At 36.8% G+C, this 57,671-nt stretch carries 48 protein-coding genes; 43 read left to right on the top strand and 5 right to left on the bottom strand.

The genetic code is table 11. The features are described from left to right. Nucleotides 1-26: 26 nt before the first annotated feature. The 3 genes from B5440_RS06665 to B5440_RS06650 all read left to right on the top strand — a co-directional run bounded on the left by B5440_RS06665 (nt 27) and on the right by B5440_RS06650 (nt 2,324). Nucleotides 27-317: a helix-turn-helix transcriptional regulator gene (locus tag B5440_RS06665; RefSeq protein ID WP_070055441.1), complete on the top strand. Its 291-nt coding sequence runs from the start codon at nt 27-29 to the stop codon at nt 315-317. A 33-nt stretch (nt 318-350) separates the two neighbouring features. Beyond that, nucleotides 351-1,571, top strand: a complete 1,221-nt coding sequence (locus B5440_RS06660) for a DUF5906 domain-containing protein (protein WP_317039389.1) — start codon at nt 351-353, stop codon at nt 1,569-1,571. A gap of 252 nt (nt 1,572-1,823) precedes the next feature. Continuing rightward, complete coding sequence (locus tag B5440_RS06650) at nt 1,824-2,324, top strand: CHC2 zinc finger domain-containing protein (RefSeq protein WP_070055438.1); 501 nt, start codon at nt 1,824-1,826, stop codon at nt 2,322-2,324. Nucleotides 2,325-2,329: 5 nt separating this feature from the next. On the opposite strand, the gene B5440_RS06645 is transcribed toward B5440_RS06650, so the two are convergent. Then, nucleotides 2,330-3,499, bottom strand: coding sequence for a glycoside hydrolase family 5 protein (locus B5440_RS06645; protein WP_079711092.1), 1,170 nt, complete (start codon nt 3,497-3,499; stop codon nt 2,330-2,332). A gap of 214 nt (nt 3,500-3,713) precedes the next feature. Here B5440_RS06645 and B5440_RS06640 point away from each other — a divergent pair, with 214 nt between their 5' ends. Genes B5440_RS06640 through B5440_RS06605 form a run of 8 tightly spaced genes read left to right on the top strand, consistent with a single transcriptional unit; the run spans nt 3,714 to nt 15,472 of the window. After that, nucleotides 3,714-4,712 carry a sensor histidine kinase gene (locus B5440_RS06640; RefSeq protein WP_157823634.1) on the top strand — a complete coding sequence of 333 codons (999 nt, stop codon included), beginning with the start codon at nt 3,714-3,716 and terminating at the stop codon, nt 4,710-4,712. Between the two features lie 37 nt (nt 4,713-4,749). Then, nucleotides 4,750-6,792: a cellulose biosynthesis cyclic di-GMP-binding regulatory protein BcsB gene (locus B5440_RS06635; RefSeq protein ID WP_157823633.1), complete on the top strand. Its 2,043-nt coding sequence runs from the start codon at nt 4,750-4,752 to the stop codon at nt 6,790-6,792. Beyond that, nucleotides 6,779-7,672 carry a hypothetical protein gene (locus tag B5440_RS06630; protein ID WP_070055434.1) on the top strand — a complete coding sequence of 298 codons (894 nt, stop codon included), beginning with the start codon at nt 6,779-6,781 and terminating at the stop codon, nt 7,670-7,672. The genes B5440_RS06635 and B5440_RS06630 overlap by 14 nt, the downstream gene beginning before the upstream one ends. A 1-nt stretch (nt 7,673) precedes the next feature. Next, entirely contained in the window at nt 7,674-9,569 is a 1,896-nt protein-coding gene (locus tag B5440_RS06625; RefSeq protein WP_070055433.1) for a glycosyltransferase family 2 protein, read from the top strand. Next, complete coding sequence (locus tag B5440_RS06620) at nt 9,566-11,086, top strand: hypothetical protein (RefSeq protein WP_070055432.1); 1,521 nt, start codon at nt 9,566-9,568, stop codon at nt 11,084-11,086. The genes B5440_RS06625 and B5440_RS06620 overlap by 4 nt, the downstream gene beginning before the upstream one ends. A gap of 59 nt (nt 11,087-11,145) precedes the next feature. Beyond that, complete coding sequence (locus B5440_RS06615) at nt 11,146-11,544, top strand: response regulator (protein ID WP_070055431.1); 399 nt, start codon at nt 11,146-11,148, stop codon at nt 11,542-11,544. 42 nt (nt 11,545-11,586) lie between these two features. Beyond that, a complete protein-coding gene (locus tag B5440_RS06610; RefSeq protein ID WP_070055430.1) occupies nt 11,587-15,093 on the top strand; it encodes a PAS domain S-box protein in 3,507 nt (1,168 codons plus the stop codon). Beyond that, nucleotides 15,080-15,472 carry a response regulator gene (locus B5440_RS06605; RefSeq protein ID WP_070055429.1) on the top strand — a complete coding sequence of 131 codons (393 nt, stop codon included), beginning with the start codon at nt 15,080-15,082 and terminating at the stop codon, nt 15,470-15,472. The genes B5440_RS06610 and B5440_RS06605 overlap by 14 nt, the downstream gene beginning before the upstream one ends. A 177-nt stretch (nt 15,473-15,649) precedes the next feature. On the opposite strand, the gene B5440_RS06600 is transcribed toward B5440_RS06605, so the two are convergent. Beyond that, entirely contained in the window at nt 15,650-15,922 is a 273-nt protein-coding gene (locus B5440_RS06600) for a YitT family protein (RefSeq protein WP_079711090.1), read from the bottom strand. Between the two features lie 425 nt (nt 15,923-16,347). Here B5440_RS06600 and B5440_RS06595 point away from each other — a divergent pair, with 425 nt between their 5' ends. From B5440_RS06595 to B5440_RS15435, 9 genes are all read left to right on the top strand, one after another. Then, complete coding sequence (locus tag B5440_RS06595) at nt 16,348-19,116, top strand: helix-turn-helix and ligand-binding sensor domain-containing protein (RefSeq protein WP_070055427.1); 2,769 nt, start codon at nt 16,348-16,350, stop codon at nt 19,114-19,116. Nucleotides 19,117-19,354: 238 nt separating this feature from the next. Next, nucleotides 19,355-22,381 (top strand): SusC/RagA family TonB-linked outer membrane protein, encoded by a 3,027-nt coding sequence (locus B5440_RS06590; RefSeq protein ID WP_070055426.1) that lies wholly within the window; start codon nt 19,355-19,357, stop codon nt 22,379-22,381. An 11-nt stretch (nt 22,382-22,392) separates the two neighbouring features. Beyond that, the gene (locus tag B5440_RS06585; protein WP_070055425.1) at nt 22,393-23,856 is read left to right on the top strand and encodes a RagB/SusD family nutrient uptake outer membrane protein; all 1,464 of its coding nucleotides are present in this window, start codon (nt 22,393-22,395) and stop codon (nt 23,854-23,856) included. 12 nt (nt 23,857-23,868) lie between these two features. Then, complete coding sequence (locus B5440_RS06580) at nt 23,869-25,923, top strand: hypothetical protein (protein ID WP_070055424.1); 2,055 nt, start codon at nt 23,869-23,871, stop codon at nt 25,921-25,923. Nucleotides 25,924-25,934: 11 nt separating this feature from the next. Further along, nucleotides 25,935-27,584, top strand: a complete 1,650-nt coding sequence (locus B5440_RS06575) for a family 16 glycosylhydrolase (protein ID WP_070055423.1) — start codon at nt 25,935-25,937, stop codon at nt 27,582-27,584. A 122-nt stretch (nt 27,585-27,706) separates the two neighbouring features. Further along, nucleotides 27,707-29,983, top strand: coding sequence for a beta-glucosidase BglX (gene bglX / locus B5440_RS06570; RefSeq protein ID WP_070055422.1), 2,277 nt, complete (start codon nt 27,707-27,709; stop codon nt 29,981-29,983). Between the two features lies 1 nt (nt 29,984). Continuing rightward, nucleotides 29,985-30,743: a glycoside hydrolase family 16 protein gene (locus tag B5440_RS06565; protein ID WP_070055421.1), complete on the top strand. Its 759-nt coding sequence runs from the start codon at nt 29,985-29,987 to the stop codon at nt 30,741-30,743. Nucleotides 30,744-30,925: 182 nt separating this feature from the next. Then, the gene (locus tag B5440_RS06560) at nt 30,926-33,016 is read left to right on the top strand and encodes a response regulator (RefSeq protein WP_159447422.1); all 2,091 of its coding nucleotides are present in this window, start codon (nt 30,926-30,928) and stop codon (nt 33,014-33,016) included. Nucleotides 33,017-33,182: 166 nt separating this feature from the next. Further along, nucleotides 33,183-33,425, top strand: coding sequence for a hypothetical protein (locus tag B5440_RS15435; protein WP_141728153.1), 243 nt, complete (start codon nt 33,183-33,185; stop codon nt 33,423-33,425). On the opposite strand, the gene B5440_RS06555 is transcribed toward B5440_RS15435, so the two are convergent. Further along, nucleotides 33,426-34,013, bottom strand: a complete 588-nt coding sequence (locus tag B5440_RS06555) for a riboflavin synthase (protein WP_070055419.1) — start codon at nt 34,011-34,013, stop codon at nt 33,426-33,428. Between the two features lie 145 nt (nt 34,014-34,158). Here B5440_RS06555 and pdxA point away from each other — a divergent pair, with 145 nt between their 5' ends. The 9 genes from pdxA to B5440_RS06510 all read left to right on the top strand — a co-directional run bounded on the left by pdxA (nt 34,159) and on the right by B5440_RS06510 (nt 41,773). After that, nucleotides 34,159-35,205 (top strand): 4-hydroxythreonine-4-phosphate dehydrogenase PdxA, encoded by a 1,047-nt coding sequence (gene pdxA / locus B5440_RS06550; RefSeq protein ID WP_070055418.1) that lies wholly within the window; start codon nt 34,159-34,161, stop codon nt 35,203-35,205. Between the two features lie 96 nt (nt 35,206-35,301). Next, nucleotides 35,302-35,841 (top strand): YceD family protein, encoded by a 540-nt coding sequence (locus tag B5440_RS06545; RefSeq protein ID WP_070055449.1) that lies wholly within the window; start codon nt 35,302-35,304, stop codon nt 35,839-35,841. A gap of 9 nt (nt 35,842-35,850) precedes the next feature. Further along, nucleotides 35,851-36,048, top strand: a complete 198-nt coding sequence (rpmF, locus tag B5440_RS06540) for a 50S ribosomal protein L32 (RefSeq protein ID WP_037318365.1) — start codon at nt 35,851-35,853, stop codon at nt 36,046-36,048. A 176-nt stretch (nt 36,049-36,224) separates the two neighbouring features. After that, complete coding sequence (locus B5440_RS06535; RefSeq protein ID WP_070055417.1) at nt 36,225-37,220, top strand: beta-ketoacyl-ACP synthase III; 996 nt, start codon at nt 36,225-36,227, stop codon at nt 37,218-37,220. A gap of 20 nt (nt 37,221-37,240) precedes the next feature. Continuing rightward, complete coding sequence (gene accB / locus B5440_RS06530) at nt 37,241-37,753, top strand: acetyl-CoA carboxylase biotin carboxyl carrier protein (protein WP_070055416.1); 513 nt, start codon at nt 37,241-37,243, stop codon at nt 37,751-37,753. Between the two features lie 54 nt (nt 37,754-37,807). After that, complete coding sequence (gene accC / locus B5440_RS06525) at nt 37,808-39,160, top strand: acetyl-CoA carboxylase biotin carboxylase subunit (protein WP_070055415.1); 1,353 nt, start codon at nt 37,808-37,810, stop codon at nt 39,158-39,160. A gap of 253 nt (nt 39,161-39,413) precedes the next feature. Beyond that, nucleotides 39,414-40,529 (top strand): NAD(P)/FAD-dependent oxidoreductase, encoded by a 1,116-nt coding sequence (locus B5440_RS06520; protein ID WP_070055414.1) that lies wholly within the window; start codon nt 39,414-39,416, stop codon nt 40,527-40,529. After that, complete coding sequence (mtgA, locus tag B5440_RS06515) at nt 40,526-41,197, top strand: monofunctional biosynthetic peptidoglycan transglycosylase (RefSeq protein ID WP_070055413.1); 672 nt, start codon at nt 40,526-40,528, stop codon at nt 41,195-41,197. Before B5440_RS06520 ends, mtgA begins: the two co-directional genes overlap by 4 nt. Nucleotides 41,198-41,320: 123 nt before the next feature. After that, entirely contained in the window at nt 41,321-41,773 is a 453-nt protein-coding gene (locus B5440_RS06510; RefSeq protein WP_070055412.1) for a transcription elongation factor, read from the top strand. A 400-nt stretch (nt 41,774-42,173) separates the two neighbouring features. Here B5440_RS06510 and B5440_RS06505 read toward each other — a convergent pair whose 3' ends face one another. Beyond that, a complete protein-coding gene (locus B5440_RS06505; protein WP_070055411.1) occupies nt 42,174-43,142 on the bottom strand; it encodes an ABC transporter ATP-binding protein in 969 nt (322 codons plus the stop codon). A gap of 54 nt (nt 43,143-43,196) precedes the next feature. Further along, a complete protein-coding gene (locus tag B5440_RS06500) occupies nt 43,197-44,243 on the bottom strand; it encodes a ferredoxin--NADP reductase (protein WP_070055410.1) in 1,047 nt (348 codons plus the stop codon). A 191-nt stretch (nt 44,244-44,434) separates the two neighbouring features. Between B5440_RS06500 and B5440_RS06495 the strand changes: the two genes are divergently transcribed. From B5440_RS06495 to dut, 14 genes are all read left to right on the top strand, one after another. Further along, nucleotides 44,435-45,916 carry a DUF5687 family protein gene (locus B5440_RS06495; protein WP_070055409.1) on the top strand — a complete coding sequence of 494 codons (1,482 nt, stop codon included), beginning with the start codon at nt 44,435-44,437 and terminating at the stop codon, nt 45,914-45,916. Between the two features lie 12 nt (nt 45,917-45,928). Further along, nucleotides 45,929-46,654: an ABC transporter ATP-binding protein gene (locus B5440_RS06490; RefSeq protein WP_070055408.1), complete on the top strand. Its 726-nt coding sequence runs from the start codon at nt 45,929-45,931 to the stop codon at nt 46,652-46,654. Nucleotides 46,655-46,744: 90 nt separating this feature from the next. Further along, complete coding sequence (gene porW, locus B5440_RS06485) at nt 46,745-49,255, top strand: type IX secretion system periplasmic lipoprotein PorW/SprE (RefSeq protein WP_070055448.1); 2,511 nt, start codon at nt 46,745-46,747, stop codon at nt 49,253-49,255. Nucleotides 49,256-49,274: 19 nt separating this feature from the next. Further along, entirely contained in the window at nt 49,275-49,505 is a 231-nt protein-coding gene (locus tag B5440_RS06480) for an AtpZ/AtpI family protein (protein WP_057482400.1), read from the top strand. Beyond that, on the top strand, nt 49,495-49,878 hold the full coding sequence (locus B5440_RS06475) for a hypothetical protein (RefSeq protein WP_070055407.1): 384 nt from the start codon (nt 49,495-49,497) through the stop codon (nt 49,876-49,878). The genes B5440_RS06480 and B5440_RS06475 overlap by 11 nt, the downstream gene beginning before the upstream one ends. A 134-nt stretch (nt 49,879-50,012) precedes the next feature. Continuing rightward, nucleotides 50,013-51,104: a F0F1 ATP synthase subunit A gene (gene atpB, locus B5440_RS06470; RefSeq protein WP_070055406.1), complete on the top strand. Its 1,092-nt coding sequence runs from the start codon at nt 50,013-50,015 to the stop codon at nt 51,102-51,104. 23 nt (nt 51,105-51,127) lie between these two features. Further along, nucleotides 51,128-51,352 carry an ATP synthase F0 subunit C gene (atpE, locus tag B5440_RS06465; protein ID WP_070055405.1) on the top strand — a complete coding sequence of 75 codons (225 nt, stop codon included), beginning with the start codon at nt 51,128-51,130 and terminating at the stop codon, nt 51,350-51,352. A gap of 88 nt (nt 51,353-51,440) precedes the next feature. Beyond that, nucleotides 51,441-51,935: a F0F1 ATP synthase subunit B gene (locus B5440_RS06460; protein ID WP_070055404.1), complete on the top strand. Its 495-nt coding sequence runs from the start codon at nt 51,441-51,443 to the stop codon at nt 51,933-51,935. A 6-nt stretch (nt 51,936-51,941) separates the two neighbouring features. Then, nucleotides 51,942-52,496 carry an ATP synthase F1 subunit delta gene (atpH, locus tag B5440_RS06455; RefSeq protein WP_070055403.1) on the top strand — a complete coding sequence of 185 codons (555 nt, stop codon included), beginning with the start codon at nt 51,942-51,944 and terminating at the stop codon, nt 52,494-52,496. 74 nt (nt 52,497-52,570) lie between these two features. Further along, nucleotides 52,571-54,151, top strand: a complete 1,581-nt coding sequence (atpA, locus tag B5440_RS06450; protein WP_070055402.1) for a F0F1 ATP synthase subunit alpha — start codon at nt 52,571-52,573, stop codon at nt 54,149-54,151. Between the two features lie 122 nt (nt 54,152-54,273). Further along, complete coding sequence (gene atpG / locus B5440_RS06445; RefSeq protein ID WP_070055401.1) at nt 54,274-55,134, top strand: ATP synthase F1 subunit gamma; 861 nt, start codon at nt 54,274-54,276, stop codon at nt 55,132-55,134. 115 nt (nt 55,135-55,249) lie between these two features. Next, the gene (locus tag B5440_RS06440; protein WP_070055447.1) at nt 55,250-55,693 is read left to right on the top strand and encodes a hypothetical protein; all 444 of its coding nucleotides are present in this window, start codon (nt 55,250-55,252) and stop codon (nt 55,691-55,693) included. 25 nt (nt 55,694-55,718) lie between these two features. After that, a complete protein-coding gene (locus B5440_RS06435; RefSeq protein ID WP_070055400.1) occupies nt 55,719-57,170 on the top strand; it encodes an oligosaccharide flippase family protein in 1,452 nt (483 codons plus the stop codon). Between the two features lie 2 nt (nt 57,171-57,172). Further along, entirely contained in the window at nt 57,173-57,607 is a 435-nt protein-coding gene (dut, locus tag B5440_RS06430) for a dUTP diphosphatase (protein WP_070055399.1), read from the top strand. Nucleotides 57,608-57,671: the final 64 nt, after the last annotated feature.

The following is a 57,671-nucleotide window of genomic DNA, read 5'->3' as shown; positions in this document are numbered from 1 at the left end:
GTTTTCTAAATCAATATTTATTCAAAATGGAAGAAAACAAAAGAATTGAGGATCTTTTAATTGATATTAAAGGCCTCCTTGGAACCACTAAAAAAGTGATGAACGTGGAAGATCTGGCACAGTATACCGGGCTTTCCAAAAGTAAGATCTATAAGCTTACACATCTGCGGCTTATCCCAATGGGAAACAATCCTAATATTCGTCAAAAATTTTTCGACAAGGAAAAGATCGATGCCTGGCTCCTGGGAGAGCCGGACCTGTCAGATGTTTTCCTTGAGGATCAGTTCAATAAGGGCCTGATAAAAAACCGGAAATAGGCGCTTGTCTTTTATTCATCCTTTAAAAATGTTATGATGAAACAGTTATCCTATATCCGGGTGGGAACCAGTTACTATAAGATAGTAGCGATGCCCACAATTGCCGGGAACTTCAATGAAGTTTTGATCCCCTGGAATATCGAGACCTTACGACAGGACCATGGTAAAGGTTTTGTTGGAAGTATTAAAAAATATGAAGGCTTCACCTGTATCCCGAGCCATCTGGATTTTAAACAGGTACATCACGGATTTTATAATACTTACGCTCCTTTATCCTATTTACCCCAAATAGGTAAAGTAGATTGTTCCCTGCAATTCATTAAACACATCTTCGGCAACCAATTCGAATTAGGCCTTGATTATCTGCAACTTTTATATGCAAAGCCAATCCAGATGTTACCTATCCTATGTCTGGTTTCTAAAGAAAGGGTTACCGGGAAAACTACTTTTTTAAAATGGTTAAAAGCCATTTTTGAAAACAACCTGACCTATCTGACCAATGATAATTTCAGCAGCCAGTTTAATGCAGATTGGGCCAACAAACTCCTTATCTGTATTGATGAAGTATTATTTAACAAGGAAGAGCTTACCGAGCGAATTAAATACCTAAGCACAACTGATTTTAATAAACTGGAGGCTAAGGGAAAAGACAAGCGGGAGGTGGAATTCTTTGGGAAATTTATCCTGTGTAGCAACAACGAAGATAACTTTATAAAGATCGATAGTGAAGAAACCCGTTTCTGGGTATTGAAGGTTCCAACCCTACAAAAAGAAGAAACTCATTTTTTAGAGCACCTGAAGATGGAAATCCCTGCCTTTTTAAATTACCTGAAACAACGAGAATTAGCTACAGCTCACAAAACCCGAATGTGGTTTACTCCGGAGCAGATAAGAACCAATGCACTTGAGAACCTGATGCAAAATAATCGGAACCGGGTGGAAAAAGAATTAGCAAGTATGATCCTTGACGCAATGGAAACTTTTGATTTGGAGGAAGTTGATGTTTGTCCTTTGGATGCATTGCAGGTTTTAAATCGAACCCGGGTTAGAACCGATCTTACCCAGTTAAGACAAATTCTTAAAAATGACTGGAAATTAAAAAACCAGGATAATTCCCGCACCTATCAAAAAATGGTGATGTGGCAGAATGGCCTGGCACCAATTCCGGGAAAAGGTCGCTACTATACAATAGAGAAATCATTCTTGCTCGAAAATTTTGAAGATTTGGAAAACGATGAAACGATGCAAAAGTGATGCGGGGTGTAAGCTCAATGTTATCAAGGCTTTCGGGAAGATCTGCATCAAAGCAACAAATTCTGAAGACCACAAGGGAGAAAAGCCTCCGGTAATTTCTTCTTTTTTTGATGAATTGATGCGAGATATAAATAAGACCAGTAATACTGGGGATTTCCAGCCGCATCGTTTCCGCATCACTTTGTCATCAAAAATAAAACGATGCTAAAATTTGAACTCAATTGATTGGATTTGTAGCTAACACAGTAAAAAATGGAAAAGACAGCAACAACAAAAAGCTGGGAAAAAGCCCGTAATATTTGCATCCTAAAAACGCTTGCAAAATTAGGGCACTTTCCCAGCAGAACAACGGAAAAAGAAGCTTGGTTTCTAAGTCCCCTGCGGTCAGAAACGCAAGCCTCTTTCAACGTATCCCTGCATAAGAACCTATGGTATGACTTCGGAATTGGAAAAGGCGGTTCTATCATAGATCTTATTATGGCAATGAAATCCTGCACAGTAAAGGAGGCGCTGGAATATTTAAAGAACGATACAAAGACTTTTTCTTTTAGTCCACTAAAAACTGAAGGTCGTTTGAAACGAGCAAAAATTCGAATCCTGGATATTGAATTTATTTACCTGCAGGGATTAATTGATTACTTGAAATCCCGGAATATACCTTTTGAGATTGGTAGAAAATACTGCAGACAGGTATGGTATGGCTTTAAAGCAAAACGATTTTTTGCACTTGGCCTTGAAAATTATAAAGTATAATAAATTTATTTATAAACTCCAAAATTACCTTCATATTCCCATATAAACCCAGGGATATTATATGCCTTTAAGGTTTTTGAGACCTTTTGGAGGTATTTTCGCCTGGATTCTGAATCAGCATTTTGGGTTACGCCGTATTCTGTGCACCAGGTTTCTACACCATAAGTATCCCTCCAGTTAGCGACAGAAGATATTTTATGATTAATAGCTTCTAACGTGCCGGTATGTTGATAGTCTCTGTAATTTATTTCTCCCGGAGTACCTTTTGCCTGTGGTGCTAAATCCGGCATATTTCTTTTAGTGCTATCCGGGAAGGGGAATGGAATACCTGTAGTACTATTTTGTGGACCGGTCCATTCTGTGCCCTGATGTGTGAAAATAAATGGTTCATAAAAATGAAAGGTGTAAATAATGTTTTCGTAGGGCAAAGGTTCTAGTCTTGATAACTCATAAATACTGTTGTAATTAGAAGATCCGACTATTAAATGGAGATTTGGATAACAACTTCTAATTTGTTCTATGATGATTTTTGCGGATTCTCTCCATTGATGAGGGTAGATAGTAGGTTCATTGGCAATTTCTAGAAATAGATTTTTGCTCAAAGCTTGCTCCTTTTCTAAGATTTGCAATAAGATGATCCAATTTTTTGCTATTAAATTAGCTTCAGCTTTATAATTTTCGTGGGTAAGATTATGATTAAAATAAGCGAGAACCAAAGGAGTGTTTTGTTTTTGATAAGAAACTATATTCTTTATCAATTTTTTAAATTTTCTTTTTTCTTGATTATTAGCTTGGTTTAAAAAATAGTTAAGGTCTATAGGAAGCCGAATGCCTTCAACGTTATCACGGTTTAGGTTTTTAAATACTCTTTGATAGTAATTTCGATTTATTTCGGTTTTACTTAAATCCCAGGTTTTTTCTAGTCCAGTTACATTCATTCCCTGAGCATGAATATTTGAGGTAGAAAAAAGGGTGAGGAGTAATATTATAAAAAACAATAAGTAATTATTTTTTAACCTTTTTTTTATTAGATTGCTTTTGCTTAGATTGCAATAAAGTATGACTAAACGTAGCGTCCCCAAAACCTGGTTTTTTAGAGAATTACATGTAAGAATGTGGAAAGCAAGCAATAAGCTAATCTGGGGAGCAATTATATTTTTAATTTTAATATCCATTATAGATTTCCTTCTTTTCCAAGAACAATATTTGGAATTTATTATTTTAAATCTAGTATGTGTAGGCCTTGTAATAATTAGTCAGCGATTGTTAGCTAAGGTACTAATTAAGCCAACAATACTTCTACACCTCGTACTTCTTATACTAAATTTTTTACTCCTATATAGTATTGGAGTTAGTAATGAAACTGGTCAAATTTTATATTTGGTGTTTTTGGCAATCACCTTTGTCAGCTTTAATACTATTGCCATTTGGAAACCATATGATGCCTTTTTTCAGTTTGGAGTGTTAGGTGTGATGGTATTTTTTCTAAACTACATAGATTTTATTGATCTCAAAAATCTTCTACTATTAGGGGGGTATACTACTTTTTCTCTTTGCCTGGTGAGTATTGCTTTTCCATCTATAAAGACTCTCTCTTTAAAGGATGAAATAGAGGAGGAATATAAGCAAACTCAAAAAGTTTCTGATTTTGGACTTGAAAATCAAGTTTTAAGACGAGAGATTGAGAATAATGAATCTAAACTGGCCTTTCTGGAAAATAAGGCGAAAATCTTTCAACACGACTTAAAAAATCACCTTGGCAGTATTGAATCTATGATAGAATTAATAGAATTGGAAGATAGATATTTAAAAAAATCTGAAGGTCCAGACTATCTGCCTATAATTAAAAATGCTTTGGATGAAGCAGATGAAAAAAACAAGGACTTTTTTAGGAATTTTAGTGAAGAGGCCGCAGTGGAGGAAAGAATTAAAAAAGTTCCTCTAGAGCTTCACGATATTATACATAAGAATATTTATAAATTCATAGAACATACTTCTTCCCGAAATATTAATTTTGATTTAGCTTTAAAAGCGAATGCTTCAGTTATTTTGGGGGATAGCAAAATATTAAATACGGCTATGTATAATATCCTCAAATACGCGCTAGACTTTTCAAAAAATAACGATTGGATTAAGATTCTAACCAGGAATGAAAGTGACAGTATAATTATGGAAGTAGTCAACGCAAACTCCGGTATGTCTATGACCACTATGGAATCTTATTTTAAGAATATAAACATCTATAATCTGGAAAATATTCAAAATAACCAGGGGCTTGGTTTAAGTATAGCCAAGAGAAATATAGAACAACTGGACGGGCACTTAAGTTATAGCGCTTCCAACAGCCTTGGATTTGAGTTTTTGGTAGAATTTAAAATAGAAAATTAATAGCCCTATTTCCTTATTTGACCCTTACTCTATGAAAATGAAAATAATAAAAAACTTTAGCTTATTCTTATTTATTTTATGTTTTCAAAGCTTGATCGCACAAAGCGAGTATAGTTTTGAAGATTTTGATTATCCTGAAGAAACGGTCACCTGGGGCTCTAAAAGTAAATCTACTTACTTTATACCAATGGGAGAGAACCAACGACTTCTCACAGGGAGTAAACTATTCCTAAACTTTAAAACCTCTGAAGTTCTAAATTTTAATAAAAGTTTTGTAACGGTAGCGGTAAACAATATTCCTTTTTCAACCAAGAGACCATCGCAAGACGGAAACAGTATTGACTTCCAGATCCCTCTTAGTCAGAGACAGGTTAATTCCGGTTTTATTAGAATAGATGTAATTAGTGATTTAAAGATTCTTGATGAGTATTGTGAAGTGTATAATGAAGGTGCATTTTGGCTCAGGAGACTAGGAACTTCTCAAATTGTTTTGAATATAAAAGAAAATAAGGAAATTCAATCTAATACTATCAGTAGTTATATAAAGCAAGTAAAGGCTATTTACCTACCGGAAAATCCTACTTTAACAAATGTAAAATATGCCGCCTATATTCAATTTTATTTTAAAAATGAATTAGGAAGAAAATTAGAGGTTAAAACCTTACCTAAAAGTTTAGATTCCATTAAGTCTAAAAGTGTCCTTTTGGGGGAATTAAGGAATTTCGATGACTTACCAGGTAAGCAATCAATTACCCAAGGCTTAAATTCGGAGAAAGGCCTTGTAAAATTACATCATCTTAAGAAAGAGGATACAATAACAGGGGATGCTGGCACCGAGCCTGTGGTGGTTTTAGTAACTGGAAATGATCTAACCGGTTTTGAGAAAGCTGCACAAAGTTTTTTAGATAAGGATATACTTCAAAGTGCTTTTACCAGCTCATACCAGGTAGATCAGGGTAAAGATCTTAAAAGTTATATAAAAGATGATTATCAGGAGATTAGTTTTAGAAATTTAGGAGTAAGCGAAGAAATTACCGAGGGAGTAGGAAAGATGAAAAAGGAAATTACGTTTCCAAAAGCTTTATTTCCTCCCGGCCTTTCTAAATTAAGCCTAAATTTGAAGTTTGCATATCGCCCTCTTAAAGATAATGAGGCTGCTTATGTAAATATTTATATGAACGATGTACTGAAATACAGTAACTCACTTAATAATTTCGGAAGTTTTGATGATGTTTTGCATTTTGACAGTGTGGAGTTTAGACAACAGAACAACTTAAAGGTTGAGTATTATTATATTCCTGAAGGTGGGCAATGCGTTGTTAACCCGTCCTCCTTTTATGCCCAAATAGATTTAAATAATTCTCGTTTTGTTGCTGAAGCATTTAATAAAAGGGAGCAATTAAGTTTTGGGACTTTTCAGCAGCATTTTTCCAAAAATAAAACGAATATATATTGGGATAGCCCTAATAATCCACAGGATATTAGTGTCATAGGTGAATTACTGGAGGTTTTTAATAGTGATATACTCACTAAAGAAGGGTATATATACCCTAATATTCTTCCGCTAGATAGTTTACAGTCTAATATTAATAGCCATAATGGGATTATTATAACTTCAAATAGCACTTCTTTACAGGAGTTTGAAAGCAGTAATGCTTACGTAGCTATAGATAAAGATAAATATTACTTCGAGAAGGAAGATTTCAATAGGTACTTTAATATTCAATATGCAGAGAATATTGCATTAAACCAATTGTTTGAGAGTGGGGATAAGGAGTTTATGTTTATTTATAATCCCAAAGAAAGACCTGAAACTCTAGCTCGTTTAGTTCAAGATATCGAGGAATCAAATTTTAGTTCTTCAGATATTATTTTAGCTAATGAAAATAATTCCTATAGTTTTAGCCTTAGGAATATTAACAAACCAGATAAAGAAGAAATAGAAGGTGATTTTGATGCTTTCTGGAAAAACTATGGCATTATTATCATTTTTGGATTCCTAATTTTAATGATAGTTCTTCTCATTTATATCTTTCAAAAATCTCAAGAATCAAAGAATAGCATCATTGAAAACAAATAATTTTATACTACCCCTATTTATTCTATGCTTTATCCATTTAAATGCCCAGGATAAGAATGCTGCGACTAACAAGGTTAAATCAGATAGCATAGAAAATGTAAAAGAACGCATTAATCCCTGGCAGCAAACCAGCGGAGAAATTTTACTTTCTCCTTATGTAAGTAGGTATATTGCTACCTCCTATAGAAATTCGGTAGGTGATAAGATAAGATTTAATAAGGATGGTAAGTTCAGCAATTATAATCCAAGGCTTTTTATAGCAGCACCACTTTTTGGAGAAAAAGTGAATATAATTGGTTCTATACCATTCTTCACCAATACCTATGAAGATAATAATGTATCTAATACCAATAGCGATCTGGGGGATATTGAACTGGGTTTAAAATTTCATCTTGCAAAATTCAAGGACAATTATTTAATGGCAAGTTTAATTAGCTATATACCACTCTATTCAAATAATGCAACTCCGTTTGTTGGGTATGATCTATTTGCTTTAGAAACCCGAGTAATCTTCGCGGGAACGCTAAAACTGCTTGGAGAGTACAATAATTTCCATAAAATTGAAGTTGGGTTACGGTATTTCTTTCCTGAAGATCCTGTCCAGTTCAGGTTTTTGATTTCAGAAGGTTATAATCTCTCAAAAAAAACTATCCTTCTTGGAGAAATAGAGGGCATGTTTTCTGGTAGCGATAGGGATGAGTTTTTTAGAAATAACCTACAAGCCGTTGCAGATTTTAAAATGATTAAAGCATCCCTAAATTTGGGATATGAGTTTTCTAACAACTTTACTTTGTATGGAGGTTTGTTTAGCGATGTATATAACAGCAATTCAGCAATAGGTCGCGGTTTTCAAACCTTTGCCGTGATTAGACTAGATTGATATGCGTAAATTTTATAGGAATGATTTATTTTTAAAATCTGGCGTACTCCAGGAAGAAGCCTACGATAAGGTGGAGGTTTGGAGTAGGGAGATGAATAAATCTTTTCTAAAAGTTGCGCTCAATTATGCTTTTTTATCCCGTCTTGAATACAAGCAACTATTATTGAAGGAAGAGATAAAATTTTATGAATTTGACTATACAGGTTTAATCAAGTTTAAAGAAAATTTAAACAAAGCAGATCTTGATTTTCTATTAGACCATAACTTATATCCAATTACTAGAGAAAATGGTTTAGTAGATTTAGTATTAGCAGACCCATCTGATAATATTAGTATTTCTAAATTTTCAGAATATTTTTCCTTAGAGGTTAAGGAAATTCATATTGCTGAAGATATGGATATTGTAAAAGCACTCCACCTCACTTATGGAGAAGAACTTTTAGAAAAGGCAGTTTTTGACTTGTTCAATAAAGATCCAAAAAGCTCTGCTCTGGAAACTTTCACCGCTAAGCAAGTACTTGTGCTTGGGGGAATTGGCATTGTATTTTTAATTTGCTTATTTCTATTTCCGATTATCACTATAATTAGTGTTAACTTACTTATTAACCTGTTTTTTCTTATTTCCATAGGTTTTAAGTTTCTATTGACCGTTGTTGGAGCAAAGTCGGAAGCACTGCAAAAAATATCATCCGCAGAGTTGGGAAATTTTCCAGATAAAGATCTCCCGTTTTATACGCTACAATTGCCGGTTTTTAAAGAATCTGAGGTTATATATAAACTAGCTTCAAACCTTCAAAATTTAGATTATCCCAAGGAAAAGTTAGATGTTAAATTGCTGATAGAATCAGACGATCCTGTAACGTTTGATGCGGTTAAAAATCTAAAGTTTCCCTGTATTTTTGATCCGGTTATAATTCCCTATGCGCAGCCTAAAACTAAACCAAAAGCCTGCAATTATGGATTGCACTTCAGTAAAGGTAAATATCTTACTATTTATGATGCCGAGGATATTCCAGATAGTGATCAATTAAAATTAGTACATGCACTCTTTAATAAACTTCCCGAAGAATATATTGTAGTACAATGTGCGCTTAATTATTTCAATAAAACAGAGAACTTTTTAACCAGGATGTTTACCCTGGAGTACTCATATTGGTTTGATTATATGCTACCCGGTTTAGATGGCCTGGGAGTGCCCATCCCGCTTGGAGGAACCAGCAATCATTTTAAGTTTGATAAATTAATGGAGTTAGGCGGTTGGGATGGATTTAATGTTACAGAAGATGCAGATTTGGGAATTCGTGCATATGCTAAGGGCTATAAAGTGACCGTACTTAATTCCACCACTTACGAAGAAGCTAACAACGAGTTTTATAACTGGATACGACAACGCTCCAGGTGGATTAAAGGCTATATGCAAACATATTTAGTGCATATGCGAAAACCGGCTAAATTGTTTAAGGAAGTTGGCCTGAATGGCTTTTTTGGCTTTCAGTTTTTTATAGGCGGAACAATTTTTACTTTTTTAACCTATCCTATATTACTTTTTATTTTTCTATTCTATATTTTTTTAACTTTCGATTTCAGTGAAAATCTTTTAAGCGGAGTTAATACCGATATAATTAACTTTTTCACCCTAATTTTCCCAGAATGGGTTATTATCATTTCTATTTTTAATTTTTTAGCCGGGAATTTGTTAATGATCTACATTAATATGGTAGCGGTATTTAGGAGGAAATCTTATAACCTAATACATTTTGCTATAGCTAATCCTGTCTATTGGCTTATGCATTCCATTTCAGCATATAAAGGTTTATTTCAATTAATATCCAAGCCGTTCTATTGGGAAAAAACAAATCACGGATTGACAAAAGCTCATAAACCTAATAAAAAATGAGAAAGCTGTTTTCCATATTTGTTGTTGGGTTTTTATACGCTATTTATTACCTACTATTGGGTGTTTATAATGCAAAGCTGGGGTCAAGACATTACGAATCTTTATTTATAAGTGATAAACTTCAATTGCTTTTTAAGAATGAAGATAAAACTTTGGAGCTTTTTTATTTTATATACCCCAATTTGGCGCAATTATTTGCCATTCCTGCTGCTTTAATAAACATAGAAAGAGCTCCCGTTATTACTTCGGCACTGTTTATGGCATTTTTTGCTGCTTACTTGGTAGTAAAATTATTTCAGTTAGAATTAAAATATGCTTCTGTCCTTGTAAGTCTTTACTTTCTTTGTAGCCCGATGATGCTTTCGGCGGCGACATCTGGTTCTTCTTTATACCTTTATCTCATTTTCTATTTTCTATTTTTTCATCTTATATTTCGATATATAAGGTACTTTACTACTTATAACTTTGTATTATTAAGCCTCTGTCTTACATTATTTGTGTTTTTAAATTATAAATTTTTGTGGATTCTGGTATTTATGATTCCATTAGTGTTTTTACTATCCTTATTTAAATCCTCGGGTATAGATAAATCTTACTTAGGTATATTTTCTCAAATCACCCAAAACCTTACGGCTACCAAAGAGTTGTTGCAACGTTCCCTTTCAACTTTTTTGATTATTCTCTTTACACCGGTAATGAGTTTGTTATGCTATTTCCTAATAAACTTTTGGTTTACCGGTGATTCTTTTTTCTTTGAGCGTTCAGAAATCACCCAATGGGATCAAAGTCAGTTTTTCACATTGGGAACAGTAGATACATCTATTACGTACTTATTGAAATTGTGTCTTTACCTTTCACCCCTGTTTATAGCGGCTTCAATTATTGGGAGAAAAAAACTCTTATTCCAGCTTACTTTGCTATTGGTCCCGCTTTGGGTAATGTACTCAAAAAACACAGCTTCGGGAACACAGTTGTTTCTACCTGTGCTACTAATAATAACAGCTTCGGGCATAGCGGCATTTATTCACTTATTTCAAACACCCCTTTTGCCTCGATTTAAGCGAAGTAGAATTCTTTACAGTCTAACCACAATCGTTTTTATTCTAACGGTTTTAGGGGAAGGTTTATATTTTAAGAACACACATCATTCCCAGGAAACTCAAATGCTGACTTTTCTAGATTTTGAACAGCCTTTATATGATACTCCTGCCAAAAATATGGCTGATTTTGTAAATAATAATTTAGGTGATAAACCAGTAATTCTTAGTGATAATAAGCTAGTTTATCCTGTTATGAGCTTATCCAGAAAGAATACAATTTACTTAGATCAGTTTAAAGCCGATTATTATAAAGCCTTACAAGCCCCTGGTAGGTACGCAGATTATTTATTGGTAAGTAAAGCTCAGCAAAGCTTTTTCGTGGAAGATCAATTAACCCGAATAATAGAAGATAAAATGGCGTCTTACTATCTGGTATACTCTAACTCCAACTATCAATTGTTCAAAATATCCAGGTAATTCCTATTTTTTAAAATTAAATTAATAAATTGTTCAACCAAGTTCCTAAACCTTATTAAATGCCCCCTACGCAAAACCTTTGTATTTTAGTTATTGATGATACTCCTGTTAATCTTTTTTTAATCGAACAACTTATAAAAAAAATATGTCCAGAGACTAAAGTTCTTAAATCAGAAAACGGAGAAGATGGTATTCTTAAGTTTAAAGAAAACAAGGTAGATCTTATTTTTTTGGATATTCAGTTGCCCACTATAGATGGTTTTGAAACTGCCCAGGAGATAAGACAGTGTGAAGTAGATGGCAGTCGTACGCCAATTGTAGCGCTAAGTGGCTACGAAAAAGAACACCTTATTACTAATGATGATAGTAAAAACATGGATGATTTTCTTAGAAAACCTATAAAAATGCAATCTATGGAAGAGATTGTAAATAAATTCCTAGCTGAAGAAGTAAAATAATCTTGTTAATCATAATTTGTAATTGCTACTATTATTTATGAAATGAAAAAACCTGAAGTAACAAAGAATGAGAACGATAGACTAAGAGAACTGGAAGCCTATGATATTTTTGGTGCAGAACGGGAGGATGATTTCGATTTTCTTACCAAAATGGCTGCTCAGATTTGTAATACCGAAATTTCGTTAATAAGCCTGGTTACAGAAGATAAACAATTATTTTTGTCTCATCACGGTTTAAAGAATAGCGAAACCTGTAAAGATTATTCTTTTTGCGCTCACGCCCTTCACCAGCCTGATAAATTATTTATAATAGAAAATGCTCAGGAAGATCAGCGTTTTCACGATAATCCCCTAGTAACACAAGAACCTTTTATACATTTTTATGCAGGTGTGCCGCTGGTCAATGAAAATGGATATGCATTAGGCACTTTATGTGTTATAGATTCTCAGTCTAAAAAATTGGACTCAGAGCAAAAGAAATTACTGAATAGCCTGGCCAGTCAGACAATGAAGCTTTTGGAATTAAGAAAAAAGCAAATTCAGGCCAATAATATAAATCAAGAGCTTAGGAGAAATTTAGATTTACTGGAAGAAACTCAGCAAGCTAATAAAATTGGGGGGTGGGAGCTAGATATAGCAACGGGAAAAACAATTTGGACAGAATTTGTTTATCATATTCACGAGGTGCCCTTAGATTTTAAATTCGATAAACAAAAAGCAATTGAATTTTATCACCCAAGCGATAGGGAGAAAATTAGTAAAGCATTAGAGAATACCATAGCAACTGGCAAACGCTTTGATGTAACCTGCAGGTTAATTACAGCTAAAAATAATGAAATTTGGGTAAGAAGTACCGGCCGAAGAGTAGGTGATAAAGTAATAGGGAGTTTTCAGGATATAACAGAGGTTAAGAAAAACGAATTGAAATATAGAGAGATCTTCAATTCTACTTTTACCTTTATTGGTTTTTTAGATTTAGACGGGACTCTTCTGGAAGCCAACGAAACTGCCTTAAACGTTGCAGACCTTCAACTGGAAGATGTAAGAGGTAAACCTTTCTGGGATTGTTATTGGTGGCAAATATCCAAAGAGACACAGGAAGAGTTAAAAAGAAACTTTTTTAAAGCTGTGCAGGGTGAAACGGTATCCTATGAAGTAAAAGTATGGACCGCAAACCAACAGCCCACGACTATATTCTTTAGTCTTAAACCCATATTCGATGAGCATAAGAATGTTGTTTACGTATTGCCGGAAGGAAGTCCTGTACAAGATGTTGTAGATGTTAGACAAAGATTTAAATCTGTTATTGAAGGTACCAATGTAGGAACCTGGGAGTGGAACGTTCAAACCGGAGAAACAGTTTTTAACGAAAGATGGGCAGAGATTTTGGGCTATACTTTAGAGGAACTGGAACCGGTAAGTATAGAAACCTGGATGAGCCTGGCACATCCAGAAGATCTTAAAGAATCTAATCGTTTGTTAAAAGAATGCTTTCAAAAGAAAACCGAGTTTTATGAGTTTGAAAGCAGGATGAAGCATAAAAACGGTAATTGGGTTTGGATCATGGACCGAGGAAAGGTATTTGAATGGACCCAAGATGGTAAGCCATTAAAAATGTACGGCACTCATCAGGATATAAATCAGCGTAAGAAATATGAAGAAGAATTAAGGGTAAGTGAAGAAGCTTTTAGAGGAAATTTCGAAAATGCAGCCGTAGGTATGGCGCTGCTGGATGAAAATGGAAAGTGGCTAAAAGTTAATAAAAAGGTATGCGAAATTGTGGGCTATAATGAAGAGGAACTAAAACAACTTTCTTTTCAGGATATCACCCATCCCGAAGACTTAGATAAAGATTTAAATTTACTCACCGAGGTAATTGAAGGTAAAAGATCTAATTATAATATGGAAAAGAGATATTTTCATAAAAATGGAAATATTATTCATATAATTTTAGCTGTTTCAGTGGTTAGAGACCAAAGTGGAACTATTCTTTATTTTATTTCTCAAATAATTGACAATACTGCAGCAAAGAAATATACCGAAAAATTAAAATATCAGCAGAACTTACTAAATGCTTTATACGAATTATCACCTATCGGTATTGCTCTTAATGATTATGAAACCGGCCAGTTTAAGGATGTAAATGATAAGTTGGTTGAGCCTTCCGGCTATTCTAGAGAAGAATTTATGAATTTAAGCTATTGGGATTTAACTCCAATAGAATACGAGGCCGAAGAGAAAAAAGTTCTCAAACAATTGGATGAAACAGGGGTTTATGGCCCATTTGAAAAAGTATATAAACGAAAAGATGGATCCAAGTATCCGGTTCTTCTACGAGGAGTATTGGTAGAAGATCTCAATAATAATAAATTAATTTGGTCTTTTATTCAAGATATAAGCAAAGAAAAGCAAGCAGAATATGAATTGCAGAAGGCTCTCTCCAACCTGCAGGCTATTTTAGATGCAAGTACGCAGGTAGGTATAATTGCAACTAATAAACAGGGTTTGATCACCCATTTTAATTCAGGGGCAGAAACTGCATTAGGATATAATCAGGAGGAAGTACTCGGGAGACTAACACCTCTTGCTATTCATGAAAAGCAAGAGATTAGGAATGAAGCAAAAAAAATTGCTGAGAAAAATCGAAAATTTTCAGATTTTGAAGTGCTTACCTATGACGCTCAAAAAGACAAATCCGAGGCAAAAGAATGGACGTATATAAGAAAAGATGGTAGTAAGTTCACGGTATTGCTATCTATAACTTCTATTAAAAAAGACGATGAGATTACAGGTTACCTTGGAGTTGCTGTAGATATTTCAGAATTAAAAAGAGTTGAAAACGAAATTAAATCTTTACTGGATATCACCCAGGATCAAAATAACCGACTCAAGAATTTCGCACATATCGTTTCTCATAATTTAAGATCTCATAGTTCTGGAATTATTGGGCTTTTAGATGTTTTAGAAAATGATCATCCAGAATTGGAGAGCAACGAACTTTTTAAAATGGTTAGCCGTGGTGCCGAAAATTTACAGCAAACCGTAGAAGATCTAAGTGATGTAATATCGGTTAGCTTTAATAAAGCAAATCTACATGCTGTTAATTTGTACGAGGTGATAGAAAAAAATATAGATAGCTTATCTAACCAGATAAGGAACGTAAATATCAGGATCGAAAACCTGGTTGATAAGAATACCAAAATTCAGGGTGTTCCTGCCTATATAGAAAGTATAGTTTTAAATTTTATCACTAATGCTATTAAATATAAGTCACCTGAAAGAGATAGTTACTTAAAGATTTATAGCAAAGTAAAGAAAGATAAAACTATTTTATTTTTTGAAGATAATGGTCTGGGAATGGACTTAAAAAGGCATGGAGACCGCTTGTTCCAAATGTATAAAACTTTTCATACCCATAAAGACTCCAGGGGCTTAGGCTTATTTATTACCAAAAATCAAATTGAAAGTATGAACGGGAAGATCCTTGTGGAGAGCAAGGAGGATGTTGGAACGACCTTTAAAATTATTTTACCTAATGAAGAAAATTAATCTTGCGTGCATCATAGAGGATGATCCCGTGCATCAAATGCTTACTCAAAAATACGTAAAGCTAACCGGCTTGGTAGACAATCTAATTGTTTGTAAAAACGGCAAAGAGGCCTATAATTCGCTTAATGCTCTTATAACCGCCGGAGAGCCTGTACCTGAGTTGATTTTATTAGATTTAAATATGCCTGTTTGGGACGGATGGCAATTTCTGGAAGAATTTCTTAAAATTCCTATTGAACAAAAGATCACAATTTTTATTTTAACCAGCTCTATAAATGAAGATGATTTTATAAAAGCTGAAATGTATAACTTAAGTAGCAATTACCTTATTAAGCCTATAAAATTACAAGAATTAAACACTGTGCTAAGTGAAATATAGTGATTAAACCTTTTAGTAAGAATAACAAGAGAATTGTATTAAAGCTAATTACACAGATGATTTTAGAGATATTCTAATCTAAATTCATTCTTATTTTTTTATTACCTAAGAATAGTCCGCCCAAAATAGAGATAAGTAGCTTACCATCGGTTAGAGACTGAAAATTTTAAAAATGAATTACGGAGATAATATTAAGACAGATATTAGCAACCTTATCACTATTCTTTTAGAAATCGTGAACCAGCCAATCGCAAAAAATGGAATACTAATAACCGGAAGAATTATAGAGATTTCGAACCCGGTAATTTTATTCAATAAGATCGAGATCCCGGTTACCCCGCCATCTAGAAAACCATTTGGAAGGAGAAAGGCTTTAAGGCCTATACTTGCCAGCACTATAGCAATGGCGAGTTGAAAAAATCCCCAGAAAATTATTGGTTTTATTTTCATAGAAGTAATCAGACCTAAATAGCCATTTCTGGCTTTTCGATTGCCGCTATTGTTTTAAATAATTCATTTAAAGATATGATAAATACATTTTTACAGGATCGATAGGTGTTATATTTTTCATTTAAGCTTTTATTTATCGTATAGAATATAACTTTTCAACAGAGCAAGGGTTAAAAAGTATTTTTTTAAAGCAATTCATTTCCGAAGGAATTAAATCCGTATTTTCAAATATAGATTCGCATGGTTTATTAACCACTCTCAAAGGCGCAAGATCAAAAGATATTGAAATGAAAAGGATAAAATCATTTATAAAATACAAAACTTAACCGGCATACTTTAATCGAAAATTGCAACAATGATTTTCTAAAAATATTCTTCTTAGTAAAAGCCCATATTATTTAGTAATTTCCGTTTTTTGCTAAACTATGCGTTTACTAGCCTTCTTTTTATTTTTTAGTTTCAGCCTGTTTGCGCAGGAATTACCGCCAATAACCAATTTTGATCCCGGTATTTATAACGCCGGCAATCAAAACTGGATGATTTCCCAGGCGCCTAATAATCATATTTATGTAGCCAATAACCTGGGGTTGCTCAGTTTTAACGGGGAGCAGTGGAATCTTCATAAAGTTCCTAATGCAAGTGCAGTTCGCTCGGTTTTGGCCCAGGACGATAGGATCTACACCGGTTCTTATATGGATTTTGGCTTTTGGGAACACAGTAAAAAAGGGGAGCTAACCTACACCAGTCTTACTGATCTTTCTAAAGAGAAGATTCTGGATGGCGAACAATTTTGGCATATTGCTGCCTTAGAAGAATACATAGTTTTTCAAAGTTTACGCAGACTGTATAGCTACAATAAAAAAACCGGGCAGTTAAGTACAATTACCGCCGGCGATATTATTTCGAATTTATTTAGGGTAGACAATAAATTATACTACCAGGTAGCCGAAGATGGTTTATACGCTATAGATAATGGTGTAATAGAACGCGTGATTACCAACGCCGAAATTGAAGATAAACCCATTGTTGGACTTTTCCCTTTCCAGAAAAATAAAATGCTTGCTGTTACCCGCGATGACGGACTTTTTACCATAGAAGGGAATACCTGGCGGCCTTACCAATTTGAAAATTATCCAATAGAGGAAAGTATTTTTACCGCGCAACTGCTTAAGGATAAAACATTGGTGCTGGGCAGCATTGGTAATGGTTTACATGTTTATAACCTCGAAACTTCCTTGAATTACCAGCTGTTGCAACCCGTGATTAATAACAACACGGTTTTATCAATAATGGAAGATAAAGCAGGTAATATTTGGGGTGGCCTGGACAATGGGCTAGTGCTTATTAATCGCAAAAGTCCGTTTAGATTATTTACAGATATCTACGGAAAAGTAGGCACGGTGTATTCCAGCTACCAGTTTCAGGATCATTTATATTTGGGGACTAACCAGGGCTTGTATGTGAGCAATGATACTTCTAAAGATTATGAACTTATTCCCGGCACCAGCGGGCAGGTTTGGAGTATTAATGAAATAAACGGAAAATTATTCGCCGGTCACGATCGTGGGGTTTTTGCGATAAAGGGTAATACTGCTAATCATATTTTTGATGGGCAGGGTGTTTGGGAAATCAAGGAATTTAAGAACGGTTTGCTCCAGGGACATTACGATGGAATTAGTTTTTGGGAAGATGGCAAATTTGAAAACGATCCGGAGTATTTAGCTAATTTCGATCTTTCTTCACGTAACCTTGTAGTTGAAAATGATTCGGTAATCTGGGTGGGTCACGATCACAAAGGGATTTTTAAGCTGAAGGTAGATAGCGAGGTTAGGGAAGTAAAAAGTAAAGAAAATTATAACGTGTCCTATCAGGGCGGGATGGGCTTAAAAGTATTTCAGTTTAATGATTCCATATATTATTCTACTGAAGATGAAATTTATAAATATGATCCTTCCAAAAATAAATTCCTTCAGGAAAATAATTTAAACAAGCTTATAGAGGAATCTCGAATTACGGGAATTTCTGAAGTTTTACCAGATAATACCTGGTGGAGCTTTGGTAGTGAGAATCTTGTCTATGTAACCCGGGACGCATTTCAGGATAGGTTAAGTGCAAAGTCGGTAGCAATTCCAATAGAATATAGAAGTATAGCTAAAGGATTTGAAAATATTTCTCTAATTGGTGAGCGCGAGTATTTGGTAGGTTCCAATTTAGGATATACTATTTTTTCTACGCCTTTAGATCTTCCGGAGATGGAAAAACTCAGCATTAGTAAGGTTTCTACGGCTAGTTTAGAGAATAATTTCAGCAGTCATGGATTACAACTTGAGGATCTAAAATTACCCAATGCTGAAAATAATATCAATTTTGAATTCAGTATCCCTGTTTATTCCAAACTTACCAAACCGGTGTACAGCTATAGAATTAAAGGTTTTAGTAAGGGTTGGAGTGATTGGCAAACTAATGGGAGTGCTACTTTTGAAAATATGCCATCGGGCGATTATGTTTTTGAAGTAAGAGGTAAATACAATAATAAAATTAGTGAGATCGCTTCCTATACTTTTAGTATTGCCTTACCCTGGTATGCCACTACCACCGCAATAATTATGTATGTTCTGTTTTTTTTACTGCTCATTTTTATCCTGCATAAAATTTATACTGGATACTTCCGAAAACAACGAAACAGGTTGATGGAGCGTAACCGCAAGAAAATTGAAATTAAACAGTTAGAATCCCAACAGGAGATAATCACGCTTCAAAATCAAAAGCTAGAATCAGATATGGAATCTAAGAATCGCGAACTCGCCGCTTCTACGATGAACCTGATTAAAAAGAATGAGTTTTTAAATGAGCTGAAGAAAAAATTGACTTCGGCAAAAAATGAAGACGATATTCAAAAAGTTATTTCAGTAATTAATAAAAATATTGCCGAAAAAGATAATTGGAAATTATTCAAAGAAGCATTTGATAATGCCGATAAAGATTTCCTGCAATCGGTAAAGGAGGCACATCCAAATCTTACTTCTAACGATCTCAAACTTTGTGCTTATTTAAGACTTAATTTATCTTCAAAAGAGATTGCTCCATTGCTAAATATTTCGGTGCGAAGTGTCGAAATAAAACGATATCGTTTGCGTAAAAAGATGGATCTAGACCATGATCAGGGTTTAGTAGAGTACATCCTCAAGTTTTGAGTACTTAACATTTAACCATTTTACCACAACATCGCCTCAACATTCTTGTTAATAGCCCCAAAATCAATACTTCAGGTAATTTTTTTTGAAACTGCGTAATCTTCGGTTTCAGAGCGCTATAATAACAAATTCACAAAATTCTGTCCTTAAAATTTTCATGTTGAAGTATTGTAAAGGCGCTTTTTCCATGGCCTTAACAATTAATTAATAAATTGATTTCGAATTAAAATCTCAACAAATGAATCGAATACTTGTACTAATTTTGTTTTGTATTGGAACCTTTTCCTTGCAAGCACAAAACTTTTCGGTTTCGGGAACCGTAGATGAAGCAGACACCGGTCTTCCGCTCCCCGGAGTGAACATTATTTTAAAGAATACTACTAATGGTGTGGTAACCGATTTTGACGGTAATTATACCATTAATAATATTACCGCTGGAGATGTTCTGGTCTTTTCTTATGTAGGTTTTTTACCGCAGGAAATTACCGTAGGGGAAAATCAAACAGAAATTAATGTTATTTTAAAAACAGATTCTGCTGCTTTAGATGAAGTGGTGGTAATTGGTTATGGAACGCAGCAAAAGAAGGATATTACAGGAGCTGTTTCGGTAGTATCAAATAAAACCATTGAGCAGCTAAATCCTATTAAGGTAGAACAAGCCTTACAGGGTACTGCGGCTGGGGTTAATGTAACACCATCCTCTGGTGCACCCGGTGCAGGTATTAATATTAATATTCGTGGTATTGCATCCAACAGTGAAAATGGACCGCTTGTACTTATAGACGGTTACCAGGGTGATCTAAATACTATTAACCCTAACGATATAGAATCTATTTCTATTCTAAAAGATGCTCAGGCGGCTATATATGGTATTGCCGGTGCTAACGGGGTTGTGTTGGTATCGACTAAATCTGGTAAAAAGAATACCGCTCCTACTATTCAATATGATGCTTACGTAGGGGTTCAGGAAACTTCAAGAGAACTTCCTTTGCTTAATGCTACGGAATATGGCTTACTTTTGAATGAAAGCTACGCCAACAACGGGCAGGCTTTGCCATTTCCAAATGTTAGCGAATTAGGTAGAGGTACCGATTTTCAAGAAGAAGTTTTTGATACTTCTCCAATTATGAGTCATAACCTAACCTTGAATGGAGGTTCAGAAAAAGTGACTTACTCTTTTGGGGTTTCACACCTTGATCAGGAAGGTGTTATTGGCGCTAAAAAATCTGATTTCCAAAGAAGCACCGCCAGGTTTAATATTGGGGTAGATATTTCAGATGCATTCACTTTTACCGGGAATACTATTTATACAAGTATAGACAGGAGATCAATAAACGAGAACGGTTTAGGATCAGTTCTTTTTAACGCCCTAAACATTCCACCAACTTTTGGTGTAGATCAGGAAGATGTAGATGGAACCCTGGGTAACGAGATCATCAACCCGCTTTCGCAAATTGAAAACACGTTTAATGACTATAATCTGAATAAATTCAATGGTTCATTTAGTCTTGACTATATGCCGATAGATGAATTGACATTTACCTCAAGAATAGGGTATAGTCTTTCTACTTCAAAAGGAAAAGATTTCGCGCCAATTATAGATTATGGTCCGGGTAAGGTTTTCAACAATGTGCGTAGTACAGTAAATCAAAATAGAATTAACGATAATTCTTATACGTATGACCTTTTTGGAACTTACGAAAACACTTTTGATGAGACACATCACCTAACAGGAACTGCCGGTATGACGGTAATTAGAAACTGGGGAGATGGTTTATATGCTACCGGTTATGATGTGCCTAACAATTCCTGGGATTTTGCAGATATAAGCTTAACCACAGGAACAAACGATGGTTTAAACAACAGTGCTTATAAATATGATATTAGAAAATTATCTTTCTTCGGAAGACTACAATACGATTATAAAGGAAAATACCTTTTTTCAGGTATGCTTCGTAGAGATGCTTCTACCAGGTTTGGACCAGAAAATCGTGTAGGTTATTTCCCTTCTGCAACTGCAGGTTGGATTCTTTCAGAAGAATATTTCTTAAGTGATTCTAACGTGATTTCTTTCTTAAAATTAAGAGGTAGTTTTGGTATTCTTGGTAATGATGAAGCCGGTGGCGCCGAGTTCTACCGTTCTTTATTAAATGGTGAAGCTACTTATGTTTTAGACGGAAACTTAGTGAACGGTACCGCTTTAGGTAGAATTGCCAATCCTGCTTCAGGATGGGAAGAAGCCGAAAAAACTAACATTGGTATAGATCTAAGGCTTTTAAATAATAGAATCGATATCTCTGCCGATGTGTTTAGAGAAGATCGTAAAGATCTATTGGTTGCCGGTATTCCAGTTTCAGGAATCTTTGGTGGCGGTGCACCGGGCTCTGGAGCGCCAACCATTAACGCGGGAACTACCCGGAATGAAGGTTTAGAATTTGCTATAAATTATAAAGAGAATTTTGGGGACGATATTCGAGTTGGAGTTGGTTATAATGCCACTTTCCTAAGAAACGAAGTAACCGAAGTGAATGGAACCGAGTTCCTTCCAGGCGGGCAATTTGGTGTGGGACAACCACAACCAGCACGTTTCCAGGAAGGTTTCCCAATTGGTTATTTCTACGGATATGAAACTGACGGGATCTTCCAAAATCAGGCAGAAGTAGATGCGCATCCTTCTCAGGAAACTTTAGGTGCAGCAGCTTCTCCCGGAGATATTCGTTATGTAGACACCAATGGTGACGGAGTTATAAATGTAGATGACCGTACTAATATTGGTGATCCTATTCCTACCGCTACCATGGGTCTAAATCTTAATTTTAGTTATAAGAATTTTGATTTTACCGCTTATACCTACGCTTCTTTAGGAAACGATATGGTAAGAAATTACGAGCGTAACCAACCAAATGTAAACCGTCACGCTTATTATTTAGAAAGATGGACCGGGCCGGGAACCAGTAATGAAGTACCACGTGTAACAACGGGTGCAACTTCTAATGTTGCTTTTTCAGATTTTTATGTGGAAGATGCTTCTTATGCCAGGATCCAGAATGTTCAAATAGGTTATAGCCTACCTGAAACATTCCTTGAAAAAACAGGAATTAACCGTTTAAGGATTTACACTTCGGTACAAAACCTTTACACATTTACCAATTACAAAGGTTTTGATCCTTCGGCCTCAACCGGGGAAGCCATTGGTGGTGGAATTGACTACGGTTTTTATCCAGTCCCAAGAATTTTCCTTGCCGGATTAAACCTTAACTTTTAAAAAATCGCACAATGAAGAGATACAATAACATATTCAATAAGATGCTTCTGTTGCTCCTGTTGGCTTTTAGCTTTGGATGTACCGAAGATTATTTGGATGAAACTGAAGAATACACAATAGATTCAGAAAACTATTTTAATTCTGAAGAAGATTATTATAACGCGATGATTGGCGTTTATGATATTTTACAATCTACTTACGTAAATGTATTGCTGGGCGAAATTGCTTCAGATAATACATTAAGTGGAGGTGAAAGCGCCAATGATGTTATAGGCTTTCAACAAGTAGACGAGATGACGCACACTCCTGTAAACGATAACCTGGACGATGTTTGGGATTGGAATTTTGCCGGGGTACAACGCGCAAACTATGTTTTGGAATTTCAGGACAAAACAGATTTTGAAGGTCGCGAAATGATTATTGCTGAGGTTCGCTTTTTACGAGCTTATTTTACTTTTGAATTGGTAAAATGGTTTGGGCCAATTCCAATAAAAGGAGATGAGCGTTTTGTGTTGGGAGACGAGAATTCTGTACCAAGAGCTTCTACTGAAGAAGTTTACGCACAAATTGAAAGCGATTTACAATTTGCTATAGAAAACCTTAATTATACCGCACCCGAAACTGGTCGCGCAACCAAAGGAGCTGCAATGGCTTTGCTTGGTAAAGCGCATTTGTATCAGGAAGAATTTGACGAAGCTGCAAATGTTTTAACAGATTTGATCGAAAATGGTCCTTACGCTTTAGCAGATTTTGATACACTTTTCTTACAGGAAGGTGAGAATAATGAAGAATCGGTTTTTGAAGTACAATATACCGGGGAAGAGGGAGCAGGATTTGACTGTTTGCCGTGTAGTGAAGGTAATGTAGCCGTAGGTTTCCAGGGAATAAGAAATTATTCGGGACCTGTTTTTGAACCTGGTTTTAGTTTTAATGTTCCTACTCAGGAAGCTTACGATATGTTTACTGAAGATGATATTAGAAGAGAGCCTTCTATCTTAGATATAGAAGCCTGGGCAGCCGAAACTGGCGCAACTTATGCTGAAGGTTATAAGCATACCGGTTATTTTAACCGAAAATATCTTCCAAGAGAAAATGATAACGTAGGTGATGCTAACCTTACCCAGCCTAATAATTATCGCTCTATTCGTTACGCCGATGTTTTGTTGATGGCTGCTGAAGCTTTGAACCGTGGTGGAATAGACGATAGTGAGGCTAGAACTTATCTTAATGAAGTTCGTGAGAGAGCAGGATTAGATGGAGTAGATGCTGCAGGAAATGCACTTACCGAAATTATCTACGAAGAAAGAAGAAAAGAATTAGTAGGCGAAGGTCACCGTTTCTTTGATTTGGTAAGAACCGGCAGAGCCGCAGATAACATTGAAGGATTTACTGCAGGGAAAAACGAACTTTTCCCTATTCCGTTAGAAGAAATAGAATTTTCTCAGGGCAACTGGGAGCAAAATCCGGGATACTAAAACATTAGAATTATGAAAAGACATTATAAATTAATTTTTGCATTCCTTCTTGCTTTGCCATTTTTTGGCTGCGAGAGTGATGACGATGCCCTTGTAGATCTTGAGCAGGTACAGGCACCGGCAAATTTGGGTGCAACATTTCAAATAACTCAAGATAATTCCGGTTTGGTAGAGATTACACCAACCGGTGAAGGAGCAGCGGTGTATACCGTAGATTTCGGTGATGGTTCTACTCCTGCAGAAGGGATTAAAGTAGGTGATGCTGTAGAACACGTTTATGCAGAAGGTGAATATGAAGTAGAGGTTACCGGGACTAATATAAACGGTAAAATGGCTTCGGGAATTCAGCCTTTAACCGTTTCTTTCCTTGCACCAGAGAATTTGGAAACTGAAATTGTAAAAGATGCCAATAATAATTATTTGGTAACTGTTTCAGCCAGCGCCACAAACGCTGCAATGTTCGAAGTTTATTTTGGTGAAAACGAAGATGAAGAGGCAACTCTTCTTATGCCGGGAGAAACTGTTTCTTATACTTACAGTAGTATAGGTACTTACAATGTTCGCGTAATTGCCCTTAGTGGTGGTGCGGCAACTACTGAAGTTGAGCAGGAAATTACTATTACAGATCCGCTTTTCCTTCCTATAGATTTTGAATCAGAAACGCTTAATTATACTTTTAATAATTTTGGTGGAGGCGAAGGAGCAGGAGCACCCGTAATTGATAACCCAGATCCTTCTGGTGTAAATACCAGTGCGAGAGTAGCTTCTTATACTAAACCTGCAGGTTCTGAAATATGGGCAGGAACAACTATTGGTCTTGATGAACCTATAGATTTTTCTTCAGATAAGTACATTAGTGTAGATGTATGGTCTCCAGCTGCCGGAACTCCGGTGATATTTAAGATAGAAAATCTTGATAATGCCGATCTTTTTGTTGAAAGTACAGTAGAAACTACAGTTAGTAATGCCTGGGAAACCCTGACTTTTGATATGTCGGCGGTAGATTCAACCATTGATTACGGTAGACTGGTATTATTCTTTAACTATGGAACTCCAGGAAATGATGAGACGTATTATTTCGATAATATTCAAACAACCACTTTAGAGCCATTAAAACTTCCTATAGATTTTGAATCTGAGAACCTTACCTATGCTTGGGGCGGATTTGGCGGCGCAGGCGCAGGTGTGATAGATAACCCAGATATGTCTGGCATAAACACCAGTGCTAAAGTTACCGAACTTTCTAAAGGAGATGGATCTGAAGTATGGGCAGGGGTTTCTTTAAACCTTGACGAAGCTTTAAGTTTTGAGAACGGAACTACCGTTAAAATGAAAACCTGGTCTCCAGAAGCGGGAGTACCAATTCTGTTGAAATTTGAAGACTCAGATTCAGCACCGGACAATAACGGAAACCCTTCAGTATTTGTTGAAGTAACTCAAAATACTACGGTTGCTAACGAATGGGAAGAACTTTCTTTTGATCTAAGTGCTTTTGACGCTTTTGACGAAAGTGTAGATTACGACCGATTGATCGTATTCTATGACTTCAACAGCCCTGGTGAAGGTACTAGCTTTTACTTTGATGATGTTACAATTGGCGAGGTGCAAACCGAATATATTTCACTCTTTAGTGATATGGCCGATGATGTGGCAGTTGATACCTGGAGAACTAGCTGGTCTGTTTCAGACTATGAAGAAGTAGAGTTTGACGGAAAATTGTCTAAACATTATTTCAATCTAGATTACGTTGGAATTGAAACAATCGCCAGCCCTGTAGATGCTTCAAATATGACGCATTTCCATACCGAATTCTATACCGATAATGCTACTGTTTTTAGAGTGAAGTTGGTGGATCTTGGTCCTGATGGTGTTTTTGGAGGAGGAGACGATTCTGAATCAGAAATTGTTATAGAGAATCCTGCTCAGAACGAATGGGTAAGTTTGGATATTCCATTATCAGAATTTGAGAACCTTGATGGAATGACCAATATAGGGCAGCTTATTTACTCTGGTTTACCTGCCGGAGGAGTTAATGTTTATGTGAACAACATTTATTTTCGTAATTAAAAAGCATAAAAATGAAAAATATATTTAAAACAAGTCTTGCGGTACTTTCGCTGGTTTTTTTCAGCGCCTGTTCCAACGACGATTATGATATAGGTGATATTACCACACCTTCTAACCTTAGTGTTACCGCTGAAGTGGTAGGGCAAACTGAAGAAATGCCTAATGGCGACGGTAGTGGCGCGGTAAGCTTTACCGCCAGCGCCGATAACGCCATGACCTACAAGTTCATTTATGGCGATGGTTTTGAAGAAGTTTCTGCTTCTGGAGAAACCACCCATAGTTTTAACGAGAACGGTGTAAACGATTATACGGTAACAGTTGTGGCATCTGGTACAGGGGGAGCTTCCTCGAATATGACCACCACCGTAACTGTTTTTAGTAACTTTAGCGATCCTGAAACTAAAGAATTACTTACCGGCGGAAGTTCGAAAACCTGGTATGTAGCAGCTTCACAGCCAGCTCACCTTGGTGTAGGGCCAAGCGCTGGAGAAGGATTTACGGCTCCTATATATTATGCAGCTGCTCCTTTTGAAAAGGCCGGCGCAGATGTTAGTTCTTGTTTCTATACCGATGAAATGACGTTTAGCCTGAACGAAAATGATAATATAATTTATAATTACAATAACAATGGGCAAACCTTTGTAAATGTAGCTTACACGGGTGATTTTGGTGGAGATGGTTCTGAAGACCAATGTCTTGATTTTAGTAATACTGGAGACTTTAGTGCTTCTCTTTCTCCTTCAACTTCTGGGTTGCCGGAAGATGCTACTACCGGTACGGTAATTAATATCGCTGGTGGTGGAACGATGAGCTATTATGTAGGTTCAAGTTCTTACGAAGTTCTTAATATTACACCAACAACAATGGATGTTAGGGTAATACCGGGTAACGATCCTGCTTTGGCGTGGTATTTAAAATTCACTACTTCCCAGGATGAAGAAGAAGAGGAAGAGTTTGAGAGCCAGTTTAATACCGAGATCTGGTCAGATGAGTTTGAGGGTGATGCCCTTGACACCGATAACTGGAACTATGAAACTGGTAACGGTAGCAATGGCTGGGGTAATAATGAAGCTCAGTTTTATACCGATGAGCAGGATAACGTAAGAGTTGAAAATGGAAACCTTGTCATAACAGCAAAGAGAGAAGCTGAGAGTGGTTTTGATTTTACTTCTGCTAGAATAACCACTAAAGATAAATTCGAATTTACCTTTGGTCGTGTAGAAGTTCGTGCAAAATTACCTGCAGGAGGAGGAACCTGGCCTGCAATCTGGATGCTTGGCGCTGCATTTCCTGAAGAATCCTGGCCCGGAGTTGGCGAAATAGATATTATGGAATTTGTAGGAAACGATCCTGATAGAATTTCATCTGCCTTACATTTCCCCGGAAATTCAGGAGGAAATGCTATTGTAGGTGACACAGAAGTTTCTGACGTAACCTCAGAATTCCACATATATGAAGTTGAATGGACCGCGGAAAAAATTACTTTCCTAATGGATGGTGAGCCGCATCTTGAGTTTGATAATAATGATTCAACTCCCTTCCAGAGCGACTTTTATTTACTGCTAAATATTGCCATGGGAGGAACCCTTGGAGGAGATATTGCTGATGATTTTCAAGAGTCTACTATGGAAGTGGATTACGTGAAAGTTTACCAGGAATAATATTATTTTAAAAATCAGACTGCCTGATTACTATGTAATTTTTACGGTTGAAGATAATTTGTTTGTAGGCCACAAACTTAATTACCCCACATAGTCCAGGCAGTTTTTTTATGCTCCAAAAAATGAAAAAGCGTTATCTGTTAGGTGTTTTCCTGTTGAGCTGTTTTATAGCAAAAGGGCAGGATTCAACCATAAAAAGTTCGGTTAAAAATGTAGAAGCTAAAGTAGATTCGGTTTTAGCATTAATGACCCTGGAAGAGAAAGTTGGACAGCTTGTTCAATACAACGGTAGCTGGGATCTTACGGGCCCGGCTTCTGAAATGAATAACAAACAAAAGGAAGAAAATCTTAAAGCCGGTAAAGTAGGCGCTATGCTAAATGTGCTTTCGGTAGAAGCTACCAGGGAGGCACAGAAGTTGGTGATGGAAAATTCTCGGCTAAAGATTCCTTTAATGTTTGGTTATGATGTAATACACGGGTATACTACTATTTTCCCTGTGCCGCTGGCAGAAACAGCTAGTTGGGACCTGGAAGCTATGGAGAGAACAGCAGAAATTGCTGCAGTAGAATCTGCGGCTAATGGGGTTAACTGGACCTTCTCGCCTATGATAGATGTCTCTCGAGATGCGCGTTGGGGAAGAATTATGGAAGGATCTGGTGAAGATCCTTATCTAACCTCTAAAGTAGCGGTTGCCAAAGTAAAAGGTTATCAAAGTAATGATCTTGCCAATCCGCGTAGTATAGCTGCTACGGCAAAGCATTTTGCAGGTTACGGTTTTGGAGAAGCAGGAAGGGATTATAATACCGTACATATTGGAGAGAACGAACTTCATAACACCATTCTTCCGCCTTTTAAAGAAGCTGCCAAAGCGGGCGTTGCTACCTTTATGAATGCTTTTAATGATATAGATGGTACTCCAGCCACCGCACATAAAACCCTTCAGCGAGATATCTTAAAAAAAGAATGGGATTGGGATGGTTTTGTAGTTTCAGACTGGGGTTCTATTCCAGAAATGATCGCCCATGGATTAGCGCGTGATAAAAAGCACGCAGCCCAAATTGCTTTAAATGCAGGTAGCGACATGGATATGGAAGGTGGTGCTTACGAGTCTAGCCTGGTAAGCCTTGTAGAAGAAGGAAAAGTAAGTCAGGAATATATAGACGATGCGGTAAAACGTGTTCTTCGTGTAAAATTTAAACTAGGACTATTTGATGATCCTTATTTATATTCTAATCCAGAGCTTTTAGAGAATATTTCTTTTGAAGAGCATAAAAATGTAGCTCGAGATGTAGCTAAAAAATCTATTGTTCTGCTAAAGAACGAAAATGATTTGCTTCCAATTCAGGATTCGATCAAAAAGATCGCTGTTATTGGTCCATTAGCTGATGATAAGGATACGCCTATTGGAAACTGGAGAGCGCAGGGAGAGGCTAACTCGGCTGTTTCTTTACTGGAAGGTTTAAAAAACAATATGAATGAAGATGTAGAAATTAGCTATGCTAAAGGTGCAAATCTTGGTATGGGGGAAAGAAGTTTTTTAATGCCCTTAAAGATTAACGAAACCGATACATCTGGATTTCAGGAAGCTATTAATAAAGCTTCTGAAGCAGATTTGGTAATTATGGCACTTGGTGAAGATGCATTTCAAACCGGTGAAGGAAGAAGCCAGGTAGATGTTGGTTTAGCTGGCGTTCAGCAAGACTTACTTGAAGAAATTCGCAAAGTGAACAAGAATATTGTTTTGGTGCTTATTAACGGTAGACCAATGGAGATCACGTATGCTTCAGAAAATATTCCGGCTATAGTGGAAGCCTGGCAATTAGGTTCAGAAAGCGGAAATGCTATTGCCGATGTTTTACTGGGAGATTACAATCCTTCAGGAAAACTTCCGGTTTCATTCCCCAGAGCTGTAGGTCAGGAGCCTCTTTACTATAATCAAAAAAGTACGGGACGACCTTCTAACCCTACCCACGTGACTTATTCCGGATATACCGATGAGAAGAAAGACGCACTTTACCCTTTTGGATTTGGCCTTAGTTATACCTCTTTTGAATACGGCGATTTGACAATTTCTGAAGAAGAATTTACTCCTGGCAGCCCTATTGAAGTTAGCTTTAGTCTTAGCAATACTGGTGAAAAGGAAGGTAAAGAGATCGTTCAGTTATATATAAAAGACATAGTAGCGAGTACTACGCGCCCAATTAAAGAACTTAAAGGTTTTGAAGCGGTAAGCCTAGCTCCTGGAGAAACAAAGACCGTAACTTTTGAAATTAATGAAGAAATGCTCCAGTTTTATACTGCCAATGAAAAATGGGAGTCTGAGGCCGGTGAATTTGAAGTTATGGTTGGCGGAAATTCTAGAGACCTTCAAACAGTTAAGTTCAGTTTAAAGAAATAATATGAAGAAGAGAAGTATAATATCAGGCCTTTTCCTATTTGTAGGTCTACAGCTTGCTGCACAGGAATTGATTTGGGAAGAAAATTTTGAAGGTGATTCCCTAAATATGGAGAACTGGAGCTACGAAACCGGTGACGGCTGTCCCGATCTTTGCGGCTGGGGAAACAATGAGCGCCAAATTTACAGCGAAGATTATGTAGCTGTAAAAGATGGGAATTTAGTAATTACCGCCGATAAGGTTGGAGATGCTTATTACAGCGGAAAAGTAAACAGTAAGGATAAGTTCGAGTTTCAATATGGAACTGTTGAGGTTAGAGCTAAGTTGCCCGATGGGCACGGACTTTGGCCTGCAATCTGGATGCTAGGTAATAATATAAATGAAGTGGGTTGGCCTGCTTCAGGTGAAATTGATATTATGGAATTTGTAGGCAGGAAACCTGATACTATTCATAATGCGTTGCACACACCGGCAAGCCACGGCGATACTGAAAATATTGAGACTACTCGAATAGAAAATGTAACTTCAGATTTCCATGTTTTTAAAATGAATTGGACTGAAGATGCAATAACCTTCTATATAGATGGTGAGAAAACCTATACGTTTTCACCATCAGAAAAAAATGAAGAAACTTATCCTTACAGGCATCCGTTTTATTTTTTACTGAATCTTGCAGTAGGTGGTAATTTTGGTGGACCGGAAGTGGACGATTCCATTTTTCCAAAGCAATTTTTAATAGATTATGTAAAGGTTTATAAATAAAAAAGGTCAATTACTGAATTTTTTGACTTGGCCCTGTAGATTTAGGTTTGCAGGGTTTTTTATTTTCATTTTTAGCTATTTTTAGAGATAGGAAATATAGTTCTTGATTTTCAGTAAATTCACGGTTAATACCATTCTAAGGCTTCCTTTTTTAATATATTTGCCATTCATAAATGCCCCTTATGAATATTACTAGTACTGAAGATATTAAGGAAATAAAAAGGCTTCAAACCTTGCTATCCTACAATATTTTAGACACTCCCTACGAAGAGGATTTTGATGAATTAGCGCAGCTCATTGCGCTTATTTGCGATGTGCCAATTGCTGTTATCTCTATGATAGATGATAAAAGACAATGGTATAAAGCAAAGGTGGGTATAGATGGGAACGAAACCCCTAAAGAAGAGACCTTCTGCCAATATACCGTATTGCAAGATGAACTTCTTGAAATATCTGATGCTTTGTTAGATGAACGCGTTAAGAATAATCCTTATGTAACTTCAGAAAATGGAATTCGGTTCTATGCCGGAATGCCATTAAAGGCCGAAAACGGTTCCAATATTGGGACGGTATGTGTGGTTGATGGTAAGCCGAAAGAACTAAACGACCGGCAAAAAAAAGCATTGAAATTGCTTACAAGGCAAGCTATGCACCTTATAGAAGTTCGCCAGAAAAATAAAAGCCTGGGGGCCGAATTGAATAGTATTCTTGAGAAAAAAATAGAGCAGACCCAAAGGAAACTTGAGCTCAAGGAAATTGAGAATAAAGACCTAATGAAGGCGGTTAAAAACTCTAGCGGAGTTGTAGAATTTAACCCAGATGGCACAATAATTTCCATAAATAAGAATTTTGAAGAGGTTTCCGGTTACTCTGAAAGTGAACTCTTGGGCAGTCATCACAAAATGCTAATTACCCCAGAGGATTATGCAGAAAGCCACCGATTATGGAGATCTTTAGGCCAGGGCATATTTAAAACCGGCCGGGTGCGCAGAATACACAAAGACGGATCGGAATTTTATTTACAGGCGAGTTATAATCCTATCCAGAATCTTGAGGGAAAAGTGATAAAAGTGGTAAAGATTTCCCAGGATATTACCAAAGAAATTGAGGCCGCTATATCACTGCAAAAAGCCAAAGAAATGGCTGAAAATCTCAATGAACAAAAAGACAATTTTATCGCCAATGTGAGTCACGAGATTAGAACGCCGATTCACGCAGTGCTTGGATTCACAGATTTGCTCTTGGAGAATGAAGAAGATAAGCATAAGATTAATTACTTAAATGCGGTAAAAATTGCCGGGGATTCCCTGTTGTTTATTGTAAACGATATTTTGGATCTTTCAAAAATGGAAGCTGGTTTATTGCAAATAGATAAGGATGTTTTTAATGTTAGAGATGTAGTTAGCAGGGTTTTTTCAATTTTACATCTTAAAGCACACCAAAAGAAAATTGAATTTGAACCCTTTGTTAGTAGGGATGTTCCAAAACTATTGATAGGTGATAAAAACAGGCTATCCCAAATACTTATTAATCTTTTAGGAAACGCAATAAAATTCACCACAGAGGGAAGCGTAAGGCTGAAAGTGACTGTAATGAAGGACATTTCAGGAAAAACGGTATTGAATTTTAAAGTTTCAGACACCGGAATTGGAATTCCGCAGTATAAATTAGATACTGTTTTTCAACGTTTTTTACAGGCAGAAGAAACCACCTCGCAAAAATACGGCGGTACCGGCCTCGGACTTAATATCTCCAGGCAGCTTATAGAAAAACAGGAAGGAAGTATTGAGGTGAAGAGTGAGCATGGGAAGGGAACCGATTTTATTTTTGATATTCCTTTTGAGAAACCTTTGGAACAGGTTGAAATTTCCCAGGCTGCGGCAGACGAGATTTCTCAGGATTATAAGGGTAAAATACTGGTTTGTGAGGATAGTGAATTAAACCAACGCCTGGTAAGAGCTATTTTAAAGCGTAAAGGCTTAAAGGTAGATGTGGCCTCAAATGGCGAAAAGGCACTTTCGTTTTTAAGAGAGAAAAGCTACGACCTTATTTTTATGGATGTACAAATGCCGGTTAAAAATGGTTATGAAACTACTAAAGTTATTAGAGATCAATTAAAACTATCTATGCCTATTGTTGCGTTAACAGCAAATTTTATGGCGGCTGAAAGACAAAAATGCAGAGAGGTAGGAATGGACGATTATTTAGCAAAACCATTTGAAAAGAAACAGTTATTTGAAAAAGTTGAAAAGTGGGTTAATATAAAAGAATAGTATAAAGCTGAGTGAAATTTAATGAAACAAAGTTGGAAAGAGATTCATCTTAATACCGTATCAGTACATGTTAATGTAAAGCGAATTTTTGTTATATTTATAAAGTGTTGCCCCCACACAAAACCATCTTACCTATTTTTACGTTATATAACCCAAACCAAAGTTTTTGGGAGATAATATTATTGTGGTACATTACGCACGAATTATGAGGGAGAAACGAAATTATTGTAAATATATATTTGTGGTAATACTCTTATTAAGTGTTCGGGTAGTTATGGGACAGGAAAATCCTCCGGAACCCACTCCTCTACCTCCTCCTCCTCCCGGCCTTCCTATAGATTTTGGAATTTCGGCCTTAATCGCTGCCGGTTTGGGATTGGGGATTCATAATATTAGAAATAAGAAATAATTACTTTAATTCCTGAATACGCTTTACATATTTTCCTATTACATCAAATTCCAGGTTTATAACATCTCCTTCTTTAAAATATTTAAAGGTAGTATGCTCGTAGGTATAAGGAATTATAGCCACGCTAAATTCGTTCTTCTTTGAATTCACCACAGTAAGACTCACGCCATTTACCGTAATAGATCCTTTTTCTATGGTGATATTCTGCAAAGTAGTATCATATTCAAAAGTGAATTCCCAACTCCCGTTTTTCTCCTGTACTTTTTTACAAACTGCTGTCTGGTCTACGTGTCCCTGTACAATATGACCATCAAGTCGGTCACCAAGCTTCATTCCACGTTCCAGGTTTACCGGTGAGCCTTCAGCTAAATTCTTCAAATTCGTTTTTTCCAGGGTTTCGGCTACTGCAGTAACGGTATACTCGTTATCATTAATTGAAACCACAGTTAGACAAACGCCATTATGCGCTACACTCTGATCTATTTTTAATTCTGGCGTCATTGCTGCTTTTATGCTGAAATGCATATTTCCACCTTCCGGGTTGATGCGGCTTATTTCTCCTACTTCTTCAATAATTCCGGTAAACATATCTTTGGATTATTCTTACATTTGTGATGTAAAAATAGAAATAAACAGGGGAAGTTTAATGAAATATCCAGGAACAAATTTAGATTTATACCTGGGTTGAGATTGATAAAAGTCGTAGAATAGCTAACCCAAATAATTTGAGCAGATGAAGCACGCAGAAAAGGTGAAATTAGGAATAAGTATAGGAGATTTGAATGGAATTGGTAGTGAAATAGTGCTTAAAACCTTTGATGATTCCCGAATGCTGGATTTTTGTACACCGGTTATTTTTGCTTCTACCAAGGTGCTTACTTTTTTAAAGAAGCAATTTAATCTTTCTTTAAATTACCAGGGCATAGATGATGCCTCTAAGGCGATTGACGGAAAAATCAACGTGGTGAATGTCTGGAAAGAAGGCGTAAATATTAATTTTGGGGAAGAAGATCCAAAAATTGGAGAATATGCATTTAAATCTTTGCAGGCTGCTACAACTGCACTTAAGGCAAATGAAATAGATGTTTTGGTTACCGCACCAATTAATAAACATAGCATCCAGTCGGCAGATTTTAATTTCCCCGGGCATACCGATTATTTGGCAAAAGAACTGGAAGGCGAAAGCCTTATGTTTATGATTACCGATACCCTGAAAATAGGTTTGCTTACAGACCACGTGGCTCTAAAAGATATCGCGAACACCATCACTCCTGAACTAATTGAAAAGAAACTGAAGATTATTCAGGAAACTTTAAAGCAGGATTTTAGAATCCAGAAACCTAAAATAGCCGTTTTAGGTATAAATCCTCATAGCGGGGATAATGGGGTGATTGGAAAAGAAGATGAAGAAATCTTAAAACCAACGCTTCAGAAATTACGCGATAAAGGCGATCTGGTTTTTGGTCCATTTTCAGCAGATAGTTTTTTCGGCTCAAAGAATTATGTGAATTTTGATGCGGTAGTGGCTTCTTACCACGATCAGGGCTTGATTCCGTTTAAAACTCTATCTTTTGGAAACGGAGTTAATTTCACCGCAGGATTGAGCAAGGTGAGAACTTCGCCAGATCACGGTACCGCTTTTGAGATAGCCGGCACTAATTCGGCAAATATTAATTCATTTAAAGAAGCTGTTTTTCGTGCTATAGAAATATATAAGTGCCGCGAAGAATATAAGGAGCTCACTAAAAATCCTTTAAAGAAACAGGGTAAAAAGTTATAAACAAAAATTTGTTTATAACAGCGCTCTAATTTATTAATTTTTATATATTTGCACCCGCCTAAGCAGAAGCTGCTCGGGCAAGAAACTGATGATGAGATGAGGAATTTAGCAGCGTATACGATCCCTTTTGTAGGGTTAAAGCTGGGAAAACACCAGTTTGAATACGATATTGATAATGAGTTCTTTGAGCATTTTGAGTACGACGATCTAAACAGTGCCAATGTAAAAATTGATTTGTTGTTGGAGAAAAAAACAACAATGATGGAGCTTACTTTTGAAGCATCCGGTTCTGTAAACGTAAATTGTGACATTACCAATGAGCCATACGACCAGCCAATTGATGGAAGTTTGTTTTTGGTTATAAAATTTGGGGATGAGTTTAATGATGAAAATGAAGATTTACTAATTTTGCCGCACGGTGAATTTGAGGTAAATATTCAGCAATATATTTACGAACTTATTGTGCTGTCTATACCATTGAAGAGGGTTCATCCCGGAGTAGAAGACGGAACTTTAGATTCAGAAGTACTTGATAAACTTGAGGAATTAAGTATTAATAATAACGAGAATAAAAATGATGAGGATGAAATAGATCCTCGCTGGGATAAATTAAAAAACTTATTAAACGATAAATAACAGCAAGCCATGGCACATCCAAAGAGAAAAATCTCTAAAACAAGAAGAGATAAAAGAAGGACACATTATAAAGCTTCGGTACCAAAAATAGCTACAGATCCTACAACAGGAGAAGCTCATTTATACCACAGAGCACACTGGCATGAAGGTAAATTATATTACCGAGGCCAGGTATTAATTGATAATACTGAAGAAATAGAAGCTTAATTTAATATAGAGCTTTAACTTTTATAAAAACTCTCACCTCGTGGGAGTTTTTTGTTTTAAGTTGAATAAGTGCTAAAAAGGCCTTAATTTGCACGCCCAGTCAAAGAAAAATTAGTACTTTTCTTTAGATATTTTTGCGTTTTTATAAGCGTAGAAGGGGTTTAAAAGTCAAATCTATGAATAAAATCACAGCAGCCATTACCGCTGTGGGCACCTATGTGCCCGACGATGTGTTGACCAACAAAATGTTGGAGAAGATGGTGGAGACCAATGACGAATGGATCTTCAGCAGAACCGGAATTAGAGAACGCCGAATACTTAAAGACCCTAATAAAGGAACTTCATACTTAGGAATTGAAGCAGCCAAAAACCTAATAGAAAAATCTAATCTAGACCCAAAAGAGATAGATTTGGTAATTCTTGCTTCTGTAACTCCAGATCTACCAGTAGCTGCTACAGGTGTACATATTGCTACCCAAATTGGCGCTACCAATGCTTTTGCATACGATCTTCAAGCTGCCTGTTCAGGATTTTTATATGCGATGTCTACAGCATCAGCCTATATAGAGTCTGGTCGCTATAAAAAAGTTTTGGTAATTGGAGCCGATAAAATGTCTTCTATAATTGATTATACCGATAGAACTACTTGTATTATCTTTGGTGATGGTGCAGGTGCGGTACTTATGGAACCAAATGAAGAAGGTCTTGGTTTACAAGACGAGATTCTTAGAAGTGATTCTATAGGAAGGGAATCTCTAAAAATAGAAGCTGGTGGCTCATTAATGCCTCCAACCGAAGAAACTGTAGCCAAAAAACTACATTATGTAAGACAGGATGGTAAAACCGTTTTTAAATTTGCGGTTTCTAATATGTCTAGAGTTAGTGAACAAATTATGGAGCGCAATAAATTAATGAATGATGATGTAGATTGGCTTGTTGCGCACCAGGCAAATAAAAGAATTGTGGGAGCAACGGCTCAGCGCATGGGACTTGATGATAAAAAAGTGCTTATGAATATTGAGCGCTATGGAAATACTACATCGGCTACTTTGCCTTTATTGCTTGGAGATTATGAAAAGCAATTCAAAAAAGGAGATAATTTAGTTTTTGCTTCATTTGGAGGCGGCTTCACCTGGGGAGCTACTTACTTGAAATGGGCATATAATTCTTAAAAAACCAACACCCTAATATTATGGATTTAAAAGAAATTCAGAATTTAATTAAGTTTGTGGCCAAGTCTGGTGCCAGTGAAGTAAAACTGGAGACTGGCGATGTAAAAATCACTATTAGAACAGGCTCAGACGAGAAAGAAACTATTGTTCAACAAGTGCCTATGGGTGGCCAAATGCCACAAATGCCTGCACAGCCACAACCGCAGCAACAACAGCAAGCGCCTGCTCCTTCACAGGAAAGTGCACAGCAGAGTAGTGATGATCAAAAATCGGCTGGTGAGGATAATTCAAATTATATCACGGTAAAATCTCCTATTATTGGAACTTTCTACCGCAAACCTTCTCCAGATAAACCAACCTTCGTAGAAGTTGGTGACTCGGTTAAAGAAGGCGATGTACTTTGTGTGATTGAAGCTATGAAACTCTTTAATGAAATAGAGAGCGAAGTTTCAGGAAAAATCGTAAAAGTACTGGTAGATGATGCCTCTCCGGTAGAGTTCGATCAGCCTTTATTCTTAGTAGATCCATCATAAATTACTGCCCATTTAGCTTAAGGTACTTTTTCCTGGGCCAAAAAAACAATAGGTATGTTTAAAAAAATATTGATTGCAAACAGGGGCGAGATCGCTTTGCGCGTAATTCGCACCTGTAAAGAAATGGGAATTAGCACAGTTGCGGTTTATTCTACTGCAGATGCTGAAAGCCTTCACGTAAGGTTTGCTGATGAGGCCGTATGTATTGGGCCTCCACCAAGTAATTTATCTTATCTTAAGATTTCAAATATTATCGCTGCCGCGGAAATCACTAATGCCGATGCAATTCATCCCGGTTATGGTTTCCTTTCTGAAAATGCTAAATTTTCAAAGATTTGCGAAGAGCACGATATAAAATTCATTGGAGCTTCTTCTGAAATGATTGCCAAAATGGGCGATAAAGCGACGGCTAAAGCTACAATGAAAGCTGCCGGAGTTCCCTGCGTACCAGGATCAGAAGGGATTATAAAAGACTTCACCGAATGTAAAAAGCTAGCTAAAGAAGTTGGCTACCCGGTAATGCTTAAAGCTACTGCCGGTGGTGGTGGTAAAGGAATGCGTGCCGTATGGAAAGAGGAAGATCTCCAGGCTGCCTGGGATTCGGCCAGACAGGAATCTGCAGCCGCTTTTGATAATAACGATATGTATATGGAGAAGCTTATTGAAGAGCCTCGTCATATAGAAATACAGGTTGTTGGAGATAGTAGAGGTAAGGCCTGTCATCTTTCTGAAAGAGATTGCTCGGTACAACGCCGTCATCAAAAATTAACCGAAGAAACTCCTTCTCCTTTTATGACCGATAGTCTCCGGGAAAAAATGGGAGAGGCCGCAGTAAAAGCTGCAGAATACATTAAGTATGAAGGTGCCGGTACAGTAGAGTTTTTGGTAGATAAACACCGAAATTTCTACTTTATGGAAATGAATACCCGTATTCAGGTAGAACACCCTATTACCGAGCAGGTAATAGATTACGATCTTATTAGAGAGCAAATTCTTGTAGCAGCAGGAGTGCCAATTTCCGGAAAAAATTATTTCCCGCAATTACACTCTATAGAATGCCGAATTAATGCTGAAGATCCCTATAATAATTTTAGGCCTTCTCCCGGGAAGATCACTAATTTACACGCGCCAGGTGGGCACGGGGTGAGAATAGATACACACGTATACAGCGGGTATATTATTCCGCCAAACTACGATTCTATGATCGCGAAATTGATCACTACCGCCCAAACGAGGGAAGAAGCTATCAACAAAATGAAACGTGCATTAGATGAGTTCGTGATAGAAGGTGTGAAAACTACCATTCCATTTCATAGACAACTTATGGATCACCCAGACTATGTTGAGGGGAATTATACCACTAAGTTTATGGAAGATTTTAAAATGAAACCACTCGAAGAAGATTAAGTTTCACCGTCATTCTGAACTTGTTTCAGAATCTAACATCTAGAATATTTATAAGACCTCACAGATTTCTAAACCTGTGAGGTCTTTTTTTATTTAAGCACTTTTCTTTAGTCACCCTGAATTTATTTCAGGGTCTAAGTTCTTGAAAACCTAAATGCGTTGAAAACTTAAAAAAAGATCAAATTATAGCGATTAGAGTTTTTATGTAGCCTCATTATTTATTTCGTATTTTCATTGAAAATTAACCAATTTCATGAACCTATCTTACTGGGAAACCAAAACCTGGTTTTCAAATATTGATTTTTGCATTGTCGGCAGCGGGATTACGGGTCTAAATTGTGCGTTAAACTTAAAAGCACGTTTTCCAAAATCTAAGATCCTGGTTTTAGAACGTGGCACCTTACCAAACGGAGCAAGTACAAAAAATGCCGGTTTTGCCTGTTTTGGAAGTGTTTCTGAGATCCTGGATGATCTAAATTCGCATTCTGAAGAAGAAGTCTTAAAACTTATTCAAAAGCGCTTAAAAGGCTTGAATTTGCTTCGCAAAAATCTGGGAGATAAAAATATAGGCTATAAGGAATATGGCGGTTACGAACTATTTACAAAAGAAGATCAGCTACTTTTCGAAGATTGTAAAGCAAAGTTGCCTGAACTCAATAAAATGCTGAAACCGGTGTTTGAAGAGGCCGTTTTTAGTATTCAAAAAGACAACTTCGGTTTTAGAAATATTCAGAAAAAACTCATTTTTAATCAATTTGAAGGACAATTAAATACCGGGAAAATGATGGAAGCTCTGCTACATAAAGTGCAGAAGGCCGGCATCAAAATTCTGAATAATATTACCGTAGAAGAATTCACCGAGACCAAAAATTCTGTAAAGATCAAAACTGATAAGTTAGAATTTTCAGCAAGTAAATTATTGATCGCCACTAATGGTTTTTCGAAAAAATTGGGAATTGCTCAGGTAAAACCGGCACGCGCCCAGGTATTGATCACCAAACCGATTAAAAATCTGGAGATCAAAGGCACATTTCATTTAGATAAAGGCTATTATTATTTCAGGAATATTGACGATCGCATTCTTTTTGGTGGTGGCAGAAATCTCGATTTTAAAACCGAAGAAACCACTGAAATCGCTCAAACGGAACTTATTCAGCAGAAACTGGAAGAATTGCTTAAAACCACAGTTTTACCCGAAACTTCCTATGAAATCGATCAACGCTGGAGCGGAATTATGGGCGTTGGAAAACAGAAAAACCCCATAGTAAAACAAATTTCAGAAAACGTAGTTTGCGGAGTGCGATTAGGCGGGATGGGCGTTGCCATTGGCAGTTTAGTAGGAAAAGAACTTTCAGAAATGATAGAATGATCAAGAAAATATTCAAATTTATCCTGAAACTGATAAGTGGTTTAATCCTATTTTCTATTTTTATGGTTTTGCTATATAAATGGCTTCCGGTACCATTTACCCCTTTAATGGCTATTCGATATTTTGAAAATCCTGAAGAAGAAATTCAACATTCATGGGTGGCAAGGCAAGATATTTCGAGGCATCTGCAACTTGGTGTAATTGCCAGTGAAGATCAAAACTTTGTAAAACATAATGGTTTTGATTTTCAGGCCATTGAAAAAGCGGTTGAGGATAATCAAAAAGGAAAGCGGGTTCGTGGTGCCAGCACAATTTCGCAGCAAACCGCAAAGAATGTGTTTTTATGGCCGGGGAGAAATTGGATTCGAAAAGGCCTGGAAGTTTATTTTACATTTTTAATCGAAACTTTTTGGAGTAAAGAACGAATTTTGGAAGTTTATCTCAATAGTATTGAAATGGGCCGGGGAGTTTACGGCGCAGAAGCTGCTGCGCAGCATTGGTTCAACAAATCGGCGGTGAATCTTTCTATTTACGAAGCTGCTGCTATTTCAGCTGTTTTACCGAATCCCAGGGAATACAAAGCAAATCCAGCCAGCAATTATATTAATCAACGAAAAAACTGGATTGTAAGGCAAATGCAGAATTATGGAAGATTTACTTTGGAATAAATTTTACAATAATTTTATTTATCGTCAATCTGAACTTGTTTCAGATTCTAACATCTTAGATCCTGAAATAAATTCAGGATGACCACTGAAAAAACTATTTGTGGCTTTTAGCTAAAAAATCTTATGAATTCAATAAAAGAAAAACTTTATAAAGCTTGCGAGGCTTATGTGGAAGAACGTATAAAACGTATTGAAGCTGCTATGACCGGACTTGAAAGTGATCTGGAAAACGAAACCAAAAGCAGCGCTGGCGATAAGTATGAAACCGGGCGGGAAATGATAAACCTGGAATGGAATAAACTGGCCGAACAGCTACAGCAATTTAAAAATCTTAGAAATACGCTTAATATTGCAAAAAGCAGAACTAACAACGGTTCCGCTCAATTGGGAACTGCTGTAAAGACCAATATGGCTAATTATTTTATCGCGATCCCGGCAGATCGTATTATTGTAGATGGCGATGAATATTTTGCCATTGGCGCCAATTCCCCGATCGCGCAATTATTGCTTCATAAAAAAGCCGGAGAAGAAATTACTTTCAATGGAAAAAAAGCTAAAATCCTAGAGGTGTTTTAAATTAAAATGATTAGCCACGAATACACGAATATTCTTATAAAATGGTTCCATACTTTTAAAGGAGAGCAAAGAATTTAGAGCAGCTGAAGAAAGGGGTGGTTGACGATACTAAAACAATGCGTCATTGCAAAGAAGGCACGACTGAAGCAATCTGCTCAACTGAAACTCACAAACTCTCATTCAAAAGATTACCGCGCTGCTGCGTCGCTCGTAATGACAATAGTAAAGAAGAAAAGAACAAGAAACAAGTTCAAACCTCTTCGGTCTGCGGACTTCTCTCCTTGAAAAAATTTCGTTTATCCCTGGCTAGTAGGCTTGGGTTTTTGGGCCATAATTTTATGTCTAACGGCTAATGACTACAGTCTATCGACTAGAATTATTCGTGTATTAGTGGCGAAACTTACTTTAACCTTGATTTGATTAATTTCTCTGAAACTTTCAGCTTGATTTTTTTTCCTTCTTTTAATTCCTGCGAATGATTAAAATACACAGTTTTTTTATTCAAACTGGCTTCAATTAGCCAGGTTTTGCCTTTAAACCAGGATTTTTTTACTGTTGCTTCTATTCCGGAAGTTTTGGAAAGCTTTATTTCTTCAGGGTAAAGAATTACTTTTTTTCGGCTGCTTTCATCTTCAACAAGATCCTTTAGCATTAGTTCATTTACATCGCCAAAAAGGGAAGCCACATATTTATTCGGCGGATTTTGATATAATTCCGCCGGGGAATTTTCAGCATAGATTTTCGCGTTTTTCAACACAATGGTTTTATCAGCGAAAGAAAGTGCATCGGTGCTATCATGAGTGGCAACTATACAGGCGATATTGTGGTCTTTTAAGTAAGCAAAAAGTCTTCGGCGTAAATTATTTTTCCTGAAATGATCTATATGGCTAAAAGGTTCGTCCAGCAAAAGCAATTCTGGTTGCTTGGCCAGTGCCCGGGCTAAAGCTACCCGTTGTTGTTGGCCGCCGCTTAAAAGTTTTGCTTTCTTATCGGCTAGCTCGGTCATTTCAACAACTTCCAGCAATTCTTTTATACGCTTCTTCTTTTTCTGTGGATATTGATTGCTGAGGTGTTTCCCAATATTATCTGCTGCGCTTAAAGGAAGCATGAGATCGAAATCCTGTGCCAGGTATTTAAAAGACGGCTCTCCCGGGACCAGGTTGAATTTTGGCCCTAATAATTCCTTTTCTCCCCAAAAAATCTCTCCATCGGTATGAAGCAAGCCGTAAATAAGTTTAAGCAATGTGCTTTTTCCGCAGCCACTTTCTCCAATTACCGAGAGATTTTCTCCTTTTTCAAGCTTAAAACTTATGTTTTTTAAAACCGGTTCTTCAGCATAGGCAAAGGAGACATTTTTGAGTTTCAGCATAAAATTGATTTGTTCTTAACAAGATAATCTTTTCAGCCTTTCTTGCCAAAGAAACTATACATCGTCGTAGTCTACTTTTAATTTTGGAGTTAGCGGTTGTGCCTGGCAGGTAAGGATTAGGCCTTCTTCGATCTCTTCATCGGTTAAGATCTGATTTTTACGCATTTCGGCTTTTCCTTCTACGATCCTGGCAATACAACTACTGCAAATCCCGCCCTGGCAGGAATATGGTACATCTAGATCGTGCTCTAAAGCGGCATCCAATACTGTTTCTTTGGTGTCCATCGAGAAAGTAGTTTCCTCATCGTCTACCATAATGGTAAGCTCGGTTTGGCCTTCTACATTGGTTTCTATAGCTCCTGTGTCTTCAGAAGTAAAGAGTTCATAAAGAATTTTGTCTCCGGTAACTCCATTTTCTTTTAAAACATCGCTTACCTGGTTGATCATTTCTTCAGGTCCACAGAGGTAGAAAGCATCAAAAGCCTGGTCTTTAAATTTATTTTTAACTACAAAATTCACCGTGCTGGTCTCAATTCTTCCGAAATGAGAATTGTCTTCCCTGGTGCGGCTATATACGAATTCAATAAAAAGCCTATCTGGGAATTTGGCTTGCAGTTCAAGTAATTCCTTAAAGAAAATAGTTTCTTCAGGAGATTTATTTCCGTAAGTAAGAACAAACCTGCTTTTAGGTTCTTCGGCTAAAACAGTTTTTATGATAGAAAGCACTGGTGTAATCCCACTTCCCGCGGCAAAGGCCGCATAAGTCCTGGCTTCACCGGTAGGTTTAAGTATAAATTTGCCTTCTGGTGGGTGAACTTCTAAAATATCTCCTGCAGTAAGCTTGTTATTTGCTATTACCGAGAATTTTCCGCCTTCTACCTCTTTTACGGTCACTTTAAATTCTCCCGAATTTGGTGCCGAACAAAGGGAATACGCACGTCTTAATTCTTCGTCGCCTAATTTTGTTTTTATCGTGATATATTGGCCAGCGTCAAACTTAAACTCTTCTTTTAAGTTTTCTGGAATATTAAAAGAAAAACTCACTGCCTGTGGGGTTTCCCTAATTACTTCTTTTATCTCTAATGGAAAAAACGTACTCATCAAAAAATTATTTTTGGCAAAAATACAAAGTATGTGAAATTAAAGAGTGTAACAAATGCCTAAATTTCTATACTTGTAAGGTAATCGATATTGGTAATATGGAGATGAACAATATTTTAGTCTAAACACTCCTTAGTTTTTGGGTAGATGCCAGTGCGTTTTAATCCCAATTACCGGGTAAATTATAAATTATGTTTAAACGATTTTTATGGTTAGAATGGAAATCTTTCTTCCGTTCTGCGAGTGTTGGGAAGAGTATTGGGTTAAAAGTCCTGCTAATTTTCCTGGCCTTATATTTTTCGGTGGCATTTCTTGCTTTGGGAATTGGACTCTATCCTTTATTGCAGGAATACTTTCCTGATCAGGATCCTCTACGGCTGGTAAATCGGTTTGTATTATTATGGCTGGTGTTTGAGCTTGGTTTTAGATTTTTTGTGCAAACCTTGCCGGTCCTAGACATAAAACCGCTTTTAAATTTACCAATTCACAGACGCAAAGCAGTGAATTTTGTTTTGAGCAAGTCTATGTACTCTTTCTTTAATTTCCTGCCGTTATTTATCATAATTCCCTTCGGAATTTTTTGCATCTACAAAGCCGATTATGGAACCTGGAATCTTTTAGGCTGGATGCTAGGCATGATTGCCATTACCCAATGTGTCAATTTTCTGAATTTTATTTTTAAAAAGAAATTTACTGATGATCTAAAGGCTTTAATTCCTGCTATTCTTACCGTGGTTGTATTATCGGCTCTGGAATATTTCAAGGTTTTTGAAATTAGTTTCTGGTTTGGGAAAATGTTAGATTTCCTGGTTCTTAACCCTTATTTGGTAATTATTCCTATAGTTCTGGCAGTAGTTCTATTTAAATGGAATCAACATAACCTGGAAAGTAAATTTTACCTGGATGCCGGTTTAAAGCAGAAACAAAAAGATGCCGATACAAAAGACTTTGGATGGACCAAAAAATTTGGAGCTCTTGCACCTTTTCTTCAGCAAGACCTAAAACTGATTTGGCGAAACAAAAGACCAAAAACCACAATTTATATGTCTTTTATTTTGCTGGGTTACGGGCTTTTTGTCTATCCTAGTGATATGTATGAACATTCAGTTTTTTATGTTTTTGTAGGAATTTTTATGACTGGTATTTTTATGATCAATTTCGGGCAATTTATACCATCGTGGGATGCTTCATATTATTCTATGATAATGTCGCAAAACATTCCTATGAAAGATTACCTGTCTTCTAAAGCGCTATTGCTTAGCTTTAGCGTAATAATACTGGCTATTCTTACTACACCTTATATTTATTTCGGCTGGAATATTTTATTGATAAATATGGTAGCCGCTATATATAATATTGGGGTAAATGTTCCTATTTTACTCTATTCAGGGTCTTTTAACAAAAAGAAAATAGATCTGGATAAAAGTCCGTTTATGAACTACCAGGGAACAGGAGCTGCACAATGGATTGTAGGGCTTCCGTTAATGTTTTTACCAATTTTAATATACTGGCTTTTAGACTTTTTTATAGGCTTTAAGGCGGCATTAATTGGTCTTTCAAGCTTAGGTATAATTGGCTTAGTTCTGCGCCCGCAGTTAATGGAATACATTGCGGGAGTTTACCGAAAAAGAAAATATGCAATGATTAACGGCTTTAAACAAACCGGTGAATAAAATTTTATAATTATGATAACAGCTACGAATCTTAGTAAAATATACCGCGGAACAAAAGTTCTAAATATAGATCACCTGGACATCCCAACAGGAGAAAGTTTTGGCCTGGTTGGAAATAACGGGGCCGGAAAAACAACTTTCTTCAGCTTATTGCTGGATTTAATTAAACCAACTACCGGTAATATTTTTAATCACGAGATCACGGTAAGCCAAAGCGAAGACTGGAAACCTTTTACCGCTTCTTTTATAGATGAAAGTTTTCTTATTGGATATTTAACCCCTGAAGAATACTTCTATTTTGTCGGCGAATTACGCGGTGCCAACAAAGCTGATATCGATTCATTCTTAGCCAATTTTGAAGATTTTTTCCACGGAGAAATTTTAGACCGAAAAAAATATTTACGCGACCTTTCTAAAGGAAACCAGAAAAAAGTTGGCATTGTGGCGGCTTTAATAGGAAACCCAAAAGTGGTGATCTTAGATGAACCTTTTGCCAATTTAGATCCTACCACTCAAATTCGCCTAAAAAAGATTATTAAAGAACTTACTGAAAACAGGGAAACTACGGTGCTAATTTCCAGCCACGATCTTATTCACGTGACCGAAGTTTGTGAGCGTATTGTAGTTTTAGATAAGGGCGAACCGGTGAAAGATATTAAAACTTCTGAAGCTACTTTAAGTGAATTAGAGAGCTATTTTTCGCGTGAAGTTGGCGCCACTCCGGTAGAAGAACTATAATGAATTGGTTTGCGTTTGCAAAAAGAAGCGTATTTTTGCACACTAAATAAGCTGATTTTTAGTTATAAAGCCATCGAGAAACGGTTAATTTTGAATATAATTACCAAACTTATTCTACTATTGCTCCTGGTGGGGAGCATCGCTGGCTGTTCACGCAAAAAGAACACCTTTGTAAATCGAAACTGGCACGCTGTTACTACAGAGTATAATACACTCTATAACGGCAATCTTGGCCTGGAACAGGGAAAGGAAGAGCTTAACCAAAACTACGCCGATAATTACTGGGATATTCTCCCCATTGAACGTATGCAAATTGATGAAAACATCGTTTTGCCCGATAGTGTTCGAAATCAGAATTTTGGTTATGCCGAAGAAAAAGCGGTAAAAGCGATTCAGCGTCACTCGATGCTGATAGAGGGGAAAGAAAGAAATCCGCAAATAGATGAAGCTTATTTATTGCTGGGAAAAGCCCGGTATTTCGATCAGCGTTTTATTCCTGCCCTGGAAGCTTTTAATTATATCCTAAGACGTTATCCTGCCAGTAATAATATTATTCACGCCCGTGTTTGGCGCGAAAAAACACATATGCGGCTTGAAAATAATCGTCTTGCCATCAATAATCTTAAAAAAGTGCTGGACCTGGAGTATCTGGAAGAGCAGGATATTGCAGATGCCAGTGCTACAATGGCCCAGGCCTATATCAATCTTAGACATTTAGATAGTGCGGTGGTTCCGCTAAGTAATGCTGCAGAGTTTACCGGTAAAAATGAAGAAAAAGGTCGCTATTTTTATATACTGGGACAGCTTTATAATCGTTTAGGGGAAACTGGGGAGGCTAATGCTGCTTTTGATAAGGTTATAGAGCTAAACAGGAAATCTCCCAGGATTTATATGATCAATGCTTACGTACAAAAGGCACGTAATTTTCAATTGGGGCAGGGAAATAATTATGAGTTGCGGGAAATGCTTCGGGAGCTGGAAGAAGACCGTGAGAACAGGCCGTTTTTGGATAAGATCTATTTTCAAATAGGAGAATATTATAATCGTTTAGATTCTACCGAAACTGCAGTAGATTATTATAAGAAATCTCTAAGAGAACCCGCCAGCGATATTTATCTGCGCTCTATCAATTATGAAATTCTTGCAAATATTAATTTCGACCAAAGCAATTATGTGTTGGCAAGCAAATATTTTGATAGTACCCTGGCAGAGATGGATCCTAAGCTTAGGGAATTTAGAACTATAAAGAAAAAAAGAGATAATTTAGAAGACGTTATAAAATATGAAGGCGTAGCTTACAAAAACGATAGCATCCTGCGGTTAAGCCAAATGACGCCAGCTGCGAAATTAGATTATTTTAAAGATTATACTTCCGGTTTGCGTGCCCAGTTAGAAGCCGATGATGCTAAAGCTGTATTGCCGGCAACTTTACCTGCGATAGCTTCAAACCAGCAAAATTCGGCTCGTACTTTTTATTTTTATAATGAAGCCAGAGTTCAACAGGGAAGGCAGAAATTTTTGAATCAGTGGGGAGATCGGCCGCTAGCCGATAACTGGCGTTGGGCAGAAGTGAATTTTGAAAACGAAGATGCGGTAGCAGAAGAAGCCGGGCTTTCACAACAGGTTTTAGATAATGATCCAAGGCTTGATCCTTATACTTATATAGATCAAATTCCGACCGATTTGGCGGTTTTAGATACCATAACCCGGGACAGGGATTTTGCGTATTATCAGCTGGGAATAATTTATAAAGAAAATTTCAGGGAATATAAAATGGCGCAAGATAGATTGGAAGCTGTTTTAGAAATGTCTTCAGATGAGCGCCTTATTTTGCCTTCCATGTATAATCTATATCAGATTTATCAAATCACAAATCAAAGTTTTAGGGCTGAAGAAATGAAGCAGGAAATTTTGGAAAAGTACCCAGATTCCCGTTACGCTGCATATATTTTAAATCCTGAAAGCATCCTGGAAGATGAGAATTCTCCAGAAGCAATTTACGCTGAACTTTATCGTGATTTCGAAGCGCAAAATTTCACGGAGGTGATTGCAGAAACCAATAAATATAGTTCTGAATTTGCCGGGGATGCAATTGTTCCTAAGCTGGAACTTTTAAAAGCCCAGGCCAGCGGTAGACTTTTAGGTTTAGAAGCTTATAAAAGCGCATTGAATCACGTGGCTTTAACTTATCCACAAACTCAGGAAGGAAAAAAAGCGCAGGAGATTTTAAATAAAACAATTCCGCAGTTAAGTGGTTTAGAATTTAATACCGATAGTCTTCAGCAAAATTATAAACTGCTTTATAGGTTTGAGGCTTCAGAAGAGGAAGTAGCTTTAGCCTTAAAAGAGAAGATAGCGGCAGCGATTTCAGAAATTAAGTACGATCATCTTTCGGTTTCCATAGATGTTTATGATCCGGAAGCCGTTTTTGTAATGGTACACGGCCTTGAAGATCTTAACAGGGCAAAAGGTTTTGCTGAGTTACTTGAAATTAATGAAGATTATTTAGTCGAAAAAGAACCAATCGAGATTTCAACAGAAAATTATAGAATTGTACAAATTCAGAAGAATTTAGAGGAATACCCGCAACCGATCAATTAAGATTTTTTCAGCTTAAATTATGAAAAACGATAATTTAAATAAATACCTGGGTTTTGTGAATATTGCTTTCCAAATGGGAATCATTATTGCCGGCGGTGTATTATTAGGGATCTGGTTAGACGGGAAATTTCCGAATAAATATTCTGCATTTACAATTAGCTTATCACTTTTAGGGGTTTTTATAGCGCTCTATCAGGTTTATAGAAGTGTAATTAAAATGAGCGAAGAAGACGAAAAAAATGAAAAATGATCTACTGGCTTTTTTAAAGCGATTGCTTCCTTTTACTTTAATGTTATGGTTAATTCAGTTTCTGTTACAGCGCTATGTTTTAGAAATGGAATTCTATTATAGCAGTTTCAGTATTTACCTATTCCATTTCCTGGCTACATTTCTTATTTATTTAAGCCTGGTTTTTGTTTATCGAAATTTTACCGAGAATACCGGTTTTGCTTTTATGGGATTAAGTTTATTTAAGATGGTGGCAGCGGTAATTTTTTTGCTTCCCTTAGTCTTAAGCGAGATTAATGCAGTGTTTGCTAATATTCTTGCCTTTTTTATTCCTTACTTTTTGTATTTGGTCTTTGAGACCCTGTACGCGGTGAAACTAATAAACAAAGCTTAAGATGCTGTTTATCAGTTATAATAATAAAAATAACGCTTTTGCTAAAATTTTAGTTGGGGTGCTTTCAAATAAAAATTAAAAGTATACCTTTGCACCCGAATTTAGAGCCCATAATTTTAAGCAGAACAGGTACTATGATAGCACATAAATCTTTAAAGATTATAGTGACGTTTACACTAGCCTTAGCCTTACTTCCTTTTAACGCTTTTGCCAAGGACGATTCTCAGGCAGAAGAAAGCAAAGATGAGTTTAATCCTACCGACATGATTATGCACCATATTGGTGATTCTCACGGGTGGCATTTTTTTGGTGAAGGAGACAGTTCTTTCACTTTACCGCTTCCGGTAATTCTTTTTACTGAAGAAGACGGTTTTGTTACTTTCATGTCTAGCGAATTTCACCACGATACCGAAGGGCAGCACGTGGTAGAGAAAGATGGGATGCGTTTTGTAAATTATCACGAAGATATTTACAAATTAGATGCAGGTGCTGAAACTGTTGAGTTTGATGAAGAGCATAATGTCTTAAATGCCAGTAAACCCTGGGATTTTTCTATAACAAAGAACGTGGCTGCTATGTTCTTAACCGTTATCTTGATGTTGGTCTTCTTCTTCGGTTTGGCCGGTCACCACAAAAAGAATAAAAAAGCTCCTGCTGGTTTCAATAATATATTAGAGACTTTAGTGCTTTTTGTTCGCGATGAGATCGCAAGACCTCAAATTGGTGATAAGAAGTATATGAAGTTTATGCCGTTTTTATTGACAGTGTTCTTCTTTATCTGGATCACTAATCTTTTAGGTTTGTTGCCGGGGGCTGCAAACGTAACAGGTAATATTGCGGTTACCGTTTCTTTAGGTTTATTTACCCTTGCTTTAATATTGATAAACGGAAATAAAGATTTTTGGCAACATACTTTATGGATGCCGGGAATACCTACTTTTGTGAAGCCAATTTTGGCGGTGGTAGAGGTGCTTGGTTTAATCATTAAGCCGGTAGCACTTATGATTCGTTTATTTGCGAACATTACCGCGGGTCACATTATTATATTAAGTTTAATAGGATTGATATTTATACTGGAAAGTGCTGGAGTTGCCGGGATTTCGGTTCCTTTTGCCCTTTTCATCACAGTACTGGAATTGTTAGTAGCATTCCTTCAAGCGTTTATTTTTACAATGCTGTCTGCCCTGTTTATCGGGATGGCAGTTGCGGAACATGAACATCATTAATTTTAATTTTTAATTTTTATACTATGGAATTATTACACGTAGGTCTTGCAGCTTTAGGAGCTGGATTAGCAGTTGTTGGAGCCGCTATTGGCGTTGGTAAAATTGGTGGTTCAGCAATGGACGCTATTGCCCGTCAACCGGAAGCTTCTGGAAAAATCCAGACTGCAATGATTATTGCTGCTGCACTTGTAGAGGGTGTTGCTCTTTTTGGAGTTGTAGCTGCATTGTTAGGTGTTTTGACCACCTAAGAAGATTTCAAAAACCCATTCGTAACGGTTGGTTGCGAATGGGCTTTTTAAAAAATGATGTTAACAGGTATTATATAAATAAAGAATTATGGATTTAATTACTCCGGAAGTTGGTCTGATTTTTTGGCAAACCATCGTATTTTTAGTGCTGATGCTTATTCTTGCCAAATTCGCCTGGAAGCCAATTCTTGGTGCGGTAAGAACTCGGGAAGAGTCTATTAACGAGGCTCTTGCTTCTGCTGAAGATGCACGTAAAGAGATGCAAAATCTAAAGGCGGATAACGAAAAGTTGTTACAGGAAGCTCGTGCAGAAAGGGATGAGATTCTTAAAGAAGCACGTCAGTTAAAAGAAAAGATGATTTCTGAAGCTGAAGGAGATGCCCAGAAAAAAGCTGATAATATTGTAGCTAAGGCTAAAGAGAGCATAGAGATGGAGAAGCGTGCAGCTATGGCCGATATTAAAAATCAGGTAGCTACTCTTTCTATAGAAATTGCTGAAAAAGTAATTGGAAAAGAATTGTCTACCGAGGAGAAGCAACATCAGATGATTGATAAGATGTTGAACGATGCTACCTTAAACTAAGAAGTAATGAAAGGAACCAGGGCAGCAAAACGTTACGCCAAAGCCATTTTAGACTTGGCAAAAGAGAAAAATACTGCAGATATCGTTTTTACTGATATGCAACAGATTTCTCAAACCATCGCAAAAAGTGAGGATCTTTCGGCTATGCTTAAAAGTCCGGTTGTAAACGCAACGGTTAAAAAAGCCAGTTTAAAGGAGATTTTTAAGGATGCTGGTGAAATCACGCTAGGTGCTTTTGATGTGCTTATTGAAAACGGAAGAATTAATATTCTTGATTTAGTAGCGAGAAATTATATAGTTCGTTACAATACAATGAATCGTTCTCAGGAAGCTGTGGTAACTTCAGCAGTTCCATTAACTGCAGAGCTGGAAGAAAAGATTTTGGCTAAGGTGAAGGAATTAACAGGAACCGGAGCGAAGATTAAAAATGTTGTCAATAAAGATATTATAGGAGGTTTTGTTTTAAGAGTTGGCGATCTGCAATATGATGCCAGCGTATCCCGAAACCTTAATAGGCTAAAAAGGGAGTTGAAAACAAACTCATATATTTCATCTATATAAATGCCCATAATGGGCTTGCAAAAAGTTAATAAAAACCGTCACGCAATTATCGTGGCATTTTATCTTAAATAATTATGGCAGAAGTAAATCCTGCTGAAGTATCAGCAATATTAAAGAAACAATTATCAGGTTTTGAAAGCGGAGCCTCTTTAGACGAGGTGGGAACTGTACTTACTGTTGGTGATGGTATCGCTAACGTTTACGGTTTGGCAAACGCACAATACGGGGAATTGGTTCAGTTTGAAAGCGGCCTTGAAGGAATGGTTTTAAACCTTGAGGAAGACAATGTAGGTATCGTATTACTGGGACCTTCTAAAGATATTAGAGAAGGGTCTGTAGTAAAAAGAACCGAAAGAATTGCTTCTATCAACGTTGGAGAAGGAATTGTTGGTCGTGTAGTAGATACTTTAGGAGATCCTATAGATGGTAAAGGTGACATTGAAGGGGAAACTTTTCAGATGCCATTAGAGCGTAAAGCGCCTGGTGTAATTTATCGTCAGCCGGTAAGTGAACCAATGCAAACAGGAATCAAATCTATTGATGCGATGGTACCTGTTGGTAGAGGGCAGCGTGAGCTTGTGATTGGTGACCGTCAAACTGGTAAGACTACCGTTTGTATTGACACCATTCTTAATCAAAAAGAATTTTACGATGCGGGGGAACCTGTACACTGTATATATGTTGCGATTGGGCAAAAAGCTTCAACTGTAGCAGGTATTGCAAAAGTACTTGAAGATAAAGGTGCAATGGAATATACTACCATCGTAGCCGCAAACGCTTCAGATCCTGCTCCTATGCAGGTTTATGCTCCTTTTGCAGGTGCTGCTATTGGTGAGTACTTTAGAGATACTGGTCGTCCTGCTTTGATTATCTATGATGACCTTTCTAAGCAAGCTGTTGCATACCGTGAGGTATCTTTGCTTTTACGTCGCCCACCGGGACGTGAAGCTTACCCTGGGGATGTTTTCTTCTTGCACTCAAGATTATTAGAGCGTGCTGCAAAAGTTATTGATGATAACGATATTGCACAAAGTATGAACGATCTTCCTGAGTCTCTTAAAGGAAAAATAAAAGGAGGAGGTTCTTTAACCGCACTTCCAATTATTGAAACACAAGCAGGTGACGTTTCAGCATATATCCCAACCAACGTAATTTCTATTACCGATGGGCAGATTTTCCTAACTTCAGATTTATTTAACTCTGGGGTTCGTCCTGCAATTGATGTTGGTATTTCTGTATCACGTGTAGGTGGTTCGGCGCAAATTAAGTCTATGAAGAAAGTTGCCGGTACTTTAAAATTAGACCAGGCACAATATCGTGAACTTGAAGCTTTTGCTAAGTTCGGTTCAGATCTAGATCCTACTACTTTAAGAGTTATTCAAAAAGGTAAGCGCAACGTGGAAATCCTTAAGCAGGCTGAAAACGATCCTTACCCGGTAGAAGACCAGATCGCAATTATTTATGCAGGTTCTAAGAACTTGCTAAAAGATGTGCCGGTAGAGAAAGTGAAGGAATTTGAAAAAGACTACCTGGAATATCTTAACGCTAAGCATAGAGATATGCTAGATACGCTAAAAGCCGGTAAATTAACCGATGAGGTTACAGATACCTTGGTTTCAGTAGCGAAAGAGCTTTCAGCTAAGTATAAGAAATAGTATTGAGTATTGAACTTAGGCAGTTAGAAACTTAAGTTCATATTTAAACTTTAAATAAATTATAGGTATCGAGTATTTATTTTGTCTAAAATCTAAATACTCGATACTCAATACTAAATAAAATGGCAAACTTAAAAGAATTACGTAGCAGGATTACTTCGGTATCATCAACGATGCAGATTACCAGCGCCATGAAAATGGTGTCGGCAGCAAAGTTGAGCAGGGCTCAGGATGCGATCACGCAAATGAGACCTTATTCTGAAAAATTAACTCAGCTGTTACAGGATTTAAGTGCAACCCTTGATGATGATACCAGTAGCAAATACGCCGAAGAACGCGAAGTGAAAAACGTGTTGATGGTAGCTATATCTTCTAATAAGGGCCTGGCGGGTGCTTTTAATACCAATATTGTAAAAGCCGTTAAGTACAAAGCTAAGAACGATTACGATTCTAAAAAGATAGATCTTTATACGCTTGGTAAAAAAGCCAACGATGTTCTTAAAAAGGACTATGAGGTTTATAAGAATAATAATGCAATTTACGACGAGCTTTCTTTTGAAAACGTATCGGAAATCGCAGAAGAATTAATGCAATTGTTTTTAGACGAAAAGTACGATAAGATCGTATTGGTGTACAATCAGTTTAAGAATGCAGCTACTCAAATTGTACAGCACGAACAATTCTTGCCTATAGAACAATTTGAAACGGAAGAAGAAAAGCAACTCGATTACCTTTTTGAGCCTTCAAAGATCGAAATTGTAAAAGAGCTTATTCCTAAATCTCTCAAAATGCAATTGTTTAAAGCATTAAGAGATTCTTTCGCTTCAGAACACGGCGCGCGTATGACGGCGATGCACAAAGCAACCGATAACGCAAAAGAACTTAGAGATGATCTTAAATTGTCTTACAACAAAGCCAGACAGGCTTCTATTACCAACGAAATCCTTGAAATTGTTGGTGGTGCCGAGGCATTGAATGGATAAAACCAAAGAATAATATTCCGGAAGTAATTCCGTTCTAAAAACCCGTAAGTTAACTACGGGTTTTTTATTTGGTATGCGTTTTGTTTTTGTACTTTTAAACAACAAACTTTCTATTATGAAGAAACTACTATTTTTATTCAGCAGTATATTCGCTTTAACCTTAATTACAGGCTGCGGCAGCAATAAGGAATTGCAGGAACGCGCTCCCGCCCAGTTTCAGGATATTTATTACACACAGGGTGAAAATGGGTTAGATCTCCACATTCCTGTGGCGGTTATCCAGGATAATCGGGTAAGTATGGATAGTGTTTATTTTAGAGGAATGAAATCTCCATTGGTTCAGGATAAAGAACAAACCAATCTCTTTACGGCTAATTTCAGCACTGGAGATGGAATGGATATTATGAGTTCTGATCCCACCGAAGAAAACAAAAACAGGGTGCCACAAAAAACGGAAAAAATGCCGTTTGAGCTTGAAGACGATGAAGCTATTCTCGTGTTTTCTCAAAATGATAAAACCAAGTATTACAAGCTAACAGGAATAGAAGCGCAGAACTAAGCTTAAAATCTAATTTATCCTTCGGTTGGGTACCTTTAAAAAACTATTTCAGCAAACTTTTGTTTACGGTCTCGCCACGGTGTTGCCGCGTATGCTGAATGTGATTATGGTGCCGCTTTACACCCATGTTTTACCTAAAGAAGAATATGGCGAAGTTTCTATAATCTTCGCCTATTTTGTGTTTTTTAATGTCATCCTTGCTTATGGGATGGAAACCGCTTTTTTTAGATTTTATAATAAAATGAAGACCAGTAGGGAAGTACTAAGTACTTCCGGCTGGTCTATTGTAGCAACTTCTATACTATTTTTTACAGCAGCTTTTTTAGCACAGGATTTTATTGCTGAAATGGCAAATATCCCGGTTAAATACATTCAACTGGTTATTTGGATTCTGTTGCTGGACGCCCTGGTTATTATCCCTTTTACCTGGCTTCGAGCAGCTGAAAAACCTATGCGGTTTGCAGTAATTAAAATTATAAATGTTTGCATAAACCTGGGGCTTAATATTTTCTTTTTACTGTTTTTAAAAGATTTGGCAATAGAGAATTCAGTTTTTCAAAGTATCTATATTCCAGATTTTGAGATCAGCTATATCTTTATTTCCAACCTGGTGGCCAGCGGTGCTACGCTGTTAATGATGCTGCCTTTCTATTTTAAAATAGATTTTAGCTTTAATGCCAAGTTATGGAAATCCATGATGTCCTATGCTTTTCCGGTTTTAATCGCCGGTCTTGCTTTTTCGGTAAACGAAGTTTTCGATAGGATTATGCTGGATTATTTACTTCCGCAGGATATAGCCCGGGCCGAGATTGGTGCTTATGCTGCTTGTTATAAGTTAGCCTTATTCATGACTCTTTTTGCAACGGCATTTAGATTGGGAATAGAGCCTTTTTTCTTTAGCCACGCCGAAAATAAAAATGCACCGGAAACCTATGCGATAATCACCAAGTATTTTGTGGTTTTTGGAAGCTTCATTCTTGTGGCCGTGATCGTTTTTATAGATGTTTTAAAGCAACTATTAATTCAGGATAGCTCTTACTGGGAGGCAATGCATATTGTTCCGCTCATTCTGCTGGCGAACCTTTTCCTTGGGATATATCATAATCTCTCCGTTTGGTATAAGATTACAGACCGAACCCGTTTCGGCGGTTATATCTCTGTAGTGGGAGCTTTATTTACCCTTGCGCTCAACATTATTTTAATTCCGTATATAAGCTACACCGGTTCTGCGATTGCAACTTTGGTGGCTTACGGTGTAATGATGCTGCTTTCTTATTTCTACGGAAGAAAATATTACCCTATTCCATATAACCTTAAAAAAATAGGCGGCTATTTAGTACTTTCCGTCTTATTTTCGGTATTTTCCTTTTATGTTTTCCGGGGAAATTATTTCGTAGGAATTAGCTTATTAATAGTCTTTCTCGGAACAGTATATGTTTCTGAAAGAAAACAACTAATTAAAATATTACAATCTTAACTATGCAAGTAAAGATCATCAATAAATCGGCGCACAAACTGCCGCATTACGAAACTGAAGCTTCAGCAGGAATGGACCTTAGAGCCAATATTTCTGAAGCTGTTACGTTAAAACCATTAGAGAGAACTATCGTTAAAACCGGACTTTTTATTGAGCTTCCGGTAGGTTACGAAGCGCAGGTGAGACCAAGAAGCGGCCTGGCTGCCAAAAAAGGAATCACAGTATTAAACGCCCCCGGCACCATAGATGCCGATTACCGTGGAGAAATAGGGGTGATTTTGGTGAACTTATCTAATGAAGAATTCACTATAGAAAATGGCGAACGTGTAGCTCAAATGGTGATTGCTAAACACGAACATATTTCCTGGGAAGAAGTTGAGACGCTGGAAGAAACCACTCGTGGTGCAGGTGGCTTTGGAAGTACAGGAAGTAATTAAGCTATCTAATAAGCTTATATTATATAAAATTAATTTTAATCAATGATTTCCGCCTGCGCGGAAA

It is taken from the genome of Salegentibacter salarius, assembly GCF_900168265.1.
GTDB lineage: Bacteria > Bacteroidota > Bacteroidia > Flavobacteriales > Flavobacteriaceae > Salegentibacter > Salegentibacter salarius.
This window is presented reverse-complemented; position numbering and strand designations above follow the sequence as displayed.

Coding starts and splice junctions, on each gene's coding strand:
- B5440_RS06665 (WP_070055441.1), top strand. CDS start 27: ATGGAAGAAAACAAAAGAATTGAGGATCTTTTAATTGATATTAAAGGC.
- B5440_RS06660 (WP_317039389.1), top strand. CDS start 351: ATGATGAAACAGTTATCCTATATCCGGGTGGGAACCAGTTACTATAAG.
- B5440_RS06650 (WP_070055438.1), top strand. CDS start 1,824: ATGGAAAAGACAGCAACAACAAAAAGCTGGGAAAAAGCCCGTAATATT.
- B5440_RS06645 (WP_079711092.1), bottom strand. CDS start 3,499: ATGGATATTAAAATTAAAAATATAATTGCTCCCCAGATTAGCTTATTG.
- B5440_RS06635 (WP_157823633.1), top strand. CDS start 4,750: ATGAAAATAATAAAAAACTTTAGCTTATTCTTATTTATTTTATGTTTT.
- B5440_RS06625 (WP_070055433.1), top strand. CDS start 7,674: ATGCGTAAATTTTATAGGAATGATTTATTTTTAAAATCTGGCGTACTC.
- B5440_RS06620 (WP_070055432.1), top strand. CDS start 9,566: ATGAGAAAGCTGTTTTCCATATTTGTTGTTGGGTTTTTATACGCTATT.
- B5440_RS06615 (WP_070055431.1), top strand. CDS start 11,146: ATGCCCCCTACGCAAAACCTTTGTATTTTAGTTATTGATGATACTCCT.
- B5440_RS06610 (WP_070055430.1), top strand. CDS start 11,587: ATGAAAAAACCTGAAGTAACAAAGAATGAGAACGATAGACTAAGAGAA.
- B5440_RS06605 (WP_070055429.1), top strand. CDS start 15,080: ATGAAGAAAATTAATCTTGCGTGCATCATAGAGGATGATCCCGTGCAT.
- B5440_RS06600 (WP_079711090.1), bottom strand. CDS start 15,922: ATGAAAATAAAACCAATAATTTTCTGGGGATTTTTTCAACTCGCCATT.
- B5440_RS06595 (WP_070055427.1), top strand. CDS start 16,348: ATGCGTTTACTAGCCTTCTTTTTATTTTTTAGTTTCAGCCTGTTTGCG.
- B5440_RS06590 (WP_070055426.1), top strand. CDS start 19,355: ATGAATCGAATACTTGTACTAATTTTGTTTTGTATTGGAACCTTTTCC.
- B5440_RS06585 (WP_070055425.1), top strand. CDS start 22,393: ATGAAGAGATACAATAACATATTCAATAAGATGCTTCTGTTGCTCCTG.
- B5440_RS06580 (WP_070055424.1), top strand. CDS start 23,869: ATGAAAAGACATTATAAATTAATTTTTGCATTCCTTCTTGCTTTGCCA.
- B5440_RS06575 (WP_070055423.1), top strand. CDS start 25,935: ATGAAAAATATATTTAAAACAAGTCTTGCGGTACTTTCGCTGGTTTTT.
- bglX (WP_070055422.1), top strand. CDS start 27,707: ATGAAAAAGCGTTATCTGTTAGGTGTTTTCCTGTTGAGCTGTTTTATA.
- B5440_RS06565 (WP_070055421.1), top strand. CDS start 29,985: ATGAAGAAGAGAAGTATAATATCAGGCCTTTTCCTATTTGTAGGTCTA.
- B5440_RS06560 (WP_159447422.1), top strand. CDS start 30,926: ATGAATATTACTAGTACTGAAGATATTAAGGAAATAAAAAGGCTTCAA.
- B5440_RS06555 (WP_070055419.1), bottom strand. CDS start 34,013: ATGTTTACCGGAATTATTGAAGAAGTAGGAGAAATAAGCCGCATCAAC.
- pdxA (WP_070055418.1), top strand. CDS start 34,159: ATGAAGCACGCAGAAAAGGTGAAATTAGGAATAAGTATAGGAGATTTG.
- B5440_RS06545 (WP_070055449.1), top strand. CDS start 35,302: ATGAGGAATTTAGCAGCGTATACGATCCCTTTTGTAGGGTTAAAGCTG.
- rpmF (WP_037318365.1), top strand. CDS start 35,851: ATGGCACATCCAAAGAGAAAAATCTCTAAAACAAGAAGAGATAAAAGA.
- B5440_RS06535 (WP_070055417.1), top strand. CDS start 36,225: ATGAATAAAATCACAGCAGCCATTACCGCTGTGGGCACCTATGTGCCC.
- accB (WP_070055416.1), top strand. CDS start 37,241: ATGGATTTAAAAGAAATTCAGAATTTAATTAAGTTTGTGGCCAAGTCT.
- accC (WP_070055415.1), top strand. CDS start 37,808: ATGTTTAAAAAAATATTGATTGCAAACAGGGGCGAGATCGCTTTGCGC.
- B5440_RS06520 (WP_070055414.1), top strand. CDS start 39,414: ATGAACCTATCTTACTGGGAAACCAAAACCTGGTTTTCAAATATTGAT.
- mtgA (WP_070055413.1), top strand. CDS start 40,526: ATGATCAAGAAAATATTCAAATTTATCCTGAAACTGATAAGTGGTTTA.
- B5440_RS06510 (WP_070055412.1), top strand. CDS start 41,321: ATGAATTCAATAAAAGAAAAACTTTATAAAGCTTGCGAGGCTTATGTG.
- B5440_RS06505 (WP_070055411.1), bottom strand. CDS start 43,142: ATGCTGAAACTCAAAAATGTCTCCTTTGCCTATGCTGAAGAACCGGTT.
- B5440_RS06500 (WP_070055410.1), bottom strand. CDS start 44,243: ATGAGTACGTTTTTTCCATTAGAGATAAAAGAAGTAATTAGGGAAACC.
- B5440_RS06495 (WP_070055409.1), top strand. CDS start 44,435: ATGTTTAAACGATTTTTATGGTTAGAATGGAAATCTTTCTTCCGTTCT.
- B5440_RS06490 (WP_070055408.1), top strand. CDS start 45,929: ATGATAACAGCTACGAATCTTAGTAAAATATACCGCGGAACAAAAGTT.
- B5440_RS06480 (WP_057482400.1), top strand. CDS start 49,275: ATGAAAAACGATAATTTAAATAAATACCTGGGTTTTGTGAATATTGCT.
- B5440_RS06475 (WP_070055407.1), top strand. CDS start 49,495: ATGAAAAATGATCTACTGGCTTTTTTAAAGCGATTGCTTCCTTTTACT.
- atpB (WP_070055406.1), top strand. CDS start 50,013: ATGATAGCACATAAATCTTTAAAGATTATAGTGACGTTTACACTAGCC.
- atpE (WP_070055405.1), top strand. CDS start 51,128: ATGGAATTATTACACGTAGGTCTTGCAGCTTTAGGAGCTGGATTAGCA.
- B5440_RS06460 (WP_070055404.1), top strand. CDS start 51,441: ATGGATTTAATTACTCCGGAAGTTGGTCTGATTTTTTGGCAAACCATC.
- atpH (WP_070055403.1), top strand. CDS start 51,942: ATGAAAGGAACCAGGGCAGCAAAACGTTACGCCAAAGCCATTTTAGAC.
- atpA (WP_070055402.1), top strand. CDS start 52,571: ATGGCAGAAGTAAATCCTGCTGAAGTATCAGCAATATTAAAGAAACAA.
- atpG (WP_070055401.1), top strand. CDS start 54,274: ATGGCAAACTTAAAAGAATTACGTAGCAGGATTACTTCGGTATCATCA.
- B5440_RS06440 (WP_070055447.1), top strand. CDS start 55,250: ATGAAGAAACTACTATTTTTATTCAGCAGTATATTCGCTTTAACCTTA.
- dut (WP_070055399.1), top strand. CDS start 57,173: ATGCAAGTAAAGATCATCAATAAATCGGCGCACAAACTGCCGCATTAC.